At 59.7% G+C, this 50212-nt stretch carries 42 protein-coding genes, 1 tRNA gene and 2 rRNA genes (1 of these 45 only partly in view); 19 read left to right on the top strand and 26 right to left on the bottom strand.

The window, feature by feature from the left end:
• A protein-coding gene (nth, locus tag NBG89_RS14390) for an endonuclease III (protein ID WP_431320517.1) crosses the window boundary here: on the top strand, positions 1-721 show its 3' portion. Its footprint begins 86 nt before the window's first position; the window shows 721 of its 807 coding nt (coding positions 87-807); its start codon lies beyond the left edge, outside the window; its stop codon occupies positions 719-721.
• A 35-nt stretch (positions 722-756) separates the two neighbouring features.
• Here the strand turns inward: nth and NBG89_RS14395 are convergent, their stop codons facing one another.
• The gene (locus NBG89_RS14395) at positions 757-1470 is read right to left on the bottom strand and encodes a sulfate transporter family protein (RefSeq protein WP_431320518.1); all 714 of its coding nucleotides are present in this window, start codon (positions 1468-1470) and stop codon (positions 757-759) included.
• A 227-nt stretch (positions 1471-1697) separates the two neighbouring features.
• On the opposite strand from NBG89_RS14395, the gene NBG89_RS14400 reads away from it, so the two are divergent.
• Positions 1698-2552 (top strand): MurR/RpiR family transcriptional regulator, encoded by an 855-nt coding sequence (locus tag NBG89_RS14400; RefSeq protein WP_431320519.1) that lies wholly within the window; start codon positions 1698-1700, stop codon positions 2550-2552.
• Positions 2553-2555: 3 nt separating this feature from the next.
• On the opposite strand, the gene NBG89_RS14405 is transcribed toward NBG89_RS14400, so the two are convergent.
• The 8 genes from NBG89_RS14405 to NBG89_RS14440 form a co-directional block, all read right to left on the bottom strand.
• Positions 2556-4139, bottom strand: a complete 1584-nt coding sequence (locus tag NBG89_RS14405) for an FGGY-family carbohydrate kinase (RefSeq protein WP_431320520.1) — start codon at positions 4137-4139, stop codon at positions 2556-2558.
• Complete coding sequence (locus NBG89_RS14410) at positions 4139-4828, bottom strand: HAD family hydrolase (RefSeq protein WP_431320521.1); 690 nt, start codon at positions 4826-4828, stop codon at positions 4139-4141. The genes NBG89_RS14405 and NBG89_RS14410 overlap by 1 nt, the downstream gene beginning before the upstream one ends.
• Positions 4829-4909: 81 nt before the next feature.
• Entirely contained in the window at positions 4910-6391 is a 1482-nt protein-coding gene (locus tag NBG89_RS14415) for a mannitol dehydrogenase family protein (protein ID WP_431320522.1), read from the bottom strand.
• A gap of 107 nt (positions 6392-6498) precedes the next feature.
• A complete protein-coding gene (locus NBG89_RS14420; RefSeq protein WP_431320523.1) occupies positions 6499-7497 on the bottom strand; it encodes an ABC transporter ATP-binding protein in 999 nt (332 codons plus the stop codon).
• A gap of 18 nt (positions 7498-7515) precedes the next feature.
• Positions 7516-8346 carry a carbohydrate ABC transporter permease gene (locus NBG89_RS14425; protein ID WP_431320524.1) on the bottom strand — a complete coding sequence of 277 codons (831 nt, stop codon included), beginning with the start codon at positions 8344-8346 and terminating at the stop codon, positions 7516-7518.
• 1 nt (position 8347) lies between these two features.
• Positions 8348-9220, bottom strand: a complete 873-nt coding sequence (locus tag NBG89_RS14430) for a carbohydrate ABC transporter permease (protein WP_088692192.1) — start codon at positions 9218-9220, stop codon at positions 8348-8350.
• Between the two features lie 136 nt (positions 9221-9356).
• Positions 9357-10667, bottom strand: a complete 1311-nt coding sequence (locus tag NBG89_RS14435) for an ABC transporter substrate-binding protein (RefSeq protein ID WP_431320525.1) — start codon at positions 10665-10667, stop codon at positions 9357-9359.
• Between the two features lie 145 nt (positions 10668-10812).
• Complete coding sequence (locus NBG89_RS14440) at positions 10813-11766, bottom strand: sugar-binding transcriptional regulator (RefSeq protein ID WP_431320526.1); 954 nt, start codon at positions 11764-11766, stop codon at positions 10813-10815.
• A gap of 50 nt (positions 11767-11816) precedes the next feature.
• Here NBG89_RS14440 and NBG89_RS14445 point away from each other — a divergent pair, with 50 nt between their 5' ends.
• The 4 genes from NBG89_RS14445 to NBG89_RS14460 all read left to right on the top strand — a co-directional run bounded on the left by NBG89_RS14445 (position 11817) and on the right by NBG89_RS14460 (position 14970).
• Positions 11817-12008 carry a hypothetical protein gene (locus tag NBG89_RS14445; protein ID WP_431320527.1) on the top strand — a complete coding sequence of 64 codons (192 nt, stop codon included), beginning with the start codon at positions 11817-11819 and terminating at the stop codon, positions 12006-12008.
• Positions 11989-12642 carry a response regulator gene (locus NBG89_RS14450; RefSeq protein WP_088692195.1) on the top strand — a complete coding sequence of 218 codons (654 nt, stop codon included), beginning with the start codon at positions 11989-11991 and terminating at the stop codon, positions 12640-12642. Before NBG89_RS14445 ends, NBG89_RS14450 begins: the two co-directional genes overlap by 20 nt.
• 2 nt (positions 12643-12644) lie before the next feature.
• Entirely contained in the window at positions 12645-13979 is a 1335-nt protein-coding gene (locus NBG89_RS14455; RefSeq protein ID WP_431320528.1) for an ATP-binding protein, read from the top strand.
• Positions 13980-14052: 73 nt separating this feature from the next.
• Entirely contained in the window at positions 14053-14970 is a 918-nt protein-coding gene (locus NBG89_RS14460; protein WP_431320529.1) for an ROK family protein, read from the top strand.
• A gap of 47 nt (positions 14971-15017) precedes the next feature.
• On the opposite strand, the gene NBG89_RS14465 is transcribed toward NBG89_RS14460, so the two are convergent.
• The 6 genes from NBG89_RS14465 to NBG89_RS14490 form a co-directional block, all read right to left on the bottom strand.
• The gene (locus NBG89_RS14465) at positions 15018-18164 is read right to left on the bottom strand and encodes an efflux RND transporter permease subunit (RefSeq protein ID WP_431320530.1); all 3147 of its coding nucleotides are present in this window, start codon (positions 18162-18164) and stop codon (positions 15018-15020) included.
• Between the two features lie 24 nt (positions 18165-18188).
• Positions 18189-19325: an efflux RND transporter periplasmic adaptor subunit gene (locus tag NBG89_RS14470; RefSeq protein ID WP_431320531.1), complete on the bottom strand. Its 1137-nt coding sequence runs from the start codon at positions 19323-19325 to the stop codon at positions 18189-18191.
• Between the two features lie 52 nt (positions 19326-19377).
• On the bottom strand, positions 19378-19986 hold the full coding sequence (locus NBG89_RS14475; protein WP_088692233.1) for a TetR family transcriptional regulator: 609 nt from the start codon (positions 19984-19986) through the stop codon (positions 19378-19380).
• Positions 19987-20274: 288 nt separating this feature from the next.
• Complete coding sequence (locus NBG89_RS14480) at positions 20275-20706, bottom strand: OsmC family protein (RefSeq protein ID WP_431320532.1); 432 nt, start codon at positions 20704-20706, stop codon at positions 20275-20277.
• A 125-nt stretch (positions 20707-20831) separates the two neighbouring features.
• Entirely contained in the window at positions 20832-22049 is a 1218-nt protein-coding gene (locus tag NBG89_RS14485; RefSeq protein ID WP_088692234.1) for an adenylate/guanylate cyclase domain-containing protein, read from the bottom strand.
• 62 nt (positions 22050-22111) lie between these two features.
• Positions 22112-23134, bottom strand: a complete 1023-nt coding sequence (locus NBG89_RS14490; protein ID WP_431320533.1) for a LacI family DNA-binding transcriptional regulator — start codon at positions 23132-23134, stop codon at positions 22112-22114.
• A gap of 92 nt (positions 23135-23226) precedes the next feature.
• On the opposite strand from NBG89_RS14490, the gene NBG89_RS14495 reads away from it, so the two are divergent.
• From NBG89_RS14495 to NBG89_RS14510, 4 genes are all read left to right on the top strand, one after another.
• Positions 23227-24414, top strand: coding sequence for a phytanoyl-CoA dioxygenase family protein (locus NBG89_RS14495; protein ID WP_431320534.1), 1188 nt, complete (start codon positions 23227-23229; stop codon positions 24412-24414).
• An 84-nt stretch (positions 24415-24498) separates the two neighbouring features.
• Positions 24499-25320, top strand: coding sequence for an SDR family oxidoreductase (locus NBG89_RS14500; RefSeq protein ID WP_431320535.1), 822 nt, complete (start codon positions 24499-24501; stop codon positions 25318-25320).
• 100 nt (positions 25321-25420) lie between these two features.
• The gene (locus tag NBG89_RS14505) at positions 25421-26332 is read left to right on the top strand and encodes an SMP-30/gluconolactonase/LRE family protein (RefSeq protein ID WP_431320536.1); all 912 of its coding nucleotides are present in this window, start codon (positions 25421-25423) and stop codon (positions 26330-26332) included.
• 148 nt (positions 26333-26480) lie between these two features.
• On the top strand, positions 26481-28724 hold the full coding sequence (locus NBG89_RS14510) for a glycoside hydrolase family 2 protein (protein ID WP_431320537.1): 2244 nt from the start codon (positions 26481-26483) through the stop codon (positions 28722-28724).
• Between the two features lie 33 nt (positions 28725-28757).
• Here the strand turns inward: NBG89_RS14510 and NBG89_RS14515 are convergent, their stop codons facing one another.
• The 5 genes from NBG89_RS14515 to NBG89_RS14535 form a co-directional block, all read right to left on the bottom strand.
• Positions 28758-29051, bottom strand: coding sequence for a hypothetical protein (locus NBG89_RS14515; RefSeq protein WP_431322696.1), 294 nt, complete (start codon positions 29049-29051; stop codon positions 28758-28760).
• A gap of 100 nt (positions 29052-29151) precedes the next feature.
• Positions 29152-29847 carry a L,D-transpeptidase gene (locus NBG89_RS14520; RefSeq protein WP_431320538.1) on the bottom strand — a complete coding sequence of 232 codons (696 nt, stop codon included), beginning with the start codon at positions 29845-29847 and terminating at the stop codon, positions 29152-29154.
• On the bottom strand, positions 29844-30806 hold the full coding sequence (locus tag NBG89_RS14525; protein ID WP_431320539.1) for a glycine betaine ABC transporter substrate-binding protein: 963 nt from the start codon (positions 30804-30806) through the stop codon (positions 29844-29846). Before NBG89_RS14525 ends, NBG89_RS14520 begins: the two co-directional genes overlap by 4 nt.
• Positions 30807-30920: 114 nt before the next feature.
• Positions 30921-31565 (bottom strand): alpha/beta hydrolase family protein, encoded by a 645-nt coding sequence (locus NBG89_RS14530; RefSeq protein WP_431320540.1) that lies wholly within the window; start codon positions 31563-31565, stop codon positions 30921-30923.
• Between the two features lie 61 nt (positions 31566-31626).
• A complete protein-coding gene (locus tag NBG89_RS14535) occupies positions 31627-31824 on the bottom strand; it encodes a hypothetical protein (RefSeq protein ID WP_088692207.1) in 198 nt (65 codons plus the stop codon).
• A 416-nt stretch (positions 31825-32240) separates the two neighbouring features.
• Here NBG89_RS14535 and NBG89_RS14540 point away from each other — a divergent pair, with 416 nt between their 5' ends.
• Together NBG89_RS14540 and NBG89_RS14545 are read left to right on the top strand one after the other, a co-directional pair.
• Positions 32241-34043 carry a hypothetical protein gene (locus NBG89_RS14540; RefSeq protein ID WP_431320541.1) on the top strand — a complete coding sequence of 601 codons (1803 nt, stop codon included), beginning with the start codon at positions 32241-32243 and terminating at the stop codon, positions 34041-34043.
• 102 nt (positions 34044-34145) lie between these two features.
• The gene (locus NBG89_RS14545) at positions 34146-34607 is read left to right on the top strand and encodes a hypothetical protein (protein ID WP_431322697.1); all 462 of its coding nucleotides are present in this window, start codon (positions 34146-34148) and stop codon (positions 34605-34607) included.
• Between the two features lie 156 nt (positions 34608-34763).
• Here the strand turns inward: NBG89_RS14545 and NBG89_RS14550 are convergent, their stop codons facing one another.
• The 3 genes from NBG89_RS14550 to NBG89_RS14560 are packed head-to-tail and all read right to left on the bottom strand — an operon-like array spanning position 34764 to position 37543.
• Entirely contained in the window at positions 34764-35699 is a 936-nt protein-coding gene (locus NBG89_RS14550; RefSeq protein WP_431320542.1) for a DUF2950 domain-containing protein, read from the bottom strand.
• 34 nt (positions 35700-35733) lie between these two features.
• Positions 35734-37188: a DUF3300 domain-containing protein gene (locus tag NBG89_RS14555; protein ID WP_431322698.1), complete on the bottom strand. Its 1455-nt coding sequence runs from the start codon at positions 37186-37188 to the stop codon at positions 35734-35736.
• Between the two features lie 40 nt (positions 37189-37228).
• Entirely contained in the window at positions 37229-37543 is a 315-nt protein-coding gene (locus NBG89_RS14560) for a hypothetical protein (RefSeq protein WP_431320543.1), read from the bottom strand.
• A 437-nt stretch (positions 37544-37980) separates the two neighbouring features.
• On the opposite strand from NBG89_RS14560, the gene NBG89_RS14565 reads away from it, so the two are divergent.
• From NBG89_RS14565 to NBG89_RS14595, 7 genes are all read left to right on the top strand, one after another.
• Positions 37981-38322: a DUF3302 domain-containing protein gene (locus tag NBG89_RS14565; protein ID WP_431320544.1), complete on the top strand. Its 342-nt coding sequence runs from the start codon at positions 37981-37983 to the stop codon at positions 38320-38322.
• Positions 38322-39479 (top strand): HlyD family secretion protein, encoded by a 1158-nt coding sequence (locus tag NBG89_RS14570; protein ID WP_431320545.1) that lies wholly within the window; start codon positions 38322-38324, stop codon positions 39477-39479. Before NBG89_RS14565 ends, NBG89_RS14570 begins: the two co-directional genes overlap by 1 nt.
• Before the next feature lie 88 nt (positions 39480-39567).
• Entirely contained in the window at positions 39568-41256 is a 1689-nt protein-coding gene (locus NBG89_RS14575; RefSeq protein WP_431320546.1) for a SulP family inorganic anion transporter, read from the top strand.
• Positions 41257-41290: 34 nt separating this feature from the next.
• Positions 41291-42127, top strand: a complete 837-nt coding sequence (ppk2, locus tag NBG89_RS14580) for a polyphosphate kinase 2 (RefSeq protein WP_431320547.1) — start codon at positions 41291-41293, stop codon at positions 42125-42127.
• Between the two features lie 54 nt (positions 42128-42181).
• Positions 42182-43339: an AI-2E family transporter gene (locus NBG89_RS14585; protein ID WP_431320548.1), complete on the top strand. Its 1158-nt coding sequence runs from the start codon at positions 42182-42184 to the stop codon at positions 43337-43339.
• Positions 43340-43750: 411 nt separating this feature from the next.
• Positions 43751-44422: a VIT1/CCC1 transporter family protein gene (locus NBG89_RS14590; protein ID WP_431320549.1), complete on the top strand. Its 672-nt coding sequence runs from the start codon at positions 43751-43753 to the stop codon at positions 44420-44422.
• Positions 44423-44424: 2 nt separating this feature from the next.
• Positions 44425-46374, top strand: coding sequence for an adenylate/guanylate cyclase domain-containing protein (locus tag NBG89_RS14595; RefSeq protein ID WP_431320550.1), 1950 nt, complete (start codon positions 44425-44427; stop codon positions 46372-46374).
• A 75-nt stretch (positions 46375-46449) separates the two neighbouring features.
• On the opposite strand, the gene NBG89_RS14600 is transcribed toward NBG89_RS14595, so the two are convergent.
• The 3 genes from NBG89_RS14600 to NBG89_RS14610 form a co-directional block, all read right to left on the bottom strand.
• Positions 46450-46526 (bottom strand) — tRNA-Met (locus tag NBG89_RS14600).
• 247 nt (positions 46527-46773) lie between these two features.
• Positions 46774-46888, bottom strand: a 5S ribosomal RNA gene (gene rrf, locus NBG89_RS14605).
• Between the two features lie 112 nt (positions 46889-47000).
• Positions 47001-49800, bottom strand: a 23S ribosomal RNA gene (locus tag NBG89_RS14610).
• Between the last annotated feature and the right edge of the window lie 412 nt (positions 49801-50212).

Below are 50212 nucleotides of genomic sequence, written 5' to 3' on the forward strand. Positions count from 1 at the left end.
CAGCAAGAAACCGGCAGCGGTCCGCTCGGCCTATTCCGAAGCCGAGCGTGAGGAGATATTCCGCCGCTTTTCCGTGCAGCGTCCCGAGCCGAGGGGCGAACTGGAACACACCAACCCCTTCACGCTCGTTGTCGCCGTGGCGCTCTCCGCCCAGGCGACGGACGCAGGCGTCAACAAGGCGACGCGGGCACTCTTCAAGATCGCCGACACGCCCGAAAAGATGCTAGCGCTCGGCGAAGAGCGGGTACGCGAGTACATCAAGACGATCGGCCTCTATCGAAACAAGGCCAAGAACGTCATCGCTCTCTCGCAGATGCTGGTCGAGAAGTTCGATGGCACCGTGCCGCAGACACGCGACGAATTGGTGACGCTGCCCGGTGTCGGCCGCAAGACCGCCAATGTCGTACTCTCCATGGCCTTCGGCCAGGCAACGATGGCAGTGGATACCCACATCTTCCGGATCGCCAACCGCATCAAGCTGGCGCCTGGCAAGACGCCCGATGAGGTCGAGGAACGCCTGATGAAGGTGGTGCCAAAACACTACCTCTACCATGCCCACCACTGGCTAATCCTGCATGGCCGCTATACCTGCAAGGCGCGCAAGCCGGAATGCGAGCGCTGCGTTATCGCCGATATCTGCAAGTCACCCGAAAAGACCTGCGACGTGCCGGCGCCGCTGGTCGAGCTACCACCGCAAGTTATCGGCGAGGCCGTGGAGTAAGACCGGTGCATGCTTTGGCATGCTCGACATGATATCTAACCGCGAGCGCCTGCGTCCTCGCGGGAAATCAGCTTGTGCAGATGCACCATCAATCCTGCGGCGAAGAGCGGCGTCAGCAAATTGACGATCGGAATGGCGAGGAAGGCGGCGATGACAAGCCCTGCGAGGAAGACTGTCGCCGCATGCTTGGCGCGGAACGCCCTTGCCTCCTGCGGCGAGCGGAACCGCATCGCGGCAAACTCGAAGAACTCGCGGCCGAGCAGATAGCCATTGACCAGAAAAAAGGCAATAAGGTTGACGCCCGGCACGAAGAGCAGGATGAGCGCGACGATATTGCCGAGGACGATCACACCTAGAAACTTGATCGAACTTGCGAGCGCCGGACCGAGCGGCATCGCGGTGCCAGGCGGTTCCGAGGGATAATCCCTCTTTTCAACTACCTCGGCCACATCGTCGAGAAACAGGCCGGCGATCAACGCCGTTACCGGTGACAGCAACAGCGCCAATCCGAGCGCCAGCCCCATGCCGGCTGCGATCGCAAACACGAAGCCGAGCCACCCTGCCCAATCCGGCATGGCAGGAAAAAAGCTGGCAATCCACGGGAAGACAAACGATATAAAGGCACTGCGTAACGCCAGCCAAAATCCGACGAGCACCAGAAGCGTCAACCCTAGGACCTTCCAAAAAACTGAGCGCGTTTCTGCCGCCAAAAGATTGATTAGGGATAGGCGAGCCGCCTGAAAGATCATTTTGAGGTCTCCGGTTGCAACAACCATGTAGGAATCCGAACTTTGAACGGCAAGGCTGAAATAAATCCGGCAGATCGACCCAAAACTTGTCGGGAAAGCTATGTTAATATATAGTAATTTATCATCTAAGATTGATTTATCCTGAGAGAAGCTTCCGGAATAGTTGCAAACGACAAGGGTTGTCTGCTTATCCGAGAAATGCTTCCGGGAAGATCTGGACGGCTGACGTGGAAGATTTTGTTCAAAAGCTCCGCCAATACGCCAAGTCCGGCACCCCGGCCGAACGACGAATCGCGAAATACTTCTCGGAACATTTGAACGACCTCCCTTTCGAAACCGCCGCTTCCGTTGCCGACCGGCTGGATTTGAGCCCCATGACGGTGGGCCGTTTTCTTCGGGCGCTTGGTTATCAAGGACTCGACAGCGTCAAGATCCATATCCGCGAGACGAACACCATTTCGCCCACGCAACTGCAGGCATCGCTCACGCAATTGCAGACCGACGCCTCCGCCGGCAAGCCGTTGGCCGTCCTTGTTTCCGAGCAGATTCAGGCACTGCACCATATTTACCACCTGACGGGCCAACCGCAGTGGAGCGAAGCGGTATCGATGATCGCTGCCGCGGGGGAGGTCTTCGTCGCCACGCACGCGCGATTATCCGGCTTTGCGTCCCACTTCGCGCAGCGATTGACGCACGCCCGAGACGGCGTTCGTGCGCTTGACGGAACCGGCAGCCGTTTCGCCGAGCTTTTCGCACGACTGGATGGCACCGACGCCCTGCTGATCGTGATCGACAGCAGGCGCTTCGGCAAAGCCCGGCTGCTGGCCCGAACGGCGCGGCGCTACGGATACAAGGTCATCCTGATTACCGCACAAGGCGCCAATTGGATTCCGGATCAGGCCAATCTTGTGCTCGCTCTTCCACCCGCCCGATCCGAGGACGACGACAACCTGCCGCCGCTCATGGGGCTGCTCGACTGTCTTTCAGAAGCTGTCATCGCCGCCGCCGGCGAAGAAGCGAGCGCCCGCACCCGTCGCATGGCCGAATTCGGCAACGTGCTTGGAGAGGGCGGAAACCGCTAGGCCCTACTCCATCGCTTCCAGTTCGGCGCGGTGGCGATACATGGCGAGCAGTCTGCGATAATCGCGGTCGTAAAGGCCTTGTTTGCTAGCATTCGGCAGTCGCTCTTCGCCGCCCGGATACATGGCCGACCCTGCTTCCGCAAGATTGCCATAGAGACCGCACGCAACGGAAGCGGCCATCGCCGTGCCTAGCAGCACCGCCTCATTCATCTTCGGCACCACGACCTTGCAGCCGGTTGCATCCGAATAGAGCTCCATCAGCACGGGGTTCTTCACATGGCCGCCCGCGACATGCAGCGTATCGGGCACGTAGCCGTACTCCTTCATCCGCTCGAGGATGTGACGGATCCCCAGCGCGATGGCCACGGCGGCGCGCCAATAGAGCGCGCAGAGCCCGTCGAAGGACGTGTCGAGCGTCAGGCCACTTATACCGCCGACGGCATGCGGGTCGGCAAGCGGCGAGCGGTTGCCGTGGAAATCCGGCAGGACAAAGATGCGAGCGCCGAATTCGTCGCCCTCTTCGGCGCGAAGTTGCGCGATGCGTAGGACGATCTTCTGATGCAGCGTCGCCGTCGGCTCGCCACCGGCCGCGTGCATTCGCACGATATGGTCGAGCAACGCGCCTGTTGCCGATTGCCCTGCCTCGACCAGCCAGGATTCCGGGAAAACGGCCTCGTAGTATGGACCCCACATACCGTGGCTTGGCTTGCGCTCGCGCGAGAACGACACGATGCAGCTCGATGTGCCGGCAATGAGCGCCAGTTGGCGTTCCAGCCTGCGTGCATCCTGTGCCTCGCCACCAAGCGTGCCGAGAGCCCCGGCATAGGCGTCGATCATGCCTGAAGAAACATGGCACGCGGTTGTCAATCCGAGGGCCGAGGCGGCCTCCTGCGTCAGCGTCCCGACGCTCTCGCCGACCGGGACCGTCTCCTCCGGCAACCGTCCGCGTTCCAGGAGATCATCGAGCCCGATCTGTGCGAGAAAGTCCTTCTGCCAACCCTTGTCGAGATGGGCAAGATAGTTCCATTTGGCCGTCAGTGTGCAGCGCGAACGGGCAAGCGCGCCGGTTGCCTTCCAGGTCATGAAATCGGCAAGATCGAACAGATAGCCGGTGTTCATCCAAGTGCCGGGCAGCTTCTTCTTCAGCCACATCAGCTTGGGCATTTCCATTTCCGGCGACATGAAATGCCCGGAATGCTCCAGCACGGGATGTTTCGTCGCCGTGCAGAAGTCAGCTTCCTTCAGCGCCCGATGGTCGAGCCAGACGATCGTGTCGAAACGCCGTTCCCCGCCGGTGGAAACGCTGATCTGGCCGCCGTCGACATCGCGCACGACGAGCGAGCAGGTGGCGTCGAAGCCGATGGCACCCACCGATGCCGGTGCCGCGCCCGATTGCTCCATCGCCTTGCGTACGACAATGCAGACCGCCGACCAGATATCTTCGGAATCGTGTTCGGCGTGGTTCTCACGCGGCCGATTCATGATGATCGGGTGTTCCGCCTTGCCCAGCAGCGCGCCGCGAGCGTCGAAGACGCCGGCGCGCGCACTGCCCGTGCCGATATCGACCGCAACCACATGCTGAGGCATTAAAGGAGCATCCCGTCCTGCTTATGTTTTCGGACAAGGTGGATCAAATCCGGCATCGCGTCAAACACGGCTTCGGGAGAAAGCCGGTCAAGTTCAGCGCGATAGCCGGAAAAATTGGCGTGCGAGCCGCCGGTGAAAGCAAACACCGTCATGCCTGCAGCCTTCGCCGCCTCGATCCCCGCCGGGCTGTCTTCCACGACGACGCAATTGGCCGGATCGACGTTCATTTCGCGCGCGGCATGAAGAAAAAGGTCCGGCGCCGGCTTGCCGTGCTTGACCATCGTCGCGCTGAAGATATCAGGCAGCCGATCGATCAGGCCGGTGACCGTCAGCGACAGGCGGATGCGCTCCACCTGGCTCGAAGACGCGACGCAACAGGGAATCCCGAGTCGATCGATCGTGTCACCAATCCCATCGATCGGCTTCAATTCCCTGCGAAGCCGGGCGTAGAGATCGGTGCGGATCTGTTCGAGAAATTCCTGGCCGGGGTGAACATTGTATTCTGTCTTCATCGTCTCGATCACCGTCGCGAGACTGCGTCCGAGGAAACGGCCATAAACCTCCTCCTCGGTGATCGGCACATCGAGATCGTTCATTGCCTTGACGAGGACGCCCACCGATATCGGCTCGCTGTCGACGAGAACGCCGTCGCAATCGAAAATGACCAGCCGTGTTTCAGCCTTAGCCATGGCAGACCCAATCGCAGTTGGTGCAGAAATTCCGTCCGCCGGATCTGGCGGGGGGGGCGACAGGAATGCCGCCACTAATCCTTACACAGCAAGCTTGTTGTCGAGATAAAGCTGCAGGGTTGCGCGCGTACCCTTTTCCCAAAGGGTTTTCAGTGCGTGGGCAAAGCGCTTGCGGAACACCTCGGATTTCGACACCTCGCCGAAGATGTCGTCGAAGGAGAGGAAGGCCATCGGCTCGTCCTTCGCTTTCAGTGCTGCCGCATGCAGCCGGTCGGCACTGGCATCGTTGAAGGCGATATCCTTGCCGCTATCAGTCTTGCCCGCAAAGTAGCGGCACCACAGCGCCGACACCAACGCTAGGCCGACAACATCCCTGCCCTGGTTCAGATTGTCGAGCGTCGACGGCAGGATGAATTTCGGCTGCCGGTTCGATCCATCCTGCGCCAGGCGTGGGATGGTGTCGGCAATCTTGGGATTGAGCAGCCGATGCTCGATCAGCGCGAAATAATCGGTCAGCGAAGTGTCAGGCACCGGTGGAACGATCGGAATGATCTCTTCCTTTTCCAGCTTGGCGAGGAAGGCGCGGATCAGCGGGTCTTCCATCGAGTCATGCACGAAATGGATGTCCATCAGCGCTGCCGGATAGGCAATCGCCGCGTGTCCTCCGTTCAGGATGCGGATCTTCATGTGCTCGTAGGGCGTCACATCAGGCACGAAGGTGACGCCGACCTTCTCCAGCGCCGGACGCCCCGCAGTGAACTTGTCTTCCAGCACCCACTGCTTGAACTCTTCGCAATAGACCGGCCAGTTGTCCTCGATGCCGAAGGCATCCTGCAGAAGATCGATTTCGCGCTGCCCCGTCGCCGGCGTGATGCGGTCCACCATCGCGTTCGGGAAGGCGACATTCGCCTTGATCCAGTCGGCGAAGGCGGGATCGGAAAGCCGCGCCGTGCCGACAACGGCGTTCGAGGTCACGACGCCGTTATGCGGAATGTTGTCGCACGACATGACGGTGAAGGGCACGATACCCTTCTCTTTACGCGCCTTGAGACCGGCGACGATAAGACCGAAGACCGTCTTCGGTTCGGACGGATTCTGGCCGTCCGCGGCGATCGCCGGATGAGCCGGATTGAACTTGCCCGACGCGTCGATGAAATAGCCACCCTCGGTGATTGTCATCGAAACGATGCGGATTACGGGATCGGCAAGCTTTGCGATGATCGCCTTGGCATCGCCGACCGGCAGGATGTCGATCATCGGTGCGGTGACGCGCGCGGCCGTCTTGTTGTTGTCCTGCTCGACGACGGTCGTCAGGAAGTCTTGCGCGGCGAGCTTTTCGCGCATCGCCGCGTCGGAGGGGAGAATGCCCGCGCCGATGATCGCCCAGTCATGATCCTTGCCAAGATTGAACAGGTCGTCGAGATAGATCGCCTGGTGGGCGCGGTGAAAATTGCCCACGCCGAAGTGCACGATGCCCGCCTTCAGTGACGCCCGCTCATAGGTCGGTACGGCGGCCGTTTTTGCCGCCTCGGAAAACGTTGCCAGCGATAGTTTGCACGTCATGTCTCAGTCCTCTTGAAGGTCTTCGGGATCAGCTATGACCCCGGTATCGGCACGCCGGGCACCTTGTCCGGCGTTGCTCTCTCGTCCCCTACCCGGCAACAATGCGCTCAGATGGCGAGGCCGCCTTCGTTGAATTTGTGGATCCGCGTCTTATCGGGCGTCAGATAAACAACATCGCCGGCCTTTGCCGGAAAGTCGCCACCGCCACGCGCCGTGACATGACCGATACCCTCGACATCGACATGCAGAAAGGTGTCCGCACCGAGATGCTCGGCGACCATGACCTTACCCTTCCAATCGCCGCCTTCGGTCGACAGCAACACATGCTCCGGCCGCACACCGATCGTGGGCGCGCCAAGCTGCGCGGCATACTGGCCCTTCACGAAATTCATCTTCGGCGAACCGATGAAGCCCGCCACGAAAAGGTTGCGCGGCTTGTGATAGAGCTCCAGCGGCGAGCCGACCTGCTCGATATTGCCGCGGTTCAGTACCACGATCTTGTCGGCCATGGTCATGGCCTCGACCTGGTCGTGGGTGACGTAGATCATCGTCGTTTTCAGCTGCTGGTGCAGTTCACTGATCTCGAGGCGCATGTTGACGCGAAGGGCCGCGTCCAGATTCGAAAGCGGCTCGTCGAAAAGGAAAGCTGACGGCTGACGCACAATGGCACGGCCGATCGCGACACGCTGGCGTTGACCGCCCGAGAGCTGACGCGGCTTGCGCTCGAGATAGTCGGTAAGGTTGAGGACCCGCGCAGCGTCTGCGACCTTTCTGTCGATCTCCGCCTTGTCGACGCCGGCCATCTTCAGCGGGAAGGCGATGTTGTTGCGCACGCTCATATGCGGATAGAGCGCATAGGACTGGAACACCATCGCGAGGCCGCGTTCGGACGGCGCCTTCTCGGTCGCGTCCTTGCCATCGATGACAATATTGCCTCCCGACACATCCTCGAGGCCTGCAATCAGCCTGAGAAGTGTGGACTTGCCGCAGCCCGAGGGGCCGACGAAGACGACGAACTCACCGTCCTTGATGTCGAGGTCGATCGACGGGATGACCTTGGCTTCACCGAAGACCTTCGAGACTTTCTGAAGGGTAATGCTGCCCATGTTTCTCTCCCTGATATCTTATTTCACCGCGCCGAAGGTCAGACCGCGGACGAGTTGTTTCTGCGAGAACCAGCCGAGGATCAGGATCGGGGCGATCGCCATCGTGGAGGCCGCCGAAAGCTTGGCGTAAAACAGGCCTTCGGGGCTGGAGTAGGACGCAATGAACGCCGTCAGCGGCGCCGCTCTCGAGGCGCTGAGGTTCAGCGTCCAGAAGGCCTCGTTCCAGGCCAGGATGATGTTGAGGAGGAGTGTCGAGGCGATGCCCGGCACCGCCATCGGCGTCAGCACGTAAATGATCTCCTTGAGAAGCGAGGCGCCGTCCATCCGGGCTGCTTCGAGGATTTCGCCAGGGATTTCCTTGAAGTAGGTGTAGAGCATCCACACGATGATCGGCAGGTTGATCAGCGTCAGCACGATCACCAGTCCAAAACGGCTGTCGAGCAAGCCCGAGTTGCGGAACAGCAGGTAGATCGGGATGAGCGCGCCGACTGGAGGCATCATCTTCGTGGACAGCATCCACATCAGAAGATCCTTCGTCCGCTTGGTCGGCGAGAACGCCATGGCCCAGGCGGCGGGGATGGCGATGATCAGACCGATCAGCGTCGAGCCAAAGGAAATGATCACCGAGTTCATGAAGTGGCTGAGATAGTTTGAGCGGCTCTGTACCTCCGCATAGCTCTCCGTTGTCCAGTGGAAGAACAGGAACTGCGGCGGCGAGGCGATGGCATCCGCTTCCGTTTTGAAGCTGGTCAGGAACGTCCAGAGGATCGGGAAGAAGATCAGGATGCCGAGCGTCCAGGCGATCGCTGTCATGACCACTTTGCGTCGAGTTGAGACCTTTCTAGCCATCTCAAGCCTCCAGATTCTTGCCGACAAGGCGCACGAGGAAGATCGCAACGATGTTGGCGAGGATGACTGCGACGATACCGCCCGCCGAGGCGCCGCCGATATCGAATTGCAGCAGTGCCTGCGCGTAAACGAGGAACGTAAGGTTCGTGCTCTGCGTACCGGGACCGCCGTTCGTGGTGACCAGGATTTCAGCAAAGACCGAGAGCAGGAAGATCGTCTGAATCAGGATCACCACGGTAATGGCGCGGGCCATGTGTGGCAGGATGATGTAGATGAACTTCGAGATCGCACCGGCGCCATCCATCTCGGCGGCCTCCTTCTGCTCTTCATCGAGCGACTGCAATGCCGTCAGCATGATGAGGGTCGCAAAGGGCAGCCACTGCCAGGCAACGATGAGAATGATCGAAAACAGCGGCGCATTCGCCAGCCAGTCGTAAGGCTGCAGGCCGAATGCCTTGGCAAGATGCGCGAAGAGCCCGTTGACCGGGTTCATGAACATGTTCTTCCACACCAGCGCCGCGACAGTCGGCATGACGAAGAAGGGCGCGATCACCAGGATGCGCACGATCCCCTGCCCGTAAATATCCTGGTCGAGCAGCAACGCGAACAGGATGCCACCGATAACAGTGATCAACAGCACTCCAACTACCAGCAGCAACGTGTTGATCAACGCAGAGAGAAAAGCCGGGTCGGTCAGGAAATATTTATAGTTCAGGAAACCGACGAAGGTTTCCATGCCCGGGCTGAGCAAATTGTAGTTCAGCGTCGAGAAGTAGATCGTCATCACGAGCGGGACGATCATCCACAGGAAGAGAAGCACAACAGACGGTGCGACCATCATTCGCGCTGCAGAGCGGGTGTGTAACGTTGCCATGGCGATGACCGATCCTGTTTAAGGGGCAGACGGCTGCAGGGCAGCAGAGAAAAAAGGGGGTCGCCGACGCAGTTTGGGCAATTCGGCGACCCAGACGGGCGGGGAGGTCAAAGGCCCCGCCTTCTCAGGAGGTTATTTATTTGATGTAACCAGCCTTGGTCATTTCGCGGGTCGTCAGCTGTTGTGCGCTCTGCAGGGCCTGATCGACCGAAACCTGGCCGGCAAGAGCTGCGGAGAACTGCTGGCCTACAGCCGTGCCGATACCCTGGAATTCAGGAATGGCGACGAACTGAACACCGACATAGGGGACCGGCTTGACGGTTGGCTTGGTCGGATCGGCCGCGTTGATGCTGTCGAGCGTCATCTTCGCGAACGGAGCTGCCTTCTGGTAATCCGCATTCGCATAGAGCGACGTGCGTGTACCGGGAGGTGCGTTCAGCCAACCTTCCTTCTCGGCGACGAGGTTGGTGTAATCCTTGCTCGTTGCCCAGGCGACGAACTTCTCAGCCGCTTCTACCTTCTGCGAGCCTGCCGGGACCGCGAGGTTCCAGGCCCAGAGCCAGTTGCCGCGCTTGCCGAGGCCCTTGTCCGGAGCCAGAGCGAAGCCGACCTTGTCGGCCACGGTGGATTCCTTCGGGTTGCTGACGAAGGACGCAGCAACGGTCGCATCGATCCACATGCCGCACTTGCCGGTCTGGAAGAGCGCCAGGTTTTCGTTGAAGCCGTTTGATGAAGCACCAGGAGGGCCGGCTTCCTTCATCAGGTTGACGTAGAAGTTCAGCGTGTCCTTCCACTCCGGCTGATCGAACTGCGGCTTCCACTGTTCATCAAACCAGCGTGCGCCAAAGGAGTTCGACATCGCCGTCAGGAAGGCCATGTTTTCACCCCAGCCCGCCTTGCCGCGCAGGCAGATGCCGTAGATTTCCTTGTCCTTGTTGGTGATCTTCTTCGCGGCGTCCGCGATGAAATCCCAGGTCGGCGCGTCGGGCATCTTCAGGCCGGCGGCATCGAACAGGTCCTTGCGGTACATGACCATCGAGCTTTCACCGTAGAACGGCGCTGCATAGAGCTTGCCGTCTGCGGTGAGACCGCTGCGAATAGCTGGCAGCAGGTCGTCAACGTCGTAATCCTTGCCGAGATTATCGAGCGGCAGAAGCCAGCCCTGTTTTGCCCAGATCGGAACTTCGTAGGTACCGATCGTCAGGACGTCGTACTGACCGCCCTTGGTCGCGATGTCGGTCGTAACCTTCTGGCGCAGGACGTTTTCTTCGAGGGTGACCCACTCGAGATCAATGCCGGGGTTCTTTTTCTTGAAGTCGTCCGTCAGCTTCTGCATCCGGATCATGTCGCCGTTGTTGACGGTCGCGATCGTTAGCGTTTCGGCCGAAGCCATGCCGGCAAACGCCAGTGCTGAGCAGGCGCCCAGCAGAAGAGTTCTCAATGTCATATCTTCCTCCCAGAAGATGGGTGCGAGCATTCGCTTTGCTCATGGGCAATTACTCACCAGCGGGAAGAAAATGTCAATTGCCATTCGTTGCTGCGTTAGCGAACGTCGGCATTATCTAATTGAAAATAAACGAATATATTTTTGCTCACGCCTTGAGCAAATATTCGGCAGTGTCTTCGTCAGTGATCAACGCATTGATTTGGTGGCCCATGACGGCCGCTTTGATCGCCTTGAATTTGCGCTTTCCCTTGCCGATTCCGATGACGGTCGACGACTCACGCGAAGGGATCGACGCCGAGGCGACCCGCTCGTTGATCGGGTTGTCGAGCAGCTTTCCCTCGCCGTCGAACACCCAGCCGCAGATCTCGCCGACGGCGCCGTTGCGCATCAGCTCCATCATCTCATCCTTCTCGAGAAAACCATCGACGCAGAGCGGTCCATCAATGCCGAGCTCGCCGATACCGACGAAGGTGACGTCTGCCTGGGCGCTGATTTCCAGCGTCGAGCGGACGAGCTGCTGGCCGTGCAGGGTCTCCCTCTCCTCCGCCGACGTCACAAGAACCGGAAGCGGCATCGGGAAGTGCCGCGCCTTCACGGCATCGGCCATGCTGAAGATGACGTTGTAATAGGCGGCCGAACCGTCGGGGGCGATGTTGCCGGTCAGCGACACGATGCGATGGTTGGGACATTCAATGGCGGGCAGCTGGTCGACCGCGGCCTTCAACGTTCGCCCCGTCCCGACCGCCAACACGATCGGATCCGGGCGCTTCAGCCAGCGCTCGATTTCAGCCGCTGCAGCCTCCGCGATCCCGACCGTCGTCGAGCTCGAACCCGGGTCGCTCGGCACGACCTCGACATGCTTGAGGTTGAACTTCTTGCGCACGGCATTGGCGAGTTCCAGGCAAGCGGCGATCGGATGGTCGAGCCGCACCTTGATTAACCGTTCGGCAACGGCGAGCGATACCAGACGCTGGGCCGATTGCCGCGAAATCCCCATGGAAGAGGCAATCTCATCCTGCGTCCGCCCTGCCACGTAATAGAGCCATCCTGCACGCGCCGCGTCATCCAGCCGTCCCGAAGTCTCGGATTTTCTTACCATGAAGTCTCTACCATACTGAAAGGACCGGCAGCAGCCGGCGCGAGATGCAGATGCGGCAGATCAAACCAGAAATCGGGCAAATGTCGAGTGCATTGAGAAATTGCACAGCCAATTTTGACTTGCTTCATGGCGGCGGATGCCATCGGCTTGTCATCTTTGTCGATCAAGCCTTGCTTGACCAAGGGTTGAACTGCGGGCTAACTGGCGCCGAGGAAAAAAGCTGTGCGAATTCTGCTGGTTGAAGATGACAGGCTGATCGGTGGAGCGGTGCGCGATCACGTCGCTGCAGCCAATCATGCCGTCGACTGGGTACAAAACCTCGTCGATGCCGATGCTGCGGCTAGACCTGTCGACTATGGGCTGATCCTTCTCGACCTTCAGCTTCCCGACGGCAGCGGCGTCGAGTTTCTTCGCCGGCTCCGTGAAAGGGGCTTGAAGACACCCGTCATCATCCTGACGGCACGAGATCAGATCTCGGATCGTATCGATGGACTGAACGCCGGCGCCGACGACTATCTCGTCAAGCCATTCCACCTGGACGAACTGGAAGCGCGTATCATGGCGGTCGCGCGTCGTTATGACGCCAATCCGCATCCCGTGCTGCGCATTTCCGATATCGAAATCAACCGGCCCCTGCATCAGCTTTCGGTGGCCGGCGAAACGATCATCCTCACAAGCCGCGAATGGGCGGTGCTCGACCTGTTGACGGCGCGGCCCGGGGCGATCGTTCCGAAGGACCGGATCGAGGAAGCGCTCTACGCGTTCGGCTCGGAGATCGAAAGCAATACGGTCGAGGTTTACGTAAGTCGCCTACGCAAGAAGATCGGCAAGGACCGGATCCGCACGGCACGCGGCATCGGTTATACGCTTGGATGAAGATGAAACGCGAACGCAGCATTACCGGCCCGCTCATCCTTGCCTTGACCACCGTCATGGTCGTCTTTTGGCTTGCCGCGATCGGCCTCAGCGTCCGCGTGATGCAGCAGGAATTCGATGAGATTTTCGACAGTGCCCAGCAGGAGACGACCGAGCGCCTCTTGGCCTTGATCCTCGATGATCTGAATCAGAGCACCGACATCGATCCACGCAGCATCGCCATGCTCAACACAGCGGCTAGCCGCGAGTATTTGACGTACCAGGTGCGCGATCCAAGTGGCAAAGTGGCGCTGCGTTCGAATGATGCCCCGGCCGAGCCCTTCGACGCGCCGCTTCGCACAGGCTTCCACGACACGGCAACGGCTCGCATCTATACGGAAATGACGGCCGACGGTTCTCTATTCCTGCAGGTGGCCGATCGGTTCAAGAACCGACGTGAAGCCGTGCGCGAAAGCTCTTTGACGTTGCTCATCCCACTGATCGCTCTCATTCCCGTCAGCATTTTCGCGATCTGGTTCATCGTCGGGCGCGCTTTGCGACCGATCGAGACACTCCGGCGCGACATCGGTACCAAGGACAGCGGCAACATGGCCGAGGTGAACGGCCAGAACCTGCCGGTTGAACTGCGGCCGATTGCGAGATCGGTCAACCTGCTGTTGGGGCGCCTGCGCGCGGCGCTCGAAGCGGAGCGCGAATTCACCGCCAATAGCGCGCACGAACTGAGAACACCGATCGCCGGCGCTCTTGCCCAGACCCAACGCCTTGTCGAGGAACTGCCGCCCGGGGCAACACAGGATCGCGTCCAGCAGGTCGAGATCTCGCTCGTCAATCTCGGACGTCTGGCCGAGAAGCTTTTGCAGCTGTCGCGCGCCGAAGCGGGCATCGGCGGGAGCTCAACCGCGGTCGACTTGCGTCCGGTCCTCGACATGGTGGTCACGGACTTTCAGCGTGACAGCCGAACGAATGGCAGGCTTCAGTATTCCGCCGCGCCCGATGCAAAGCTCGTGCGTAACGCTGACATGGACGCCTTCGGCATTGTCACGCGAAACTTGATCGAGAACGCCTTGCTGCACGGCGACCAGGAGCTTCCGGTCAATGTCAGCCTTGAAAGCGGCGGCATCATCCGCGTCGTCAACGGCGGACCGCTCGTTCGCGATACCGAGATGGCGAGCCTGAAGAAGCGCTTCAGCCGAGGCAAGACGACAGCGTCCGGTTCCGGGCTCGGACTGGCTATCGCCGACCGTATCATTGCCCAAATGGGTGGGACGCTGGAATTGTCGTCGCCGGCGACCGGCGCGAAAACCGGCTTCGAAGCGAAAGTGACGCTTCCAGCCTAGCCCGGATTTGGCTTGCAAAACCCGTCGAAGGGTGCGAGCAGACGCAGAGGCCCTCCAAAGCAGCAGAACCCGAATGATCATCTCTTTCGACATCGGCGGCTCCGCCATCAAGGGCGGCGTGGCGCATTCCGAAGCCGACATCACGCCGCTTGGCCGTCGCCCGACCCCCAAGGACGACTTTTCTGCCTTCGTCGGCACGCTGCGCGCTATCATCGCGGAAACCGGCGAGCAGCCAACACGCCTTGCCTTCTCGACCGCCGGCGTCGTCGATCCGGATACGCAACGGCTCACCTGCGCCAATATTCCCTGTATCCACGGCCGCAATCTTGCCGCCGACCTCGAAGCGGAACTGGGCCTGCCGGTTTTGATCGCCAATGACGCGGACTGCTTCGCCATGGCGGAGGCCGATCTCGGCGCCGGACGCGGCCACCGCATCGTTTTGGGTGCCATTCTCGGTACCGGCGTCGGAGGCGGTGTCGTCGCAGACGGCCGGCTGATCAATGCCGCCGGTGGCTTTGCCGGCGAGTGGGGCCATGGCCCAGCGCTGGCGTCTTACGCAGGCAATCCACCCGTCGCGATCCCGGCCTTTCGCTGCGGCTGCGGCCAGAAGGGCTGCGTCGATACGGTCGGCGGCGCCCGCGGTCTCGAGCGCTTGCACAAGACTCTTCACGACGTCGATCTCTCCAGCCAGGAGATTATCGATGATTGGCTGAAAGGCGAGGCCAAGGCAGCGCGCACGATCGACGTCTTCGTCGATCTCGTCGCCTCACCGCTCGCACTGACGGTCAACATCACGGGCGCGACTATCGTTCCCGTCGGCGGCGGACTTTCCAACGTCGAACCGCTGCTTGCGGAGCTGGACAGGGCAGTCCGTCAGCGCATCCTGCGTAAATTCGATCGCCCACTGGTGGTCCGCAGCGAATGCCGCGTCGAGCCCGGCCTGATCGGCGCCGCACTACTCGGCTTGAAAGCGGAAGCCGCCCAAGCCTGAGCGTAGGACAAAAGAAAATGGCGCGGTTCACACCGCGCCATCCTTTTTCATTCAGCCGCCATCGCCGGCGGGTGCGCGGTTTCCGCCTCTGGTGCATTGCCATTGGCAACATCCACCTGCGCTCCTGATGTCTTCGGCTCCTTGCCGAAGAACAGGGCGTAGGCAGCGGGCAGCACCAGGATCGTCAGCACCGTCGCGACCAGAATGCCACCCATCATGGCGTAAGCCAGCGGGCCCCAGAAGACACCACGCGAGATCGGGATCAGCGCCAGGACAGCCGTCAGCGCCGTCAGCATGATCGGGCGGAAACGTCTGACCGCGGCACCGACGATCGCTTCCTGCCTGTTCATCCCCGCCTTGATGTCCTGGTCGATCTGGTCGACGAGGATGATCGAGTTGCGGATGATGATGCCGAGAAGTGCGATGACGCCGAGGATGGCGACGAAGCCGAACGGTGCGCCCGATATCAGCAAGGCCGCGGCCGCACCGATGATCCCGAGCGGGCCGGTCGCCAGCACGAGCATCGCCTTGCCGAAGTGCTGCAGCTGCGCCATCAGCAAGATGACAATGACGACGAGCATGATCGGCGCCTTGGCCGCGATCGAGGCCTGGCTTTCAGCGGAATCTTCCGCGCCACCCTGGATCTCGACCTTGTAGCCGGCCGGAAGGCTGTCACGCAGCGATTGCATGTCGGCATACATCTTCATGACGACATCGTTGGACTGCACGCCGTCCGGCAGCGTTGCGCGCACGGTGATCGTCGGCAGACGGTCGCGCCGCCATTCGATCCCCTGCTCCAGAACCGGCACCACCTTGGCAACCTGCGAGACTGGGACAAAGCCGCCGAAATCCGTCGGTACGTAGACCGAATTGACCGCCGACAGCAGCGACCGGTTGGCCTCGGGTTCGCGGGCAACGATCGAGACCGTCTCCTCGCCGTCGCGGAAGTCGTCAAGCGGCGCACCGGACACCGCCGTCTGCAGCATCTGACGAACACGCTGCGAGGTGACACCGAGCGCGCGGGCACGGTCCTGGTCGATCACCAGCTTCATCGCCGGTACCGGCTCCAGCCAGTCGTCATGGATCGCGCCGAGCAGCGGATTGGCCTGGAACTTTGCCTTCACCTCGTCGGCGATCTTGCGGACTTCCTGGCGATCCGGCCCCATGATGCGCATCTGCACCGGCCAGCCCGTCGGCGGGCCGAGGAACAGACGATCCACCTTGCCACGGATATCGGGGAAGTCTTCCGCAAGGATGGTCCGCAGCTTCACGATCAGCCGTTCACGCGCCGGCTCGTCGTTTGCCATGACAAGCAGCTGCGCGAAGTTCGGATTGCGAAGCTGCTGGTCGAGCGGCAGGAAGAAGCGCGGGGCGCCCTCGCCGATGTAGGTGGCGACGAACTTCTTGTCCTTGTCATCCATGATCTTGGCTTCGAGCGCCTTTGCCTGCGTCTCGACTTCCTTGATGCTGGTGCCTTCGGGCAGCCAGAGGTCGACGAGGATTTCCGGGCGCGAAGACTGTGGGAAGAAGTTCTGCGGGATGAACTGGAACGCCCAGAGACTGGTCGCAAAGGTCACCAGCGTCATGGCAATGACGATGATGCGATGGCGCACGGCCCAACTGACCGTCGCTCTCAGGCGGTGATAGAAGGGTGTGTCGAAGGCATCGTGATGCTCGCCCGCATGATGGCGCTGCTTCAGGATCATGTAGCCGAGCCATGGCGTGAAATAGACCGCCACGAACCACGAGACGACGAGTGCGATGCCGACGACATAAAACAGCGTGCGCACATATTCACCGGCCGTCGACGCCGCAAAGCCAACAGGAATGAAGCCGGCAGTGGTGATCAGCGTACCCGTCAACATCGGGAAGGCGGTCGAAGAATATGCGAAGCTCGCCGCCTCGATCTTGACAAGCCCCTCCTCGAGTTTTCGTTCCATCAGTTCGACGACGATCATCGCGTCGTCCACCAGCAGGCCGAGCGCGATGATCAGCGCGCCGAGCGAAATGCGCTGCAGGTCGATGCCGAGCTCGTACATGATGGCGAAGGTCGCAGCGAGCACGAGTGGGATGGCGATCGCGATGACGAGACCCGAGCGCCAGCCGATCGACAGGAAGGAGACGATCAACACGATGACCAATGCTTCGCCAAGCGCATGCATGAACTCGCTGATCGCGTCAGTGACGACGTCGGGCTGATTGGAAATCTGGTCGACCGCCACGCCGTAGGGCAGTGATCCCTCGAAGCGCTGGTAAGTGGCTTCAACGTCTTTGCCAACATCGGTCACCTTGAAGCCCTTCGCCATGACGACGCCGACCTGGACACTCTCGTGACCATTGAAGCGATATTTACGCTGATAGGGATCTTCGAGGCCGGAATAGACCGTGGCGATATCACCAAGACGCGTTACCTGATTGCCAGCCTTCAGCCGCAGCTCGCGGATGTCCTCGGCTTTCGTCACGTCGCCTTCGACGGAAATGCGCACCGAGCGCGTGCCGGTATCGACAGAGCCGGCCGGATCGACGCTGTTCTGACCCTTGATCGCGTTCTGCAGGTCGAGCACGGTCAGCCCGCGTTCAGCCAGCGCCTTCGAGGACACGTCGATGTAGATCTTCTCGGGCTGATCGCCGATGATCACCGCCTTTTCGACGCCAGGCGTCGTCAGCAGCATGTCGCGCGCTTGGATCGCGAACTTCTTCAGCTCGGGATAGCTGTAGCCATCGCCGCTGATCGAATGCAGCGTGATGTAGGTGTCGCCGAACTCGTCGTTGAAATAGGGCCCGAGCAGCCCGTCCGGCAGCTCATTGGAGATGTCGCCGACCTTCTTGCGGACCTGATAGAACGCGTCGGCCACGTCGGCCGAATTGGTATCACCCTTGACCTGCAGCGTGATGATGGCGCTGCCCGCGCGCGTATAGGATTTGACCCAGTCGATGTGGGGGGTTTCCTGCAGCTTGCGCTCGATCTTGTTGACGACCTGGTCTTCCATTTCCTGGATGGAAGCACCTGGCCAGATGGCCTGTACGACCATGACGCGGAAGGTGAAATCCGGGTCTTCCTTCTGGCCCATGCGCATCAAGCCGAGCACGCCGGTGATAATGATTAGGCCGAACAGGAAGCGCGCGATGCTTGGATGGCCAATCGCCCAGCGCGACAGGTTGAAGGGACGCTTCTCGGCGGTCGAGTTGTCCATGATCGTATCCTCTCCTGCCGGGCCTTAGCGAATGATGTCGCCGGTTTCGGCTTGCGCCGACTGCTGTTCCGGCAGCTTGATCTTGAGGTTCTCGGTCATGAACTGCGTGCCGGCCGCAACGACGAGATCGCCAGTTTTCAGCCCGTCGGCGACACGCACGCCGCCGCCGGTGAAGTCCGAGACCTTAACCTCGCGAGCATGGACGGTCGACGCATTGCGGTCGACGACCCACACGATCTTCTTGCCGTCCTTCTCGGCAAGTGCACTGAGCGGAATGGCAACGTTGGTCTCGGCATTGCCAATAGCAGCCTCGATCGTCGCCGTCATGCCGAGCAGCACGCGATCGTCGGTTGGAAGGCTGACGCGAACCGCGAAGGTCCGTGACTGCGCATCGGCACTGCCGGAAACCTCGCGCACTTTGCCATCGAGCACTAGCTTGTTGTCGGACCAGAAGCTGGCCTTGACCGTCTTGCCCGGCTTGAACTGCGCTATGTCGTTTTCCGGAACAGCAATCTGCACTTCCTTTTCGCCGTCGAGCGCGACGGTGACGACAGGCGTACCTGCCGCGACAACGGCTCCGGTATCCGCGCTGATCGACGTTACGATGCCATTCCGGTCAGCCTTGAGCTCCGTATAGGCGACCTGGTTCTTGGCCTGATCGAGTGACGACGCCGCTGCATCGCGCGTTGAGACCGCTTGATCATAGCTAAGCGCGGCCTGCTCCATCTGCGATTTTGCTGTAACGCTCTTGTCGAAGAGTTGCTGAGCGCGCTTGTTGGCCAGATCGGCGGTCCCCACACCCTTTTCGGCAGCGGCCAGGTTTGCCTCGGCGGTCTTGACCGCCAACTGATAGTCGGTCGGATCGATCTCGGCGAGCAAATCACCCGGCTTGACGCGATCGCCGATGTTGACGCGGCGGTCGGTGATTTTCCCGGCGACGCGGAAGCCGAGATTCATCTCGACGCGAGCCTTCACCGCACCGGAGTAATCCAGCGCGCGCGTATCGCCAGCCTGCGCGATCTCCACGACCTTGACCGGCCGGATGATTTCTTTCGTCTCGGCTTTCTTCTCTTCGCTGCAGCCGGATACAGTAAACGCAACGGCGCCAAGGAGCGCGAGACTGACAAAGGACGGCAACTGGACTGTCTTCAGCGAAATCATCTTTCGCACTCCTGAAATGGGTTATCGGTTGATCTGCGGCCCTTGCCACGAATTATTTCTTCAGCGCCCTGATCGAGAACTCGACCAGTTCGTCGACGGTGGCGCGGTTGGTCTTGGCGAGACATTGCGCCACCATCTGCGGATGACAGAGGGTAACGGTGGCCGCCCCGAAGCAGCGTGAGGCGACATCCGCATCCTGCTCGGCAAACTCGCCGGCAGCGATCCCTTCGCGGATCACATCGGCGAGCAATTCATGAATACTGTCGACATGCTTTTCGATGACGTGCCAGTCACGCTCGATGGCGACGACGACCATCTCATGCACCTTCTCCTGGTCAAGCATGGTCTCGACGGTCATCTGGTATTGGCCCTGCACGAATTTGCGCAGCCGATCGGACGCGCTGATGGGCAGGTGGCAGGCGTCGTAGGCCATCTGGTAGCTGGCAGCGAGCATGCGGCCGCAGATCGCCTGGTGGATCTCCACCTTTGAGGCAAAGAAGCGGTAGACGTTGGCCGGCGACATGCCAAGATCGCGGGCAATGTCGGCAACCGTTGTCTTCGTATATCCGTAATGACGGAAAAGCCGTTCGGCAGCGTCGAGAATGCGCGTCACATTCTCCTGACGGACTACTTCGATCGTATTTTCCGCAGCATCGCTGATCAATTTCGGACACCTCACTTACGACTGACGATTTTCGAATTTCGTCAGTCGTAAAATATCAATCGTAATTTGTCAAGGTTTTCTCGGAATGCCACGCCGTCCCGACGCCGCTAAAGTGCTGCGGTCAGTAAATTGGATCGGAATTCGGAATGATGGGGGAAGGCCAAGGCGCACGATCTCGCCCGCCAACCTAAGCTGCGGGGCATGGCGCTGCGATAGAATGGAACTTGAAAGACCAGGCAGACAAGTGCCGGCATCAATGCGCGGCACTCGGTCTTAAGTCATCGTTCAGGCGAGCTTGACGTCCAGCGAGATCGGAACAGCCGAGAGCGCCTTCGACACCGGGCATCCGGCCTTGGCCTTGTTGGCGAGTTCGATGAATGTCCTTTCATCGGTGTTCGGAACCGTGCCGGTCAGCGTAAGGTGGATCGCCGTGATGGCGAAACCGCTCTCCACGCTTTCGAGCGTCACCTTTGCCGTCGTCTCCATATCGGTCGCCTTGAGGCCCGCCTCTTCCAGGATGAGCGACAGTGCCATCGTGAAGCAGCCCGCATGCGCCGCCCCGATCAGCTCCTCCGGATTTGTACCTGGGATACCTTCGAAGCGGCTTGAAAAACCGTAGGGATAGTGTTTGAGCGCGCCACTCTGCGTGGAAATCTGCCCCTTGCCATCTTTCAGACCGCCCGACCACTGCGCTGAACCTGTACGATTGATCTGCATGCCGTTCTCCTATCCGGGTTAGAGGAAGCTGAAAGAGGCATCGCCTCTTTAACGCGATATAATCCTCTATCGGCAGAAGGCGACAACGCCGTGAAATTTCTTCAAGGCGCACACCCGGAGGACGATCAGATCTCCATTCGCGCCGTATCAAGCGTATAGAGTTCCTGGGCGCGCTTGACGCCCTTAAGCGCATAGCGACCGACGCAGGCCAAAGCGCCGCGCTCACCCTCGGGGATCGTGGCCGCAAATTCCGACGACATCAGCACGTTGAAATCGACGGATCGGCACATCGAGGCAATCCGGCTAACCTCGTTCACGGCAGGCCCGATGACCGTAAAGTCCAGGCGCTCGCGGCTGCCGATATTGCCGTAGAAGACATCACCGATATGCAGACCGATATAAACCTCCGTCGTCGGGCGTCCCTCGAGCGCGCGCTCATCGTTCAACACCTTCAGCTTTTGCCGTAGCAATCGCTCGGCCTGCAGCGACGCGCAGCAGGCGTCGGCCGGCTCGTCGGCCTTGAAGATAGCCAGGACCCCATCGCCGATCAGCTTCAACACGTCGCCGCCCGCCTCGTGGATCGCGGAAATGACGACATCGCTGTATGCATTCAGCATCGGCAGGATTTCTTCCGGCGGCGCGCTGTCCGATATCTTGGTGTAATTCAGAAGATCCGAGAACCATAGAGCTGCCGAGATACGCTCCGACTTGCCGCGCGTGATTTTGCCTTCCAGCACCTGCCGCGCGGCGTCGTCACCAAGGTAGACTTCAGCAATCGTCCTGGCGATGCGCGCCAATGCGATGCATTTGATCGCAAGCGCCAGCACCGGCACCAGCTTTCGCAGGATCGCGAGGTCGTGATCGGAAAAGCCCTCCGGATGGCGCGTTGCGAAATGAGAAAAGAAGCAATCCATTTCGCCGATCGTGCCTGCCTTGGCAAAGCGATGGACCATCGCGACGAAGTCGGTGTGGCCCTGCTCGAGCATCGATTCGAGCATGACGAAGTCGGTTGGATCGCCGAAGCCGATGCGCCGCCTGACCTCGTTTTCTTCGCCGGCCCAAAGATAGTAGAAGGCGGATCGCTGCCAACTCTCCAGCGCCGTACCTTCGCTGGAGGGGCCGTACTCGAATTCGGCTTCGATTTCCTCCCGGCTGTCCCAGCGAAAGGCGCGACCCTCGTGGACGGGATGGAGCGTGTCCATCAGCGCCATGCCGCGATCGAGCGGCAGGCCCCGCTCGCGGCAGATGTTGCAGAAGCCGGTCAGGAGTTCCGCCTCGGAGGCGCCTTTCAGCCCCTGCTCCGTCAGCCAGGCCGCAACTGTTCCTATCTCACTGTATTCCATGCCGTTTCCCTCGCTGGTGCGAAAGCTGTATCGCGATTTCGCCGACAAGGGAAAGGCAAAGCTCAACCCAAGACAGGCATGTTGTAAGGTGTAACAATTTCCACCGCCGACAATGCCGGAGGCGCAATTCCGCCTCTCATCGATCGGCTTATGACGGCGCGAAAGGCCGATCGGGCGTCCGTGCGCAGATCATGATGCAGCACGAAGCTGATCTTGCGAGCGGTGAGCAGAGCGCGATTGTCCGCATCGAGATCATGCGCAACGAAGACACGGACTGGTCGTTGCGCCGCTTCGAAGGCAGCCACCACCGCCCGATTTCCACCGCCAATGGAATAAACCGCGTTGATCGCCGGGTCCGCCGCGATAGCCTGCATGGCGAGCGTGCCTGTCGCCGCATCGGTGCCGTGTCCTTCACTGATCTCGGTCACGCCAATCCGCGGATAGCTTTCGCGCAGCAGGCGGCGAAAGCCGATCTCCCGCTCCTCCTCGCCGCGAAAGCGACCGCTGGAGAGTGTGACGAGCACGCGCCCCGGCGCGTCGCCGAAATGCTCCCCAATGAGATAAGCGGCCGTCTCGCCGGCTGCCCGGTTGTCCGCGCCTGCGTAAGCGGTGCGTGACGAATTCGGCAGGTCCGTCACCAATGTCACCACGGGAATCCCCGCCTCCGTGGCGCGGGAAACGGCCGCGGCGACATCAGGAACATCCGGCGCCTTCAGCACGATGCCGTTGGTGCCACGCAGCCGGATCCGGTCGAGCAGTTGCACCAACTCTGCCTGCTTCATCACCTCCGCGAAATGGAAACGGCACCGGAACACCATCGGCAGGAACGTGGCAACCTCCGCCTCGAAGGCATCGCGAACGGCAGTGCTGAAGCGTTCCGGCGTTTCCATGACCACATCAATGGCGAGCTTGCGTCCACTCACCTCGCCGCCGGTCTGCTGCTTCTCCAACTCTGCAATCGCGGCCTGCACCCGCATCATCGTCTGATGCCTGACGCCACTCCTGCCATTGAGAACGCGATCCACGGTCGCGGTACTCAACCCGGCCTGGAAGGCGATATCCTTGACGAGAAACCGATGTGCCACGCAATCCGTCTTGATGGTTTTTTGATGGATTCCTGATCTATAACACACCATTCGGCAGCGTATAGTGCCCTCATCGGAACGGGAGGAGCACCATGAAAACCGACAACCTTCAGAAACTGCGCGCCGATCGCGTCTGGCTGACCGAGGATGCCTGCGATCTCGGCGATTTCCGCAAGCTTGCCGAGAAGACGACGGCTCTGGCCGATTATCCGACGGCGGAGGCCGTGGAAAAGAACATTCTGATTTATGACAGCGCCAAGGTCATTGCCGCGATCGCCAGCCCCGAAGGCCGCAGGGCGGTTCTCGCCGAGATCTGCGAAGCCTTCGGCGAGGGCCCAGGCGTCGTCGTCTTCAAGCGCGCTTACAGGGATACCGGTGTCATCGACCGCGCCAGCGCAATATTCGACGAGATTATCGAGGAGCAGCACCGTACGGCAACCGGCGGCGGCGATCACTTTGCCAAGCCAGGCGCCAATGACCGCATCTGGAACTCGCTGGAAAAGCACTGCCTCGCCGACCCCGAAAACTTCGCCGAATATTACGCAAACCCCATCGTCGCGATCGCAAGCGAGGCCTGGCTCGGCCCAAGCTATCAAATGACCGCCCAGGTTAACCGGGTCAATCCGGGCGGCGCGGCACAGTCCGCTCACCGTGACTATCATCTCGGCTTCCAGTCTTCCCAGGTGATCGAGCGGTTCCCGGCGCATCTGCACAGGCTGTCCCCGGTACTGACGTTGCAGGGCGCGGTCGCTCATTGCGACATGCCGCTCGAAAGCGGCCCTACCCTTTTCCTGCCGCACAGCCAGACCTATGAGCCGGGCTACCTCGCGCTCAAGCGCCAGGAGTTCAAGGACTATTTCGAGACCCATCATGTCCAGCTGCCACTCGAAAAGGGCGACGTGGTGTTCTTCAATCCAGCCCTTTTCCACGCAGCCGGTACGAACCGGTCGACAGACATCAAGCGCGTCGCCAATCTGCTACAGGTCTCCTCCGCATTCGGCCGCGCGATGGAGACCGTCAACCGCGAGCGCATGAGCGTTCAGCTGTTCCGGGCTTTGAAGGCCCTCAGGGGCAAATTGTCCGAAGCCGAGATCGGCAACGCCGTTGCCGCCTGCGCAGAGGGCTACTCGTTCCCGACCAACCTCGACCGCGACCCGCCGCTTGGCGGGCTCGCGCCGAAGACGCAAGCGCAGCTGATGCACGAGGCGCTTGAGGAGAATTGGGATGACGGGCGGTTCCTCTCGGCACTGGCGCAACAGAGCGAGCGGCGACTAAGCTGACGCATCCGCATTGACGACATCAGCTCCCGGCGCCGTGGTGCCGGGAGCTTTTGGCATATCGCCCATCTTTCAAAGGAGGAGTGCATGACAACAGACCACAGCCGTCTCGAGGGCAAGATCGCCATAGTAACCGGCGGCACACAGGGACTCGGGGCAACAATCGCCCGCCTCTTTGCCGAGCGCGGCGCCAAGGGCCTCGTCATCTGCGGCCGCAACGAGCAGAAGGGGAAGGCGAAGGCCGAAGAGATCGCCGCCGCCACGGGCGTCAAGGTCGTGTACGTCAAAGCCGATCTCGGGCAGGTCGAGGACGCTCGAAACGTCGTTCATGTCTGCGACCAGACGTTCGGCCGCGTGGATGCCCTTGTGAATGCGGCCGCCATCACCGACCGCGGCACCATTCTGGACACCAGTCCGGAACTCTTCGACGCCATGTTCGCCATCAACGTGCGCGCGCCGTTCTTCCTGATACAGGAAACGGTGAAGGTGATGCGGCGCGAGAAGCTCGAGGGAACCATCGTCAATATCGGCTCCATGTCTGCCAAGGCAGGGCAGCCCTTCATTGCCGCCTATTGCGCCTCGAAGGGCGCCCTGGAAACCCTCACGAAGAACACAGCCTACGCGCTTCTACGCAACCGCATCCGGGTCAACGGCCTCAATATCGGCTGGATGGCTTCAGAGGGCGAGGATCGCGTTCAGCGGGAATTCCACGGCGCACCGGCTGACTGGCTGGAAAAGGCGGCCGCCAGCCAGCCGTTCGGTCGCCTCGTCGATCCGGAGGAAGTGGCACGCGCCTGCGCCTATCTCTCCTCGGCGGAATCCGGCCTCATGACCGGCTCGATGATCTGCTTCGACCAGTCGATCTGGGGCGCCTATGACGGTTCGCCGCATCCGGACACAGCTCTCTGAAAAAATGCAGAGCCTGACGCTTTTGCCAGCGCCGGGCTCTGGAACACATCACCGTTTACGTTTACGAAGGGCGTCACATCGCTTTGGGAGGAGCTGACCTGTGTCGGAAGATGCGCTCTATGACATCCGTGACGACCGTTTCCGTGGCCTGATCGCCGGCAGCGCCCGGCTGGAGGAACTCTACAGCGGTTGCCGCTGGGCCGAAGGTCCCGTCTGGTTCTCCGATCTGAATTGCCTGCTCTGGAGCGATATCCCCAATGAGCGGATGATGCGCTGGGTGCCCGACGGCTGCGTCTCGGTCTTTCGCTCTCCCTCGAACTACGTCAACGGCAATACGCGCGACCGCCAGGGTCGGTTGATTTCCTGCGAGCACGGCGGTCGGCGCGTCACCCGCACCGAATTCGATGGCCGCATCACAGTGCTGGCCGACAGCTACAGAGGCAAGCGCCTGAATTCCCCGAACGACGTCGTCGTCAAGTCGGACGGCTCGATCTGGTTCACCGATCCGACCTACGGCATCATGTCCGACTATGAGGGTCACAAGGCAGAGCCCGAACAGGAAACCCGCAACGTCTACCGCATCGACGCTCCGACGGGGGAAATCGAAGCAGTCGCGACCGATTTCATCCAACCCAATGGCCTGGCCTTTTCGCCTGACGAGAAGCAGCTCTACATCGCCGATTCCGGCTCCTCCAACCATGAGGTCCCGCGCCACATCCGCGTTTTTGATGTTGTCGACGGCAAGAAGCTGACGAACAGCCGGTATTTCTGCTCAATTGACAGCGGCGTGCCGGATGGCTTCCGTTTCGATGTCAGCGGCAATCTCTGGACCAGCGCGGCTGACGGCGTTCACTGTTTCGCGCCCGACGGCACGCTGCTCGGCAAGATCAAGGTGCCGCAGACGGTTTCGAACATCGCCTTTGGTGGCGTGAAAAAGAACCGCCTGTTCATCACCGCCACCCAATCGCTGTATTCGATTTACACCACCACCAACGGCGCCCAGTATCCATAAGATAGCATCGCGCGCCATCGAACCAGGACGCCAGCGCTGCCTACCGAGCTAGGCATCTCCACCCGGAAAGAATCATCGATGCTTGAGTTTTCACGCGCCCTTCAGGGATGCCAATCCGTTCGCAACGCCTTTTTCATGGGAGCCTGAGATGCGTTCTGTCGTCTCTTTCAACGAGAGCTGGAGTTTCCACGAAGGTTTCGGCCAACGTCTGCTCGAGGGCTTCGACAGCGCGGCGATCGTCAGCCTGCCGCATACGGCCGTTGAACTGCCGTTCAACTACTTCGACGAGACAAGTTACCAGCGGGCATTCACCTATCAAAAGGTTCTGCGCTGGATGCCCGAGTTTGTGGGTCGCGAGGTCTCGCTCGTCTTCGACGCTGCCATGGCCGATGCCGTCGTCTATCTGAACGGCGAAGAGATCATCGCCCACAAGGATGGCTACACACCGTTCGAAGCACGTCTCTCCGGCAAGCTGGTGATGGGCGACAATCTGGTCACCGTGAAAATTGACGGCAGCGAAAATCCAGCGATTCCGCCCTTCGGCGGCCGTATCGATTACCTGACCTATGCCGGCATTTATCGCGACGTCTGGCTGAAGGTCACGGACCCGGTTTCCATCGGCAACCTGAAGATCGAAACCCACAACGTCCTGTCAGAGGAAAAGTCGGCAAGCGTGCGTGTCGATCTTGCCAATCCGCAACAACTGACCTTCCTGGGCTCGGTATCGGCATCGCTAAAGCATGGGGATGGGCGCGTGCTCGCCACGGCTTCCGCGGAAACCAGTGGTGAAAACCTTACGCTCTCTTTCGATGGCCTTACCGGCATAGCCCTCTGGGATATCGACAATCCCGCACTTTACGAAGTCACCGTCGACCTTAAGACAAGCCATGGTTCCGACCGCGTCTCGTCGCACTTCGGCTTCCGCACCGCCGAGTTCACGACCGAAGGCTTTCTTCTCAACGGGCGGCGGCTCAAGCTGCGTGGTCTCAATCGCCATCAGGCCTTTCCGTATGTCGGCTATGCCGCAGGCAGATCGGCCCAGGAGCGTGACGCCGACATCATGAAATCCGTACTGAAGTGCAATATCGTCCGCACTTCGCATTATCCGCAATCGAAGTGGTTCCTGGATCGGTGTGATCGCATCGGCCTTCTGGTCTTCGAGGAAATTCCGGGCTGGCAGCATATCGGCGACGTCGAATGGCAGCAGGAATCGATCCGCAACGTGCGCCGCATGATCGAGCGCGACTGGAATCATCCGTCGATCATCATCTGGGGCGTTCGCATCAACGAGTCGCAGGACAGCCATGACTTCTACGTCGAAACGAACCGGCTTGCCCGTGAACTCGACCGCACGCGGCAGACCGGCGGCGTCCGCTACATAACGGACAGCGAACTGCTCGAAGACGTCTATACGATGAACGACTTCATCCTCGGCAACGAGGAGCTGCCCGGCAACAACCGCCCGCGCACGGCGCTCCGCCCGCAGCAGGAATCGACCGGCCTGTCATACAAGGTGCCGTACATGATCACCGAATTTGGTGGCCACATGTATCCCACCAAGATCTACGACCAGGAGGCCCGCCAGGCAGAGCATGTGCGCCGGCATCTCGAAGTGCTGAATGCCGCTTCTGGCGATCCTGACATCGCGGGTGCAATCGGCTGGTGCATGTTCGACTACAACACTCACAAGGACTTCGGCTCCGGCGACCGGATCTGCTACCATGGCGTCATGGACATGTTCCGCGAGCCGAAGTTTGCAGCCTATGTCTATGCGAGCCAATGCGATCCTTCCGAAGAGATCGTGATGAAGCCGGTCACCTTCTGGGCTCGTGGCGAGCGCAATATCGGTGGCGTACTGCCGCTGATTATCCTCACCAACTGCGACGAGATAGAACTGCAATACGGCGCAGTGACGAAGCGGATCGGCCCGGATCGCGAGAACTACCCGCACCTGCCGCACCCGCCTATCGTTCTCGACCACCGTCATTTCACGCCTGATGAGCTTGGAACGTGGGGGCTTGAATGGATCGACGGCGAGTTCACCGGCTACATTGACGGCGAACCTGTCGCCAAATTGACGCTTGTCGCCGATCCATTGCCGACGACGCTGCAGCTCGTTGCCGACAGCACAACGCTAAAGGCCCGCGAACGCGACACCACCCGTGTCATCATCCGCGCGCTTGACCAGCAGGGGCAGCGCCTGCCCTTCATGAACGACAATGTCACCCTGCAGGTCGACGGGCCTGCAAAGATTGTCGGGCCGGCATCGGTTCCGCTGCAGGGGGGCACGGCGGGCTTCTGGTTGGAGGCGACCGGATTGACCGGTGCAATCAGCGTACAGGCAAGCTGCAACCGCTTCCCTGCGGTCAAGATCGAACTGACGGCCAGTTGAGCATATTGGCGGTGCGCCCGGCAGGGCGTGCCATCATCCGGACTGCGCCGGCTGCACCGACCGAACCGTGCCGTTGTTATCGACGACGCACGAGAATTTCTTGCCGCCGGCGTCGAGGTCGACGCCGAAGGTTCCGTCGGGCAACTGGCGGGAGGCCGTGGGCAGAACCTTGGCGTTCGGACCAGCAACCCCGGCCGCCGAATTGGCGCAGAGCAGCTGCAGATCAGCGGGAGCGGTCTGCAGCGTCGTGCGCGCCATGCTTTCAGGCGCGGGCGGCGTCGGTGGCGTGCAGGCACCGACGAGCGCGACGCTTGTCATTGCCGCCATCATCCGGCCGATCGAAATCTTCTTCGCGGTGTTTTTCCACAAAACCGTGTCCCCCGACTCGTGTGATTTGTTCCCTCTCCGGCGTTGAGCCGGCCCATACTCAGACACCTTTGTAGAGTGCAGCCCCCTGCATCAGCACGATGACCTTGGCGCCGATCTTGATCCGTGACGCAAGGTCCACAATGTCGTCATTGTTCATGCGGATGCAGCCAGAGGACACATCGAGACCGATGGTCCAGGGCTCTGCGGTCCCGTGAATACGATAGATGGTGTCCTGGTCGCCTTCGTAGAGGTAGAGGGCCCTGGCACCCAACGGATTTTCCGGACCGCCCGGCATCCCGGCGGCCCATTTGGCCGCATTCGGATCGCGCGCCACCATTTCGGCCGGCGGCGTCCAGGTCGGCCATTCCGCTGTCCGGCCCACTCGCACGATCCCGGCCCATCCGAAGCCCTCGCGGCCGACGCCAATGCCGTAGCGGATAGCCTGTCCGCCCGGCTGAACGAGGTAGAGGAAATGCTGGTTGCCGTCGATGATGATTGTGCCGGGCGGCTCTGCCGTTCGGAACGTCACCGTCTGCATCCGGAACGCTTCCGGCGCCTGGTTGTTGCGCGCGTAGTACTGGCGCGCTTTCTTCTTGTCGTAGTTGACCCAGGTGTGCGTTTTGGAATCGTAGATCTGCGTCTGTGCCCAGGCAGCAAGAGGGCCGACACAGACGGCGGCCGCGATCAGGGCCGAGGTCAGTTTGCGCCGTCCAACCTCATTCGTCTTCGCCGGAAGTCTGTTGCTTGCCGTCATTTGTTGGCCCACCCATCCACGCGCTTCGCATTGTCCGCGACCCATTTTTTCGCGTAGTCGAGCGGCGGTACGCGTTCGACCTCGAGCGCATAGCTCATCGCGGTCGCGTCCTCTGGCGTCAGATCGACCTTCTCCAGGAACGCTGCGATATCAGGATGTCTCTTCGCGAAAGCCGCAGCGTAGCCAATGCGGAAATTGGCGGCGTCCCAGGCCGTCGATGCCGAGGATTTGGTGACCCAGAGTGGATCGTTGGCACCGACGAGCTTCCACTTGCTGGCATCGTGCGGCGGCTCGGTAAGGCGGACGATCTTGTGCAGGTCAAAAATGAAATGCGGGGCATAGCAGGCAAAGACCAGCGGCTGGTTCGTCGCGATCGCGATATCCAGCCCTGCCATCGCGACTTCTTCTTCCGACTCGACCAGCGTCAGGTTCTTGGCATAGCCGTAGGTGTTCGCCCGCACCCGCTCGATCCCCGTCGAGGACCATGTCGGCGCGCCGAGCCACATCTCGCCTTTGCCATCACCGTCGGTATCCAGAATCTTGGTCCTTTCCGGATCGCTGAGATCGGCGATCGATCTTAGGCCCTTTTCGGCGGCAGCCGGTGTCGCGCAGATACCCTGCCATGCAGGCACGCCACGCTTGGCGAGAACCACGACGCCCTTTTCGGTGACGAAGGTCTTGATGACGTTCTCGAGATTGGGCTGCCAGACCTCCGGTTCGATGTCGACTGTGCCGTTCTCCATGCCGTTGAAGGCAAGCAGTGTCCCAAGCTCCTCCACATCGGCATTGAGCCCAAACTCCTTGGCGATGCTAATCTTGAGAATATTCGCCGTCGCCTGCCCGGAAGGCCAGTTCGGCATCGCGATCACGAGATCGGCGGCGAAGACGGCACTGCTCATCGCAAGCGCTGCGGCAAAGACGGATGAGAAGAGCCCTGAACATGCTACGCACTTCGTCATGCCTGCCCCCCAAAACATGCGAGAAAGGATCGTAGAAATGCACGTTACATCTTGCAGGCGAACATGCATAAAGCGCCTACATCCGTCAAGTCGAGTTGACGTTCGCTTGCGGGCCTACTGAGGGCAGTTGTCACCCACCCAAGCCTTGACGCGCGCAGCCATCGTGGCGAGGTGATCAGCGACGGAGAAGCCGGAGATTTTCTTGCGCGGTGCAAGATCGTGATCGCCATCTTCAAGCCAAAGGACTGATATTGTAGAAGAAAGAGAGTAGGTCGATACCTCTTCACGCGTTCCGAACTCGTCGCGCGTCCCTTGGCAGATAAGCGCCGGCGTGCGCAGATTTTTAAGGTGCGCCGTGCGCAGCTGTTGTGGCTTGCCGGGTGGGTGAAAGGGGTAGCCGAGGCACAACAATCCAAAGATCGAGCCTTGCTCGTACAGGTCGTCGGCGACCATGCTCGCCACTCGTCCACCCATCGATTTGCCGCCGATAATCAGCGGCCCGGAGTTCGCGAGCGCCTTTACAGCCTCCCTATATTCGGGAATCAGAGTCTCGGCTTTCGGCGGTGGCTTTCGCGCATCGGACGTGCGACGCGCGGCCATGTAGGCGAACTCAAAACGTGCAACGCGAAACCCACTTGCCGCAAGCGCTCCCGCGGCAGCAGTCATAGACTTCGAGTCCATCGGGGCGCCGGCACCGTGAGCAAGCAGGATGGTGGCTGAGGGATTGTCCGGGCCGGTGATCAGAAACGTCTCGCTCATTGCGATGTCATAGCGCAATGAGCGAGGCCTCACCATATCGAACGAGCGAGATGATAATCGGTCAATGGAATTTCGGCATGTCGGGAAGCGCCGAGAATTCTTCGCTGATCATTTCGCTCATGGCGACCAGGATCTCTTTGCGGGAGAAGCCAGACCGCTCGAGCTCCTGGATCATTTGGTCGAGATCCAGCTCAAGTTGACCGCGACAGCACGCCACCCGATCGGCAGAAACGAGTAGAATTTCTTCAAGAATCAGCATCGCTTCGCTCCTAATTTACAGAAGCAACCTGCGACCGCGTTAAATGTTCCGACCATGCCCGACAACATTTCCCGCCTGCCAACCGCGCGGGATACAGTAACAATACATCGGATATCGACTGAAACTCCGCACAGAAGCCCCCGTGACGGCCGGTGGTTACCATTAAGCAACTAAACCTGTACACCGTCAGAAGACGCCCCTCCCCACGATCAACCGCTGTCTAAACTGCGCTTCCTCGGTGACCCGTCGCTTCTCCCGGCAGGTTTACTCATGAAAACCTTTGCGCCGCAAATCAAAAAGCCAACCTCTTAGAGTAGACCAACAATTTGTATTGCAACCATCTGATTTAGAAGATTTAATATATAATCAGATACACATAAAGGACTGAGCAACGGAACAGTCTGAGGGCGCCTGCAATGCAAAGTTCCCGAGCAAGCAGGGATGGGGCAGCCAATCCCACGATCAATGAAGTACATGATCAGATCGAGCGCATCCTCTCCAGTGGCGAGTTTCATGCCCCCGATCGGGGCCGACGATTTCTTGAGTTCATTGTCGAAGAGACCCTTTCGGGCCGTGCAGACTACCTGAAGGCATACACGATTGCACAAGAGGTATTCGCGCGGGACACATCCTTCGACGCTCAAAACGATCCCGTCGTCAGGATCGAAGCCGGCCGGATCCGTAGGGCGCTCGAACGCTACTATCTGGTTGCCGGCCACGCCGACAGCATCGTTGTGACGATACCAAAGGGCGGGTATGTACCATCCTTCGATTACGCCGAAGGCGGCTGCGGACCCGCTGTTCAAGCGGCATCTGATCTTGGCGAGCAATCAGAATTGCAGCCCGCTGCACCGACGCCGACGCCTGTCGAGCCAGCCCCCGCCCGCCAGCGGGCTTGGATGTGGCTTGTCGTACCCGCATCTGCGCTGATTATAGGGATTGTCAGCTTCGTTCATCCGCCGCTCCTTCCCTTTGTCACCTCATCGCTGTTGCCCGCAGCTTCTGTTTCAAACGACGGCGCGCAACCCAGGATCATCGTCGAGCCATTCCAGAATATTCCAGGCAAGGCTGCCACGGCGGATATCGCCCAAGGACTGACTGATGAAATCATCGGTCAACTCACGAAGTTCAGGGAGATTCTTGTGATTGCCCCCGGCGCGGAGCCGGGAGCGGAGGCACGAGAGCCTCGGTTCGCACTGCAAGGGAGCGTTCGTATCGAAGGCGACAAAATGCGGCTGATCGTGCGGCTCACCCGACAGGCAGATGGCGCCGTACTCTGGGCAAACAATTATGATGCAGACCTTCGCGACCGCAGCACGTTGGAAGTGCAAACCGAGGTCGCACAGAGCATTGCGACCACCGTTGCGCAGCCATATGGCATCATTTTCCAGACGAACGCCGCCGAAGCCATCAAGCCTGACAGCGGCGACTGGGAAGCTTATTCATGTGCGCTGTCGTATTATGCGTATCGGGCCGAGCTCGATCCGCAAAAGCATGCTGCCGTGAGAGACTGCCTGGAGAGGGCAACCAAGCGACTTCCGACCTACTCCAGCTATTGGGCCCTGCTCTCGCTGACCTATCTCGATGAGGTCCGCTTCCAATACAAAGTCAAAGCCGAGTCGCCGCACCCACTGGCGCAGGCGGTCGATGCTGCCAGGCGAGCCGTGGATCTTGACCCACAAAACGCGCGCGCATTGCAGGCCCTCATGCTTGCAAGCTTCTTCAGCAACGATGTCGATACCGCATTGCGCGCGGGGTCTGCAGCCTATGCCATCAACCCGAACGACACCGAAGTCGCAGGCGAGTATGGCTTCCGGCTCGCAATGTCCGGGAAATGGGATACGGGCTGTGAACTGATGTCCAGTGCCATCAGCAGAAATCCCGGCCCGAAGGGATATTACGAGGTCGGCCTGGCCTTATGCGCCTATATCAGGGGAGACAATCAGGCAGCTGAGCTTTGGGCCCGCATGGCCGATTTGAAACACAACCCAATGCATCATCTTGTTCTGCTAGCCGTACTCGGCGCATCAGGCAAACTTGATGAAGCACGGCGCGAGCGGGACTGGCTCCAGACGAATGATCCAGTGCTTCTCGGCAACATCCGCAAGGAAGTGGCGCTGCGTCTTCACCGTCCGCAAGACCAGGAGCGCTTCCTCGACGGCCTGCGCGCCTCCGGCATTGCAATCCCTCCTGCCGATCGCATGATCGGCAGCCAGTAGGTCGCGACGTAGCATACCGTATGCTACCCCATCCGACGTGTATTTTACTGCCTTAACGTCCGTACTCACCTTATCCTTTGGAAAACCTTGGAGGACATGGCGATGACTGCAAGCGAGACCCCTCAGTCGATGACCAGTGCCGAAGATTTGCGCAAGCGTGCGCTTGAACTTCAGCTCGCGGAGATGGAACGCGACCAGAAGATAAAGGACCGTGAGGCGACGAAACATGCGGAATTCGTCGAGGATTTTTTCCAGAAGCATATCGGCGACACCGAACGCGCGGTCATCAAGCGCTTGGTGATGAAGGCGGCCGCGGACGGAAAATACGAAGCAATGATCTACAGCTTCCCGTCCAGCCTCTGCACGGACAGCGGCCGAGGCATCAACAACAACCTGCCCGGCTGGCAGAATAGCCTGCAAGGCAAGGCGAAAGAAATCTACGAGCTCTTTGAAGCGGTCGCAAAGCCCCAGGGTTACGGCTTGAAGGCGGCGATTATCAATTTCCCCGGTGGCATTCCCGGCGACGTCGGCTTTTTCCTGACTTGGGAGCCGCCCGTCGACTAGCGCGCCAGTGAGTGTTTAATTACCGTTGCACCGATTGCGAGGATCGCAATGCCGGCGCTGGACTTCCCTGTTGCCTGATGTTGAGCGAAACAGCAACGAGAAAAGCCGCGCGTTTCCGCGCGGCTCCTTCTGCCCCCCACTTTAAACTCCCCGATCTCAATCGCGCACGATCGTCCAGTTGTCGTCAGGATTGAACTCCTTGATCGCTGCTGCGCGCTCCTCCGTCTGCGGTCCCAGGTCCCGCTGGTAGACGATATTGGCACCGTTGACGATGAAAGTCTGAACCCCAGTCACGCGATACTTGACCGGCCAGGCGATCAGCGCGAAACCACCCGTCATGTTGCCATTGACGATGTAGCTCTGTTTTCCGCCGATCACGTTCGGGCCCTGAGCCGTCAGGATGCGATAGCGGTAGCCATAATAGCCTTCGCCACGCTTCGCCTTGCTGAAGGCAGCCGTTTCGACCAGCGGTCCGGCCGGACTCTCTTCATCGAAGGCACCGGGCTCCCAGTAGAGGCCGTCGCGCTTCCCTGGGGTGCTGATCAGCTTCTGTGCGAATTCGAAGAGACCGTCCTCGTCCTCGTCGAGTTGCGCGTAGGCGTATTGGGCATTCACATAGTCATGCATCGTTTGGATCGTCGAGAGTTCGTTCTGGCCGACGCGCCGATTGACGATCTCCTGCAGGCCGACTTCCGTGTCGAACGCCCATTTGCCATCCTTGCTCTTCGACAGGGGAAAGGGCAGCGGCCACAGGACGTCACCGATCAGAACCACCTTGCGATCGCCGATATCCTGCAACTGCAATTGCCGTGCAGCACCCTCACGGATCGTTCCGTAGCTTATCATCGCCTCGTTGCTGGATCGCAGCTTGGCCGCGTCCAGGCCGAGAAGGCCAGCCAAGCCATCGACATCATTGGCACTCAGCACGGTCTTGAGCCGTTGAAGCGCCGCCGATGGATCATCGAAAGACGGTGGCGCACCAGCCTCGAACTCCTGAAGATCCGTCTGGGTCTGCGACATGGATGGGGCCGCCCACGCCAGGGAGAGAGCCGTTCCGAGCAACAGCGGGATCAATTTCAACTGTGGTCTCATGGTTTATCTCCGGAAATCTGAATAGCTGGACACCCTATCGCCGGCCGCCGCCACCGCGACCGCCGCCCCCACGACCGCCACCGCCGCGGCCGCCGCCGCCGTGCGGCATCGGGCGCGAGCGTTGGGCGGAGGGACGTGGGCCACCGCGCTGCCCGCCTCCCATGCTCTGTCCGCCTCGCTTGGAAGCGACCGCCTCACGCCGGCCGGACTGCACGTTGCCGAGGGCGTTGGGTTGGCGCGAACGATTGTCGGGTCGTGCCGCCATCTTCGGGCCGCTTGGCCTATTCTTGGCTGCCGCCTTTGATGGACGGTTGGCTGCGTTGCCCGGTCGGTTGGCTGCATTCCCTGGACGGGCATCCGGGCGATTGGCGACATTGCCTGGGCGGGCATCCGGGCGCGATGCCCCCGGCCGGTTCGCGGCAATGTTCCCCGCTCTCGGATTTCCCTTCAGGCCCTCCGCCGTATTCTTGCGGATATCGTCGGCGCGGGCGCTGACATTTCTGCTTCCCTGGCCGCGGTTTGCCTGTCGGTCGCTGACCTTGTTCTTGAGCTGGTTGCGATTATCGGACTGCAGGCTGGATTTGATCGCCGAGCGATCGATGTTGGCGAGCTGGTCCCTGTCGATATTCAGCTTACTGCGATCCACCTTTGTCCAATCGACGTCGTTCCAGTTGACCTTGCCGTTGAAATTCCGGTCGTTGAAACAGTTGTTGCAGTCGATATCGAGGTCGCCGCCCCAGTTGCCGCCCCAGACACCCCAATCGTCCCAATTGACGATTGCCGCCCAGGCGACGCCCGTCACCGCGGCCGCGAAGAATCCGGCGCCCGGGTAATAGTAGTTGTCGTAATAATTGGGATAATAGGATATCGGTTCGACCGCATAGCCCGGTTCGTACAGCATTTCAGGCGGGTACTGCGGGATATAGACCTTCTCCGGATCGGTCGGTCGAATGACGACATTCTCGTTCTCGGTCACCACGGTGATCTTGTCGTCGGTCTTGATGACATTCTTCGCCACCGCTTCATCGCGAAGCTGCTGGATGGCGATCAGCACATCTTTTTGCTGGTTGGTTAGCGCGTCGCCAAGCGATTGAGTCCAATCGAGATCCTCGCTCATCATCTTGACGATGTCAGGATAATTCAGAAGCGATATGACGCTCCCATCCCAGTCGTCCTTCGGCTTGAGATTGGCATCTTTTTTCTTCGCCTCCAGGAAGCGCTGAGCCTCGATGATCTGCAGCGGAAACAGCGATGCTGCAGAGATCGCGGCGACGAGCTCATCCGGATAAAGCGCGATGCGGGCGACAAGCACTTCCATCTCGTCCTCGGAGAGGAGATCCGGTTCAGGCTCGGTGGGCGCCGCCGTCTCTGCCGACGCAGGCTTCGGTGTGGGGGTCGTGGTCTGTGAATATGCCGGTGGTCCCGGATGCATGGAAATGATTGCCAGGGTAGAAAGCCCCGCCAGCAATCTGAGGGATCCTGCTTTCATCATGCGCCGACCTCCTTACAAAAAATGGTTCGGATGAATCTCACTGCGGCCTGGGTTTTGCTTCGCCCGACCGCCTGAGCATGACGACTTTCGATTGGGAAAGCGCATCGCCGATTTCAGCGATGAGCGCATCGACAAGGCTCGCATACTCCTGCCGTCGGGTCTCTCTAACACTCTCCGGCAGACGCTCCACATGCGCCAAAGCTTCGGCGGCGGAAGCGAGGTCTTCACACATCGTGCGGAACGTTTCGTTCATCTCGAAAAGATGCCGTACCCTCGCGGCCTGCGCAGGAAACTGCGCCTCTGCAATCCCTAAGGCAGACAAGTGTGTCGAATTACTTTCTCCCGACGTCATGCCGCCCCCCGCTGTCATACTCGCGTCAAGCAGATTGAAGTATTGTATTACAGCTACTTAGGATGGAGACGTAACATACGCGAACTTACGCGTGACGGCTCGTAATGGACCAGACCTACGTCAGTGATAGCCCGCGTCTCGACATTCTGAGTGCCAAAGTCGCAATATCCGCAGAACCCTCGCAACCGCCGGCAAGCCGGTCGAAACACTCTTCAATCCCGATGAAGATGAATTCCTCTGCAATTTGAGACCCGAGGCCAGCGAAACACGCTGCCACGAACCGCCGCCCCTGATCCCTGAAATCCGGACTGCCTGCCGAGCCGCACGACGCTCGATAGATATTACGTGATGCTACGGGCGTTCGCGACCGGGCCGGTCTACTATTTCCTTCCTGAATACGACCGGACGGTTCGGTGAACGGCCGAAAAGGAGTGACCGTGTTTCTCGACTATTTTGCACTCGGCGTGTTGGTGTTCGTCGTGGTCACGCTGTTCTACGCGGTGATCGCGATTCACGACATCCCGCATCTGATCGCCAAGGCCAGAAACCATCCGCACCAGGACGCCATCCATGTTGCCGGATGGGTGAGCCTGTTTACGCTGCACGTCATCTGGCCCTTCCTGTTCATCTGGGCCACCATTTATCGCGAGGATCGCGGCTGGGGCATCCGGGCAGACGGAAAGCTGTCGGCCGAGGCCGAAGCCAATGCCGAAATCGCCCGCCTCCACGCACGGATCGCGGAACTCGAGGCGCCCACGGTAGAGAAGGAGAAAGTCTGATGGAATTACTCCTGATGCTGACCTATGCGGCATTTTGCTTCGCGATCTTCAAGCTGTTCAGGATTCCGGTAAACCAGTGGTCGCTTGCGACGGCTGTTCTTGGCGGCATATTCATCATCGCTGGGCTGGTGCTGCTCATGAGCTACAACCATCCCTACTCCAGCGATGGGCGTATTTACTTTACCTCGGCTCCAGTCATCCCCGTCGTGGGAGGTCAGGTCATAGAGGTGCCGGTCACGCCGAACGCCCCGCTGAAAAAGGGCGATGTTCTCTTCAGGATCGATCCCCGCCCCTATCAGTATACGGTCGATCAGAAAATGGCGTCTCTTGCGGAAGCCAAGCAGACCGTCCTCCAGCTGAAGGCTGCTCTCGACGCCGCCAATTCGGCCGTAACCGGTGCGGAAGCGTCAAGGGATCGCTCGCTGCAAGCCTTCGAGAAGTTCCAAGCATCGAATGAAAATGCAAAATCTAGCGGCAGAGGCGCCGTCTACTCGGAACTCGAAGTCGAGAACCGGCGCGGCATCTACCTGACGGCCGAGGCCGCCGTCGACACGGCCCTTGCTCAGGCAGCACAAGCAAAGCTCGCCTATGAGTCCGAGATCAATGGTACGAATCCCACGGTCGCGCGGCTGGAAGCCGAGTTGGCAAACGCGCAGTACGAGCTCGACCAGACGACCGTGCGCGCGCCGAGCGATGGATACGTGACGCAGGTTTTCCTACGTCCCGGCATGATGGCGAATCCCCTGCCTTTGCGACCGGTGATGGTCTTCATCAACAGTGAGGATCGGATGCTGGCTGCCGCCTTCATTCAGAACTCGCTCCAGCGCGTGCGGGTCGGCGACGAGGCCGAAGTCGCGTTTAAAGCCGTGCCCGGCAAGATCTTCAAGGCGCGCGTCGAGGAAGTCATCGACGTCATGGCGCAAGGCCAGTTACAGCCGGGCGGCGCCCTGATCGATCCGCAGTCGCCCGAACGAATATCGCCGGGGCAGACACTGGCACGTATCGAAATTCTGGAGAACACCGACGAATACCAACTGCCCGGCGGTGTAGTCGCTGAGGTAGCAGTCTACACACATTACTTTCACCACGTCGCTCTCCTGCGGAAGGTCCTGCTGCGTATGAGCAGTTGGATGAACTACGTCTTCCTCGAACACTGAAACGCATCAGCAATTTTCCGGCCGCTGCTTGGGTTCGGCGGCCGGACAAGCTTGGAGATCAACCACGAGAGAGCAAAGGGAGCCCGAGGTGATAGGCAGCCTACCAGTGTTGCGGGGCCTGGCCGGTTTCAAAAGGGACTGGCTTCGTAGCGATATCCCTGCCGGGTTATCGATCGCCGCTGTGGGTTTGCCGAGCGCCATCGCCTATCCGGCGATTGCTGGCCTGCCGCCGGAAACCGGCATCTATGCCAGCATCGTCGCTCCGATCGCCTATGCAATCTTCGGCCCGTCCCGCCTCCTGATCGTCGGCCCGGATGCCGCCACGATGACGGTGCTTGCGGCCGCGATGGCCGCCATCATTGCAGCGGATCCGGCTGCGGCCAACATCGACCGCGTTGCCATCGCATCGGCGCTCGCTCTTGGCGTCGGCGCGTTCTGCATCTTGGCAAAACTGCTGCGGCTCGGCGTCCTCGCGAGTTTCCTGTCACGTCCAATCCTGGTCGGCTTCTTTGCCGGGGTGTCGCTGTCTATCCTCGTCGGGCAGATCAGCCGCTTCACGGGTGTAAAGATCGAATCCGACGGTCTCCTTGCGCCTGTCGTCGAGATTCTCCGCAAGGCCGCCTTGATCCACTGGCCGTCACTTCTATTCGGCCTCTCAATGTTCGCGCTGCTTTGGATTGTGAGGGCTTTCGACCTCAAGATCCCGGGTCCTGTTCTCGTGGTTGTTATTTCCGTCTTTCTCTCGGCGCTCTTCGACTTCCGCGGACACGGCATGGCCGTCGTGGGCGATATCCCAAGCGGCTTCCCGAGCTTTTCCCTGCCGGCAGTCCATCAGATGCCGCTTGATCAGCTCGTGCTTGGTTCGGCTGTGATCTTCCTGGTGAGCTTCGGCGCCGGCATCGTAACCGCGCGAAGTTTTGGATCGCGCACCGGTGAAGACGTCAATGCGAACCAGGAACTGATCGGCCTCGGCGCGGCCAACATTGCACCCGGCCTGTTCGGTTCATTCCCCATCAGCATGTCGGACTCGAGAACCGCCATAAATCTGTCGACGGGCGGCGTCTCCCAGCTGGCGGGACTGGTCTCCGCCGCCGCTCTGGTTGCAGCTCTTGTATTCCTCCACAGCGCCCTGCGGATCCTGCCGATCCCCGCACTCGCTGCTATCCTTGCAACCGCGGCCATCAGTCTTATCGACGTTCAGGAACTCAAGAAGATCTGGCGCATCAGCCGCATGGAGTTCGTCTTTGCGCTTATCGCGATGTGGGGCGCAATCAGCTTCGGCGTCCTGAACGGCGTGATTGTTGCCGTTGCCGCGACGTTCGTCTACCTCCTGCACAAGACGATGTTTCCGCGTGATGGCCTCCTTGGCCACATTGAAGGTCGGCACGGTTTCTTCGACCTCGCCCGTTTCCCGGAAGCTCGCCCTGTCGATGGGGCTGCCGTCTTCGCGATCCAGGGCAATATCCTGTTTTACAACGCCGACTACGTCCGCATGCGGCTCACGGCGGTCGCCCGTGAGCTCGCCCCCGGAACCAAGTGCTTCGTACTCGACGCCAGCGCCATCACGCACGTGGACAGCACCGGCGCCGTCGCACTCGATGCCGTGGCCGACGCCTTGGCGAAACGGGACATCGTCTTTGCCATCGCCGATCTTAGCCAGGAAAGCCGCGGCATCCTTGAGCGTGCCGGCATCATCAAGAAGATCGGCATCCACAATCTTTTCAATGGTCGGGAAGAGGCGTTGCGCGCGCTGATAGGCAATTCCGCAGAACAGTGAAAGCGCACAGCAACATAAAATAATGGAGGGAACGATGGACGAAGCATACGATCCGAAACAAGAGGCTCAAACGGAACGCAAGGGCAAGCAAAAGAAGGCCAAGTCCTGGGACTACAACAAGGAGATCAAGCGCCTGCAAATCGAACTGGCGCATCTGCAGGCATGGGTAAAAAAATCGGGCGCACGGGTTGTTATCATCTTCGAAGGCCGTGATGCCGCCGGCAAAGGCGGTATGATCAAGAGAATAACGGAGAAAGTCAGTCCCCGCGTGTTCCGCGTCGTCGCTTTGCCGGCGCCAACCGATCGCGAGAAATCCCAGATCTACATGCAACGCTATATTGCACATTTGCCGGCAGCCGGTGAGGTCGTGATCTTCGACCGCAGTTGGTACAACCGGGCGGGGGTCGACCGCGTCATGGGCTTTGCCAGCGAGAAGAAGGCGCAGCGTTTCCTTGAACTGGCACCCCGCTTCGAGGCGGCCATTGTCGAAAGCGGCGTCATTCTGTTGAAGTATTTCTTGACCGTCAGCGAGGAAGAACAGGAACGCCGCTTCAAGCGGCGCATCGACGATCCGGTCAGGCAGTGGAAACTCAGCCCCATGGACGTCGAGTCTTATCAGCGCTGGTGGGACTATACGCGGGCCTATGACGAGATGCTGCGGATGACGGATAGCAACCACGCGCCGTGGTGGATCGTGCCGTCCGACGACAAGGAGCGCGCCCGGATAAACTGCATCTCGCACATCCTGCAGTCGATCCCCTACGAGCGCGTGAAATTCGAGGCACCGGATCTCGGAAAACGGCAGAAGCGGCCATCGAATTACGTTGAGGATCAGGGCGTCAGAAACGTCGTGCCGGAAACGACACGATGAAGCACAATCCGTTCTGGCACCCCTTATGGAAACCCGCGGGATAGGCATACGGCGATGGAGCAACCAACGAGCGGGACAGTGGCGCAAGCTGGTCCCGCGCAGATCTCCGTAGAAGCACGGGTCAGCGACCTGGTGCGGATCGGCATCATTGGGCTGTTCGCCTATTGGAGCCTGCAACTGGTTGCGCCATTCGCGCTGATCATCATCTGGTCCGCAATCCTTGCCGTGGCCCTCTTCCCAATGTTCGACGCCTTGTCCAGGCTGCTTGGAGATCGGCCGGCGCTTTCGGCCACCGTTATTGTCATCGCATGCCTTGTACTCATCATTGCACCATTGGCGCTTGTCGCAGTCAATTTTGCCGATGCAGTCCAGGCCCTCGTCAGTCAGTTGAAAACCGACAATTTCACGCTGCCCGCCGCGCCGGAAGCGATACGTGGCTGGCCGGTGGTTGGCGAGCGCCTCTATGCCGGCTGGAACCAGGTCGCAAGCAATCTCGCTGCTACGATCATGAAATTCCAGGCACCTCTTCGCGAAATCATGGGCGTCGTTCTCGCCAAGCTGGCTTCGATCGGAGGCGGGGTGTTGAGCTTCGTCGCTTCCATCATTCTCTCCGGCATCTTCCTCACCATGTCTCCTCGCCTCGCGGCAACCATCCAGGTATTGGCAAGCCGCATCGGCGGAGAGAGGGGTGTCGGTTTTGCGCGGCTGGCCGGGTCAACGGTTCGCAACGTCTCGCGCGGCGTCATCGGCGTGGCCCTCCTTCAGACGCTGCTCTGCGGCCTGTGTTTCGCCTTTTTCGACATTCCGGCACACGGCGCCTTGACCTTTCTCGTGTTCATGCTTTGCCTGATGCAGCTCGGCCCGGGCCTCGTTCTTGTGCCAGCCGTCGTCTGGGCATGGTTCTCCTGGCCGACATCGTTGGCATTTGCCTTTACGGTCGTAGCGATCCCGATCACGGTCGTGGACAATGTCTTGAAGCCGATCTTGATGTCCCGAGGGCTATCGACCCCGATGCCGGTGATCCTCATCGGCGTCATCGGCGGAACCCTTTCGCATGGCTTGCTCGGCCTGTTTCTGGGGCCCATTGTCCTCAGCGTGTTCTACGAACTGCTGCGAGCCTGGGCGTGGCCCTCCGCACCTGCCGAACAAACGGCAGCGACCCTACCGCACGACGACAGGGACAAAAGCATCGAGGGCGCCGCGCCGGGCTGATTCTGGGGAGGATTTCGTCACGCATTTCGTCTCAGGTGCCGTTGCGCAATGTCAGGAACGCATCTGCTTCCCGCCCTGCACGCCACAGCACAACATCCTGGATGTCGCGGCAAAGCCGCTCACATTCGAGGATCCGCCCCTCATCGGTCGGGACTTACCGCGCGGAAGCGTTCAAGCGCACAGGCGGCTAGATCATGGGATTCGAAAAGCTCGCCCAATGTCTCGCTTACTGAGAAAGCGGGGCAGTGACGAATCTCGGGAGCATTCAGCATCAGCGTCTCACGCCCGCGCTCTCGACTCATCGATTGCCTCCGGCCTCCAATCGTATTTTAGAATTTGCAGTGCGTACTCGCTGAAATGTTGGATCGTTCCGTTTGAGGAATTCAACCGCTGCGTAGGAGCAGGCATTTGATGGAAACGAGCAGGACCCATATCGCGGATGTCATTGACCCGGGCGACGCTCTCGGCGAAGTCCTGTTCGGACTGATCATGGCGCTGACATTCACGGTCGGCTCGCGGCTCATCTTCACCGAAGAAGGCCTTGACGTTCGAGAGCTGATCGTCGCGACGATCGGATGCAATGTTGCGTGGGGCATCATCGATGCCGTGCTGTTCGTCCTGGGAACGGTTTTCTACAAGAGCCGGCGCGTGCGCCTCTTCAGGCAGATCAAGGCGGCCAAGAGCGAGCAAGAGGCGATATCCGCGCTTCGGAAGGAATTTCCCATCGACGACGAACCACTTGTTTCCACAGCCGCAGATGAAGAGGTGCTCTACCAAGCCATGCTGGGACTGGCGCGGCGCGGAAGCCCTGCCAAGCTTCGCCTATCGAGAGACGACTTTCTCGCCGCCTTCATTGTTTTTCTCCTGGTATCGGCGACATCGCTACCCGCGGTCATTCCCTTCTTCATGATCGGCAATGCTGACCTTGCCCTGAGAACCAGCAATTTTCTGCTGATTGCCCTGCTCTTCCTGACAGGCTGTGCCTGGGCGCGCTTTTCCGACGCGAAACCGCTCAATGCAGGTATAACGATGACCTGCCTTGGCCTCGTGCTGGTCGGCATTGCAATCGCTCTCGGGGGCTGAGTATGGAGCATCCCATCAAGCCATCGCCCGCGACGGGAACCACAAAGGCAGCGGATTGGGCATTTCCCCTGCGGTTGCATCTCAGCGTCATCATTGTCGGGTTGCTTGCCTGCACGGCACTACCGCTGGTTTGGATGGCATATAGTCAAGGCAAGGTGACCGCCCTTTCCGCCGGCGAAGCACAAATGCGTCAGCTCGGGTTGCGTACCATCGAGGACTACCGCAATGTCTTTACAAGTGGATATGCCGCGATCGAGACGACCTCTGCCGTTCCGCAAATGCTTACGCCGCCTCCCCAGGACTTATCGGCGAAGCAGAAGCTTCTGCTGCACGCGCTGAAGTCATCGTTCCGTATAGACGGAATCTATGCCGGTTATGCGGACGGGACGTACATGCAAGCGACCAACATTGCGGCAAATCCAACCTGGCGCGACGCGCTGGATGCGCCAGCCGACGCCGCGTTCGCCGTTCGCACAATCACCAAGGTCATCGGCATTCCAGGGACGACGTGGACGTTCTTCGACAAGGACACTCGTCCCCTCGCTCGCCGTGCCGACCGCGACGATGTCTTCGACCCGCGCTCCCGCCCCTGGTACCGCGCCGCGCTCTCGGAGGGACGGGCAACGTCTGTCGGTCCCTACATTTCGGCTGCAACTAACTACCTCACCTTGACATTTGCCACGCCTGCGGGCGGGGAGGGCCAAGTCGTTGTCGGCGCCGACGTGATGCTGTTGACCTTGGGGGAGGTTCTCGATGTCGGCACGATCTCAAAACAGGCGCATGGCTATGTCTTCGACAACACTGGTCGCCTGATCGTGCATTCCGATCCCGCATTCATGGCGAAGCTGCGCGATAACATTCGTCGCGGGAGAGTGCTATCGGCCGCAGATATCGCGGAAGCGGACCCAGCCATCCCGGCCGTCACGAATCTGGCGCAAGGCCGCGAGTTGCCGGATGGCGATGTCGCGCGCTTTCCGGTGGACGGCCGCGAATATCTAGCCCAGAGCTTCCATGCGGAAGTAGCCGGTATGCTGAAAGACTACACTGTGGTCATCGCAGCACCGCTCGACGCCCTCGTCGGGCCGGTCGAGCGAACCTTGAGGCGTAACCTTGTTGCCGCGGCCGCCTTCCTGGCCGCCGGCGCAATAGCCGCGATCATCATCTCCCGATTGATCAGCCGGTCGCTCTATGCATTGGCCGACGAGGCAAGACAATTGGGCAATCTGGAATTCCGACAGAGCCGCGTGTCGCACTCCTGGATATCCGAGGTCAACGCGCTCGGGAAAGCGCTCGGCTCCGCCCGCGATACGATCCGAACGTTCTCGCTCTATGTACCGCGCGAACTGGTCCGCAGGATTGTCATCGCCGGTCAATCGGCCATCGGTTCCGCCTCGCGGCAGGAGATCACCGTCCTCTTCACCGACATCCGCGAGTTCACGACGATCTCCGAGCGACATTCGCCCGAAGATGTCGTCGCCCTGCTTTCCACCTATTTCGAAGCCCTCAATTCGATTGTGGAACGCCATGGCGGCACCATCGTGCAATATATCGGCGACTCTGTTTTCGCCATGTGGAACGCACCCGTTCGCGACGAGCGGCATGTCGAAAACGCCTGCCGCTGTGCCTTGTCAATGAAAGCAGCGATCGACGCGATGAACGCTTCCAATCGCGCCGCCGGTCGCCCCGAACTTGTCACCCGCTTCGGCCTGCATACCGGCCAGGCCGTTGTCGGCAGTGTCGGCGCCGAGACCCGCCGGCAATACACCGCCATCGGCGACACGGTAAACATCGCCTCGCGGCTGGAAGGTCTGAACCGGGACTATGGAACCTCGATCCTTGTCAGCAGTTCGATCCGCGATGCGGTTGCGGAGAGTTTCAGTTTCACGCCGATGGGAGCGGTCAGCGTCAGAGGCCGAACAGGGCAGACAGAGCTCTACGAGCTTCGCGGCTGAGCGCCAGCTCTGCAGCTCGTGGGAACGGGTTCCGCTTGGGAGATCCGCCCAGATCTTTCTAGCTTTTTAGGGGATTGGTTGCGGGGGCAGGATTTGAACCTGCGGCCTTCAGGTTATGAGCCTGACGAGCTACCGGGCTGCTCCACCCCGCGTCCAGCGCATTCGGCTTTACCGAATGTCGCGGCGGCGTAACCGCTTGGCGGTTATGCCTTCTTCGTGAGCAACTTGCGAAGACAAGTTGTTCATGTAAGGGACGCACCATCAGACGAGCTGTCCGGTGCGCCGATTTTTCATTCTGTATATAGGGCCCAAATCAGAAAGGACCGCTTTAGGCGGCCCTTTTTGTTTCGGCTTGGGCCGTCATTTCATGATGAGAAGATTTGTTGTTGCGTTTAGCAGACCTGGCAGCGACCGACTCTCCCGCGTCTTAAGACGAAGTACCATAGGCGCTGGGGCGTTTCACGGCCGTGTTCGGAATGGGAACGGGTGCAGCCGCCCCGCCATAACCACCAGGTCAGCGAAGCGCAACAATTGAGAAGCTGGCAGGCATTCGCCTGTTTTCTTTTGAACACGTTTAGGCGTCACCCCGACACGCTTGTGTCGGAGATGAGCATTGATCAATGAGAACGATCAAGCCAATCGAGCTATTAGTACCGGTAAGCTTCACACATTGCTGCGCTTCCACACCCGGCCTATCAACGTGGTCGTCTTCCACGGCTCTGATAGGGAATACTCGTTTTCAGGTTGGTTTCCCGCTTAGATGCCTTCAGCGGTTATCCATTCCATATGTAGCTACCCTGCTATGCCCTTGGCAGGACAACAGGTCCACCAGAGATATGTCCATCCCGGTCCTCTCGTACTAGGGACAGATCCTGTCAATATTCCTACACCCACGGCAGATAGGGACCGAACTGTCTCACGACGTTCTGAACCCAGCTCACGTACCGCTTTAATTGGCGAACAGCCAAACCCTTGGGACCTGCTCCAGCCCCAGGATGCGATGAGCCGACATCGAGGTGCCAAACAACCCCGTCGATATGGACTCTTGGGGGTCATCAGCCTGTTATCCCCGGCGTACCTTTTATCCGTTGAGCGATGGCCCTTCCACGCGGGACCACCGGATCACTATGACCGACTTTCGTCTCTGCTCGACTTGTCAGTCTCGCAGTCAGGCGGGCTTATGCCATTGCACTCGACGACCGATTTCCGACCGGTCTGAGCCCACCATCGCGCGCCTCCGTTACTCTTTCGGAGGCGACCGCCCCAGTCAAACTACCCACCATACACTGTCCCGGATCCGGATAACGGACCGCGGTTAGACATCCATGACGATAAGGGTGGTATTTCAAGGATGGCTCCACGGAAACTGGCGTCCCCGCTTCAAAGCCTACCACCTATCCTACACATGCCGACACGAATGCCAGTGTAAAGCTATAGTAAAGGTGCACGGGGTCTTTCCGTCTGACCGCAGGAACCCCGCATCTTCACGGGGAATTCAATTTCACTGAGTCTATGTTGGAGACAGCGGGGAAGTCGTTACGCCATTCGTGCAGGTCGGAACTTACCCGACAAGGAATTTCGCTACCTTAGGACCGTTATAGTTACGGCCGCCGTTTACTGGGGCTTCGATTCAAAGCTTGCACCTCTCCTCTTAACCTTCCAGCACCGGGCAGGCGTCAGACCCTATACGTCGTCTTGCGACTTCGCAGAGCCCTGTGTTTTTGATAAACAGTCGCTACCCCCTGGTCTGTGCCACCCCACCACACTTGCGTGCGAAGGGGTCACGCTTCTTCCGAAGTTACGCGTGCAATTTGCCGAGTTCCTTCAACATAGTTCTCTCAAGCGCCTTGGTATACTCTACCTGACCACCTGTGTCGGTTTCGGGTACGGTCTATACGGTGGAGCTATTTCCTGGAACCGCGTCCCTGCAAGATCAATCCAATAAGACCTTACAAGTTGAGCAATCCGTCACTACCACCAGGCCCACGAATATTAACGTGGTTCCCATCGACTACGCGTGTCCGCCTCGTCTTAGGGGCCGGCTAACCCTGCTCAGATTAACTTTAAGCAGGAACCCTTGGTCTTTCGGCGAGAGGGTCTCTCACCCTCTTTATCGTTACTCATGTCAACATTCGCACTTCCGATACCTCCAGGATGTCTCACGACTGTCCCTTCACAGGCTTACGGAACGCTCCGCTACCACGTGTATTGCTACACATCCTCAGCTTCGGTGCATGGCTTCAGCCCCGTTACATTTTCGGCGCAAAGACCCTTATTTAGACCAGTGAGCTGTTACGCTTTCTTTAAATGATGGCTGCTTCTAAGCCAACATCCTGGTTGTTTTGGGATCCTCACATCCTTTCCCACTTAGCCATGACTTGGGGACCTTAGCTGGAGGTTAGGGTTGTTGCCCTTTTCACGACGGACGTTAGCACCCGCCGTGTGTCTGCCGACTAGTACTCCTGGGTATTCGGAGTTTGGTTAGGATCAGTAAGACGGTGAGTCCCCATAGCCCATCCAGTGCTCTACCCCCCAGGGTATTCGGTCGACGCTCTACCTAAATAGATTTCGCGGAGAACCAGCTATTTCCGAGTTTGATTGGCCTTTCACCCCTAGCCACAAGTCATCCCAATCTATTGCAACAGATGCGGGTTCGGTCCTCCAGTTGGTGTTACCCAACCTTCAACCTGCTCATGGCTAGATCACTCGGTTTCGGGTCTAATGCAACAAACTAAATCGCCCTATTCAGACTCGCTTTCGCTTCGCCTACACCTACCGGCTTAAGCTTGCTTGTTACACTAAGTCGTTGACCCATTATACAAAAGGTACGCCGTCACCCTTGCGGGCTCCGACTGTTTGTAGGCATCCGGTTTCAGGTTCTATTTCACTCCCCTTGTCGGGGTGCTTTTCACCTTTCCCTCACGGTACTTGTTCGCTATCGGTCATGCACGAGTACTTAGGCTTGGAGAGTGGTCTCCCCATGTTCAGACAGGATTTCTCGTGTCCCGCCCTACTCTAGGACAATCATGGTATCTACGCGTACGGGGCTGTCACCCACTACGGCCAAGCTTTCCAGCTTGTTCCACTTTAACCACAATTGCCACTGGCCTGGTCCGCGTTCGCTCGCCACTACTTGCGGAGTCTCGGTTGATGTCCTTTCCTGCAGGTACTTAGATGTTTCAGTTCCCTGCGTTCGCTTCTTACACCCTATGTATTCAGGTGCAGATACCTTATCACAATGCTTGGAAACCTAAGCCGTACCGAAGCACAACTTAGATTTTCCAAGCATTTAAGGTGGGTTGCCCCATTCGGAGATCCATGGATCAAAGCTTATTCGCAGCTCCCCACGGCTTTTCGCAGCGTATCACGTCCTTCATCGCCTGTGCATGCCAAGGCATCCACCAAATGCCCTTACGACACTTAATCGTTCTCATTGCCAATGCTCATCAGTTAGCTTCCGCAAAGCGAAAGCAGCACGGTTACCTTTTACAACCGCGCCATCTCATGATGCCATCGACGTGTTCGATCTGATCACTTTATTGGAGCTACGCCGAGCAGCTCGCTTGTGTCAGATCTTTAAGACCAGCTTCTCGAGATTAAATCCGGTACCGCGCGGTCAGGCAACGGTAATCCGATCATCGATCAGACGATACTCGAAAGCATCGAACAACCAACAATCCAGAGCGACAAGCTTCCTACCTACCTCCAGTCCCTCTTTCGCTTCCGGCCGGCTAGGCCATTCACGACGTCATTGGAACTGGGCTCGGACATCGGGCAGAACCCAACACCTGGAAGCCTCCAGATCAATCTTCTCTTCACGATATATGCAGAACAGGCA

It is taken from the genome of Rhizobium sp. YTU87027, from assembly GCF_050644135.1.
In the GTDB taxonomy this organism is placed as follows: Bacteria; Pseudomonadota; Alphaproteobacteria; order Rhizobiales; family Rhizobiaceae; genus Rhizobium.

Bases quoted from the DNA above. Each gene is read 5' to 3' on its own strand.
- NBG89_RS14550 (WP_431320542.1), bottom strand. From the start codon at position 35,699: ATGAGACCACAGTTGAAATTGATCCCGCTGTTGCTCGGAACGGCTCTC.
- NBG89_RS14500 (WP_431320535.1), top strand. From the start codon at position 24,499: ATGACAACAGACCACAGCCGTCTCGAGGGCAAGATCGCCATAGTAACC.
- NBG89_RS14530 (WP_431320540.1), bottom strand. From the start codon at position 31,565: ATGAGCGAGACGTTTCTGATCACCGGCCCGGACAATCCCTCAGCCACC.
- NBG89_RS14570 (WP_431320545.1), top strand. From the start codon at position 38,322: ATGGAATTACTCCTGATGCTGACCTATGCGGCATTTTGCTTCGCGATC.
- ppk2 (WP_431320547.1), top strand. From the start codon at position 41,291: ATGGACGAAGCATACGATCCGAAACAAGAGGCTCAAACGGAACGCAAG.
- NBG89_RS14510 (WP_431320537.1), top strand. From the start codon at position 26,481: ATGCGTTCTGTCGTCTCTTTCAACGAGAGCTGGAGTTTCCACGAAGGT.
- NBG89_RS14395 (WP_431320518.1), bottom strand. From the start codon at position 1,470: ATGATCTTTCAGGCGGCTCGCCTATCCCTAATCAATCTTTTGGCGGCA.
- NBG89_RS14460 (WP_431320529.1), top strand. From the start codon at position 14,053: ATGATCATCTCTTTCGACATCGGCGGCTCCGCCATCAAGGGCGGCGTG.
- NBG89_RS14585 (WP_431320548.1), top strand. From the start codon at position 42,182: ATGGAGCAACCAACGAGCGGGACAGTGGCGCAAGCTGGTCCCGCGCAG.
- NBG89_RS14445 (WP_431320527.1), top strand. From the start codon at position 11,817: ATGCGGCAGATCAAACCAGAAATCGGGCAAATGTCGAGTGCATTGAGA.
- NBG89_RS14555 (WP_431322698.1), bottom strand. From the start codon at position 37,188: ATGAAAGCAGGATCCCTCAGATTGCTGGCGGGGCTTTCTACCCTGGCA.
- NBG89_RS14485 (WP_088692234.1), bottom strand. From the start codon at position 22,049: ATGGAATACAGTGAGATAGGAACAGTTGCGGCCTGGCTGACGGAGCAG.
- NBG89_RS14595 (WP_431320550.1), top strand. From the start codon at position 44,425: ATGGAGCATCCCATCAAGCCATCGCCCGCGACGGGAACCACAAAGGCA.
- NBG89_RS14420 (WP_431320523.1), bottom strand. From the start codon at position 7,497: ATGGGCAGCATTACCCTTCAGAAAGTCTCGAAGGTCTTCGGTGAAGCC.
- NBG89_RS14590 (WP_431320549.1), top strand. From the start codon at position 43,751: ATGGAAACGAGCAGGACCCATATCGCGGATGTCATTGACCCGGGCGAC.
- NBG89_RS14515 (WP_431322696.1), bottom strand. From the start codon at position 29,051: ATGGCGGCAATGACAAGCGTCGCGCTCGTCGGTGCCTGCACGCCACCG.
- NBG89_RS14495 (WP_431320534.1), top strand. From the start codon at position 23,227: ATGAAAACCGACAACCTTCAGAAACTGCGCGCCGATCGCGTCTGGCTG.
- NBG89_RS14465 (WP_431320530.1), bottom strand. From the start codon at position 18,164: ATGGACAACTCGACCGCCGAGAAGCGTCCCTTCAACCTGTCGCGCTGG.
- NBG89_RS14470 (WP_431320531.1), bottom strand. From the start codon at position 19,325: ATGATTTCGCTGAAGACAGTCCAGTTGCCGTCCTTTGTCAGTCTCGCG.
- NBG89_RS14410 (WP_431320521.1), bottom strand. From the start codon at position 4,828: ATGGCTAAGGCTGAAACACGGCTGGTCATTTTCGATTGCGACGGCGTT.
- NBG89_RS14455 (WP_431320528.1), top strand. From the start codon at position 12,645: ATGAAACGCGAACGCAGCATTACCGGCCCGCTCATCCTTGCCTTGACC.
- NBG89_RS14520 (WP_431320538.1), bottom strand. From the start codon at position 29,847: ATGACGGCAAGCAACAGACTTCCGGCGAAGACGAATGAGGTTGGACGG.
- NBG89_RS14545 (WP_431322697.1), top strand. From the start codon at position 34,146: ATGACTGCAAGCGAGACCCCTCAGTCGATGACCAGTGCCGAAGATTTG.
- NBG89_RS14540 (WP_431320541.1), top strand. From the start codon at position 32,241: ATGCAAAGTTCCCGAGCAAGCAGGGATGGGGCAGCCAATCCCACGATC.
- NBG89_RS14480 (WP_431320532.1), bottom strand. From the start codon at position 20,706: ATGCAGATCAATCGTACAGGTTCAGCGCAGTGGTCGGGCGGTCTGAAA.
- NBG89_RS14405 (WP_431320520.1), bottom strand. From the start codon at position 4,139: ATGCCTCAGCATGTGGTTGCGGTCGATATCGGCACGGGCAGTGCGCGC.
- NBG89_RS14535 (WP_088692207.1), bottom strand. From the start codon at position 31,824: ATGCTGATTCTTGAAGAAATTCTACTCGTTTCTGCCGATCGGGTGGCG.
- NBG89_RS14430 (WP_088692192.1), bottom strand. From the start codon at position 9,220: ATGGCAACGTTACACACCCGCTCTGCAGCGCGAATGATGGTCGCACCG.
- NBG89_RS14560 (WP_431320543.1), bottom strand. From the start codon at position 37,543: ATGACGTCGGGAGAAAGTAATTCGACACACTTGTCTGCCTTAGGGATT.
- NBG89_RS14440 (WP_431320526.1), bottom strand. From the start codon at position 11,766: ATGGTAAGAAAATCCGAGACTTCGGGACGGCTGGATGACGCGGCGCGT.
- NBG89_RS14415 (WP_431320522.1), bottom strand. From the start codon at position 6,391: ATGACGTGCAAACTATCGCTGGCAACGTTTTCCGAGGCGGCAAAAACG.
- NBG89_RS14435 (WP_431320525.1), bottom strand. From the start codon at position 10,667: ATGACATTGAGAACTCTTCTGCTGGGCGCCTGCTCAGCACTGGCGTTT.
- NBG89_RS14425 (WP_431320524.1), bottom strand. From the start codon at position 8,346: ATGGCTAGAAAGGTCTCAACTCGACGCAAAGTGGTCATGACAGCGATC.
- NBG89_RS14525 (WP_431320539.1), bottom strand. From the start codon at position 30,806: ATGACGAAGTGCGTAGCATGTTCAGGGCTCTTCTCATCCGTCTTTGCC.